General features: G+C 64.0%; 51 protein-coding genes (2 of these 51 only partly in view). 23 read left to right on the forward strand and 28 right to left on the reverse strand.

What is annotated here, in order from left to right:
- The 5 genes from GXH28_RS02215 to GXH28_RS02235 all read left to right on the forward strand — a co-directional run.
- Positions 1 to 90 carry the end of an isoprenyl transferase gene (locus GXH28_RS02215; RefSeq protein WP_169237374.1) on the forward strand. 699 nt of this gene lie to the left of the window's left edge, so the window shows 90 of its 789 coding nt (coding positions 700–789); its start codon lies beyond the left edge, outside the window; its stop codon occupies positions 88 to 90.
- 43 nt (positions 91 to 133) lie between these two features.
- The gene (locus GXH28_RS02220; RefSeq protein ID WP_169237375.1) at positions 134 to 955 is read left to right on the forward strand and encodes a phosphatidate cytidylyltransferase; all 822 of its coding nucleotides are present in this window, start codon (positions 134 to 136) and stop codon (positions 953 to 955) included.
- Positions 956 to 984: 29 nt separating this feature from the next.
- A complete protein-coding gene (locus tag GXH28_RS02225; RefSeq protein ID WP_169237376.1) occupies positions 985 to 1,302 on the forward strand; it encodes a hypothetical protein in 318 nt (105 codons plus the stop codon).
- 74 nt (positions 1,303 to 1,376) lie between these two features.
- Positions 1,377 to 2,216, forward strand: coding sequence for a nitroreductase family protein (locus GXH28_RS02230; protein ID WP_169237377.1), 840 nt, complete (start codon positions 1,377 to 1,379; stop codon positions 2,214 to 2,216).
- Positions 2,217 to 2,267: 51 nt separating this feature from the next.
- The gene (locus GXH28_RS02235; RefSeq protein WP_169237378.1) at positions 2,268 to 2,942 is read left to right on the forward strand and encodes a response regulator transcription factor; all 675 of its coding nucleotides are present in this window, start codon (positions 2,268 to 2,270) and stop codon (positions 2,940 to 2,942) included.
- Positions 2,943 to 2,967: 25 nt separating this feature from the next.
- Here GXH28_RS02235 and GXH28_RS02240 read toward each other — a convergent pair whose 3' ends face one another.
- Together GXH28_RS02240 and GXH28_RS02245 are read right to left on the reverse strand one after the other, a co-directional pair.
- Positions 2,968 to 4,140 (reverse strand): citrate/2-methylcitrate synthase, encoded by a 1,173-nt coding sequence (locus tag GXH28_RS02240; RefSeq protein ID WP_169237379.1) that lies wholly within the window; start codon positions 4,138 to 4,140, stop codon positions 2,968 to 2,970.
- A 2-nt stretch (positions 4,141 to 4,142) separates the two neighbouring features.
- A complete protein-coding gene (locus GXH28_RS02245; protein WP_169237380.1) occupies positions 4,143 to 4,826 on the reverse strand; it encodes a pseudouridine synthase in 684 nt (227 codons plus the stop codon).
- A gap of 23 nt (positions 4,827 to 4,849) precedes the next feature.
- Between GXH28_RS02245 and GXH28_RS02250 the strand changes: the two genes are divergently transcribed.
- Both GXH28_RS02250 and GXH28_RS02255 read left to right on the forward strand, forming a co-directional pair.
- Positions 4,850 to 5,086 carry a hypothetical protein gene (locus tag GXH28_RS02250; protein ID WP_169237381.1) on the forward strand — a complete coding sequence of 79 codons (237 nt, stop codon included), beginning with the start codon at positions 4,850 to 4,852 and terminating at the stop codon, positions 5,084 to 5,086.
- Positions 5,087 to 5,114: 28 nt separating this feature from the next.
- A complete protein-coding gene (locus tag GXH28_RS02255) occupies positions 5,115 to 6,074 on the forward strand; it encodes a UDP-glucuronic acid decarboxylase family protein (RefSeq protein ID WP_169237382.1) in 960 nt (319 codons plus the stop codon).
- Between the two features lie 71 nt (positions 6,075 to 6,145).
- Here GXH28_RS02255 and GXH28_RS02260 read toward each other — a convergent pair whose 3' ends face one another.
- The gene (locus tag GXH28_RS02260; RefSeq protein ID WP_169237383.1) at positions 6,146 to 6,946 is read right to left on the reverse strand and encodes a lysophospholipid acyltransferase family protein; all 801 of its coding nucleotides are present in this window, start codon (positions 6,944 to 6,946) and stop codon (positions 6,146 to 6,148) included.
- A gap of 217 nt (positions 6,947 to 7,163) precedes the next feature.
- Between GXH28_RS02260 and GXH28_RS02265 the strand changes: the two genes are divergently transcribed.
- From GXH28_RS02265 to GXH28_RS02275, 3 genes are all read left to right on the forward strand, one after another.
- Entirely contained in the window at positions 7,164 to 8,039 is an 876-nt protein-coding gene (locus GXH28_RS02265; protein ID WP_169237384.1) for a transporter substrate-binding domain-containing protein, read from the forward strand.
- A gap of 86 nt (positions 8,040 to 8,125) precedes the next feature.
- Positions 8,126 to 9,019: an amino acid ABC transporter permease gene (locus GXH28_RS02270; RefSeq protein WP_240550118.1), complete on the forward strand. Its 894-nt coding sequence runs from the start codon at positions 8,126 to 8,128 to the stop codon at positions 9,017 to 9,019.
- A 14-nt stretch (positions 9,020 to 9,033) separates the two neighbouring features.
- Complete coding sequence (locus GXH28_RS02275; protein WP_304515788.1) at positions 9,034 to 9,777, forward strand: amino acid ABC transporter ATP-binding protein; 744 nt, start codon at positions 9,034 to 9,036, stop codon at positions 9,775 to 9,777.
- Between the two features lies 1 nt (position 9,778).
- On the opposite strand, the gene GXH28_RS02280 is transcribed toward GXH28_RS02275, so the two are convergent.
- Positions 9,779 to 11,482 carry a helicase HerA domain-containing protein gene (locus GXH28_RS02280; RefSeq protein WP_169237386.1) on the reverse strand — a complete coding sequence of 568 codons (1,704 nt, stop codon included), beginning with the start codon at positions 11,480 to 11,482 and terminating at the stop codon, positions 9,779 to 9,781.
- A 16-nt stretch (positions 11,483 to 11,498) separates the two neighbouring features.
- The gene (locus tag GXH28_RS02285; protein WP_169237387.1) at positions 11,499 to 12,089 is read right to left on the reverse strand and encodes a hypothetical protein; all 591 of its coding nucleotides are present in this window, start codon (positions 12,087 to 12,089) and stop codon (positions 11,499 to 11,501) included.
- A gap of 66 nt (positions 12,090 to 12,155) precedes the next feature.
- Between GXH28_RS02285 and solA the strand changes: the two genes are divergently transcribed.
- Positions 12,156 to 13,307 (forward strand): N-methyl-L-tryptophan oxidase, encoded by a 1,152-nt coding sequence (solA, locus tag GXH28_RS02290; protein ID WP_169237388.1) that lies wholly within the window; start codon positions 12,156 to 12,158, stop codon positions 13,305 to 13,307.
- Here the strand turns inward: solA and GXH28_RS02295 are convergent.
- Positions 13,285 to 13,797, reverse strand: coding sequence for a DinB family protein (locus GXH28_RS02295; protein WP_169237389.1), 513 nt, complete (start codon positions 13,795 to 13,797; stop codon positions 13,285 to 13,287). The two genes, solA and GXH28_RS02295, sit on opposite strands and share 23 nt — an antisense overlap.
- 103 nt (positions 13,798 to 13,900) lie before the next feature.
- Here GXH28_RS02295 and metH point away from each other — a divergent pair, with 103 nt between their 5' ends.
- Entirely contained in the window at positions 13,901 to 17,806 is a 3,906-nt protein-coding gene (metH, locus tag GXH28_RS02300; RefSeq protein WP_169237390.1) for a methionine synthase, read from the forward strand.
- A 53-nt stretch (positions 17,807 to 17,859) separates the two neighbouring features.
- On the opposite strand, the gene GXH28_RS02305 is transcribed toward metH, so the two are convergent.
- The 6 genes from GXH28_RS02305 to GXH28_RS02335 all read right to left on the reverse strand — a co-directional run bounded on the left by GXH28_RS02305 (position 17,860) and on the right by GXH28_RS02335 (position 26,896).
- On the reverse strand, positions 17,860 to 19,029 hold the full coding sequence (locus GXH28_RS02305; RefSeq protein WP_169237391.1) for a deoxyguanosinetriphosphate triphosphohydrolase: 1,170 nt from the start codon (positions 19,027 to 19,029) through the stop codon (positions 17,860 to 17,862).
- Between the two features lie 55 nt (positions 19,030 to 19,084).
- On the reverse strand, positions 19,085 to 20,971 hold the full coding sequence (gene dnaK / locus GXH28_RS02310) for a molecular chaperone DnaK (RefSeq protein ID WP_169237392.1): 1,887 nt from the start codon (positions 20,969 to 20,971) through the stop codon (positions 19,085 to 19,087).
- A gap of 157 nt (positions 20,972 to 21,128) precedes the next feature.
- A complete protein-coding gene (locus GXH28_RS02315) occupies positions 21,129 to 21,893 on the reverse strand; it encodes an amino acid ABC transporter ATP-binding protein (RefSeq protein WP_445082635.1) in 765 nt (254 codons plus the stop codon).
- 64 nt (positions 21,894 to 21,957) lie between these two features.
- Complete coding sequence (locus GXH28_RS02320; protein WP_169237393.1) at positions 21,958 to 23,166, reverse strand: amino acid ABC transporter permease; 1,209 nt, start codon at positions 23,164 to 23,166, stop codon at positions 21,958 to 21,960.
- 2 nt (positions 23,167 to 23,168) lie between these two features.
- On the reverse strand, positions 23,169 to 24,365 hold the full coding sequence (locus tag GXH28_RS02325) for an amino acid ABC transporter permease (RefSeq protein WP_169237394.1): 1,197 nt from the start codon (positions 24,363 to 24,365) through the stop codon (positions 23,169 to 23,171).
- Positions 24,366 to 24,685: 320 nt separating this feature from the next.
- Positions 24,686 to 26,896 carry an RNA-binding domain-containing protein gene (locus GXH28_RS02335; protein ID WP_169237395.1) on the reverse strand — a complete coding sequence of 737 codons (2,211 nt, stop codon included), beginning with the start codon at positions 26,894 to 26,896 and terminating at the stop codon, positions 24,686 to 24,688.
- A gap of 253 nt (positions 26,897 to 27,149) precedes the next feature.
- On the opposite strand from GXH28_RS02335, the gene pyk reads away from it, so the two are divergent.
- From pyk to GXH28_RS02385, 10 genes are all read left to right on the forward strand, one after another.
- A complete protein-coding gene (pyk, locus tag GXH28_RS02340) occupies positions 27,150 to 28,586 on the forward strand; it encodes a pyruvate kinase (RefSeq protein ID WP_169237396.1) in 1,437 nt (478 codons plus the stop codon).
- 13 nt (positions 28,587 to 28,599) lie between these two features.
- On the forward strand, positions 28,600 to 29,823 hold the full coding sequence (locus GXH28_RS02345) for an MFS transporter (RefSeq protein ID WP_169237397.1): 1,224 nt from the start codon (positions 28,600 to 28,602) through the stop codon (positions 29,821 to 29,823).
- A gap of 166 nt (positions 29,824 to 29,989) precedes the next feature.
- Complete coding sequence (locus GXH28_RS02350) at positions 29,990 to 31,099, forward strand: Mrp/NBP35 family ATP-binding protein (protein WP_169237398.1); 1,110 nt, start codon at positions 29,990 to 29,992, stop codon at positions 31,097 to 31,099.
- Between the two features lie 82 nt (positions 31,100 to 31,181).
- The gene (locus tag GXH28_RS02355; RefSeq protein WP_169237399.1) at positions 31,182 to 32,423 is read left to right on the forward strand and encodes a PSP1 domain-containing protein; all 1,242 of its coding nucleotides are present in this window, start codon (positions 31,182 to 31,184) and stop codon (positions 32,421 to 32,423) included.
- A 38-nt stretch (positions 32,424 to 32,461) separates the two neighbouring features.
- On the forward strand, positions 32,462 to 33,148 hold the full coding sequence (locus tag GXH28_RS02360; protein WP_169237400.1) for a PIG-L deacetylase family protein: 687 nt from the start codon (positions 32,462 to 32,464) through the stop codon (positions 33,146 to 33,148).
- Positions 33,149 to 33,463: 315 nt separating this feature from the next.
- Entirely contained in the window at positions 33,464 to 36,361 is a 2,898-nt protein-coding gene (locus tag GXH28_RS02365; protein WP_169237401.1) for a hypothetical protein, read from the forward strand.
- Positions 36,362 to 36,441: 80 nt separating this feature from the next.
- The gene (locus tag GXH28_RS02370) at positions 36,442 to 37,797 is read left to right on the forward strand and encodes a hypothetical protein (protein ID WP_169237402.1); all 1,356 of its coding nucleotides are present in this window, start codon (positions 36,442 to 36,444) and stop codon (positions 37,795 to 37,797) included.
- 17 nt (positions 37,798 to 37,814) lie between these two features.
- A complete protein-coding gene (locus tag GXH28_RS02375) occupies positions 37,815 to 38,969 on the forward strand; it encodes a beta-galactosidase (RefSeq protein ID WP_169237403.1) in 1,155 nt (384 codons plus the stop codon).
- Between the two features lie 18 nt (positions 38,970 to 38,987).
- Positions 38,988 to 40,175, forward strand: a complete 1,188-nt coding sequence (locus GXH28_RS02380) for a DNA methyltransferase (RefSeq protein WP_320447895.1) — start codon at positions 38,988 to 38,990, stop codon at positions 40,173 to 40,175.
- A gap of 260 nt (positions 40,176 to 40,435) precedes the next feature.
- Positions 40,436 to 41,539 (forward strand): arsenic resistance protein, encoded by a 1,104-nt coding sequence (locus GXH28_RS02385; protein WP_169237405.1) that lies wholly within the window; start codon positions 40,436 to 40,438, stop codon positions 41,537 to 41,539.
- 28 nt (positions 41,540 to 41,567) lie between these two features.
- On the opposite strand, the gene GXH28_RS02390 is transcribed toward GXH28_RS02385, so the two are convergent.
- The 11 genes from GXH28_RS02390 to GXH28_RS02440 form a co-directional block, all read right to left on the reverse strand.
- Entirely contained in the window at positions 41,568 to 42,110 is a 543-nt protein-coding gene (locus tag GXH28_RS02390) for a DUF952 domain-containing protein (RefSeq protein ID WP_169237406.1), read from the reverse strand.
- Positions 42,107 to 42,898 (reverse strand): twin-arginine translocase subunit TatC, encoded by a 792-nt coding sequence (tatC, locus tag GXH28_RS02395; protein WP_169237407.1) that lies wholly within the window; start codon positions 42,896 to 42,898, stop codon positions 42,107 to 42,109. The genes GXH28_RS02390 and tatC overlap by 4 nt, the downstream gene beginning before the upstream one ends.
- Positions 42,899 to 42,929: 31 nt before the next feature.
- A complete protein-coding gene (locus GXH28_RS02400) occupies positions 42,930 to 43,541 on the reverse strand; it encodes a twin-arginine translocase TatA/TatE family subunit (protein WP_169237408.1) in 612 nt (203 codons plus the stop codon).
- The gene (nusB, locus tag GXH28_RS02405) at positions 43,538 to 43,939 is read right to left on the reverse strand and encodes a transcription antitermination factor NusB (protein WP_169237409.1); all 402 of its coding nucleotides are present in this window, start codon (positions 43,937 to 43,939) and stop codon (positions 43,538 to 43,540) included. Before nusB ends, GXH28_RS02400 begins: the two co-directional genes overlap by 4 nt.
- Positions 43,940 to 43,946: 7 nt before the next feature.
- Complete coding sequence (locus GXH28_RS02410) at positions 43,947 to 44,261, reverse strand: Asp23/Gls24 family envelope stress response protein (RefSeq protein ID WP_169237410.1); 315 nt, start codon at positions 44,259 to 44,261, stop codon at positions 43,947 to 43,949.
- A 4-nt stretch (positions 44,262 to 44,265) separates the two neighbouring features.
- Positions 44,266 to 45,015 (reverse strand): 3-oxoacyl-[acyl-carrier-protein] reductase, encoded by a 750-nt coding sequence (gene fabG, locus GXH28_RS02415; protein WP_169237411.1) that lies wholly within the window; start codon positions 45,013 to 45,015, stop codon positions 44,266 to 44,268.
- A 39-nt stretch (positions 45,016 to 45,054) separates the two neighbouring features.
- Positions 45,055 to 45,957 (reverse strand): ACP S-malonyltransferase, encoded by a 903-nt coding sequence (gene fabD / locus GXH28_RS02420; protein WP_320447896.1) that lies wholly within the window; start codon positions 45,955 to 45,957, stop codon positions 45,055 to 45,057.
- Positions 45,958 to 45,987: 30 nt separating this feature from the next.
- Positions 45,988 to 46,191, reverse strand: coding sequence for a 50S ribosomal protein L32 (rpmF, locus tag GXH28_RS02425; protein WP_169237412.1), 204 nt, complete (start codon positions 46,189 to 46,191; stop codon positions 45,988 to 45,990).
- A gap of 186 nt (positions 46,192 to 46,377) precedes the next feature.
- Positions 46,378 to 46,836 carry an EthD family reductase gene (locus tag GXH28_RS02430; protein ID WP_169237413.1) on the reverse strand — a complete coding sequence of 153 codons (459 nt, stop codon included), beginning with the start codon at positions 46,834 to 46,836 and terminating at the stop codon, positions 46,378 to 46,380.
- A 47-nt stretch (positions 46,837 to 46,883) separates the two neighbouring features.
- Entirely contained in the window at positions 46,884 to 47,828 is a 945-nt protein-coding gene (locus tag GXH28_RS02435; RefSeq protein ID WP_169237414.1) for a methyltransferase domain-containing protein, read from the reverse strand.
- Positions 47,829 to 47,849: 21 nt separating this feature from the next.
- A complete protein-coding gene (locus GXH28_RS02440; protein WP_169237415.1) occupies positions 47,850 to 49,115 on the reverse strand; it encodes an alkaline phosphatase family protein in 1,266 nt (421 codons plus the stop codon).
- A 258-nt stretch (positions 49,116 to 49,373) separates the two neighbouring features.
- Here GXH28_RS02440 and acnA point away from each other — a divergent pair, with 258 nt between their 5' ends.
- Positions 49,374 to 52,073 carry an aconitate hydratase AcnA gene (gene acnA / locus GXH28_RS02445; RefSeq protein WP_169237416.1) on the forward strand — a complete coding sequence of 900 codons (2,700 nt, stop codon included), beginning with the start codon at positions 49,374 to 49,376 and terminating at the stop codon, positions 52,071 to 52,073.
- 30 nt (positions 52,074 to 52,103) lie between these two features.
- Here acnA and GXH28_RS02450 read toward each other — a convergent pair whose 3' ends face one another.
- The 5 genes in view from GXH28_RS02450 to GXH28_RS02470 are tightly spaced (at most 60 nt apart) and all read right to left on the reverse strand, a layout consistent with a single transcriptional unit that may run on beyond the window.
- The gene (locus GXH28_RS02450) at positions 52,104 to 53,675 is read right to left on the reverse strand and encodes a UDP-N-acetylmuramoyl-L-alanyl-D-glutamate--2,6-diaminopimelate ligase (RefSeq protein WP_169237417.1); all 1,572 of its coding nucleotides are present in this window, start codon (positions 53,673 to 53,675) and stop codon (positions 52,104 to 52,106) included.
- 60 nt (positions 53,676 to 53,735) lie between these two features.
- A complete protein-coding gene (locus GXH28_RS02455; RefSeq protein WP_169237418.1) occupies positions 53,736 to 54,788 on the reverse strand; it encodes an LLM class flavin-dependent oxidoreductase in 1,053 nt (350 codons plus the stop codon).
- A gap of 45 nt (positions 54,789 to 54,833) precedes the next feature.
- A complete protein-coding gene (locus GXH28_RS02460) occupies positions 54,834 to 55,271 on the reverse strand; it encodes a nucleoside deaminase (protein WP_169237419.1) in 438 nt (145 codons plus the stop codon).
- A 27-nt stretch (positions 55,272 to 55,298) separates the two neighbouring features.
- Positions 55,299 to 56,243 carry an ABC transporter permease gene (locus tag GXH28_RS02465; RefSeq protein ID WP_169237420.1) on the reverse strand — a complete coding sequence of 315 codons (945 nt, stop codon included), beginning with the start codon at positions 56,241 to 56,243 and terminating at the stop codon, positions 55,299 to 55,301.
- 1 nt (position 56,244) lies between these two features.
- Positions 56,245 to 57,059, reverse strand: partial view of an ABC transporter permease gene (locus GXH28_RS02470; RefSeq protein WP_169237421.1) — the 3' portion only. Its footprint extends 244 nt past the window's final position; 815 of the gene's 1,059 nt are visible here — the last part of the coding sequence; its start codon lies beyond the right edge, outside the window; it ends in the stop codon at positions 56,245 to 56,247.

Here is a 57,059-nt window from a genome sequence, read left to right on the forward strand (position 1 = left end):
TGGCCCGACTTCGACGAGAAGGAGCTCCAGAAGGCCATTGAGCACTACCGCAAGCGCGAACGCCGTTTTGGTGGGCTTGCCTGTAAGTAGCACGCGCGCCTGGCGTTTGACGCAGCCGTATAGAATCGCCTCGTTGCAAACATCGTCCAACGATCTCGCCGCGCGCCTGATCGGTGGCGCGGCCACCGTTATCGTCGCCGGCGTCTTCGGCGCGCTGGGAGGATGGTGGTTCACGCTGCTCATCGCGGCTGCCATCGCCCGCGCAACGTTTGAGCTGTGGCGATTGCTCAGGCGCGCCGGTTATCATCCGTCGCTGGCCGTGGCGCTGGGGGCGACCGCGGCAGCCTTTGTCGGCGTGCGTCTGCCCAGTTTATTCGTCCTTATCCCGGCGCTTACGTTGGTGCTGCTCGCATCGCTGGCCTGGCAATTGCAACGCGCCCAAACGCGCAACTTTGGCGATTGGGCGGTGAGCTTCGCTGGCGGGTTCTACCTCGGCTGGACGGGCGGCCACTTGGCCGAACTGATCGTCCTGCCCCCCGATGGACGCTGGTGGTTGGCGCTGACGCTGGCCACCCTGTGGTCGGCCGACAGCATGGCCTACGTGTTTGGGCGCTTGCTCGGCAAGCACAAACTTGCGCCGACCATCAGCCCTAGCAAAACCTGGGAGGGTTATATCGCTGGCGTGATTGCCAGCACGCTCGCCGGCATCATCCTCGGCTTGTTCGCGCCCTTTGGCACGCCCATCGGGGCTGTCGCGGGCATCCTGGTTGGCGCGCTGAGCCCTCTGGGTGACCTAGTCGAGTCCATGATCAAGCGCCAGGCGCACGCGAAGGACTCCGGCAATGTGATACCCGGGCATGGCGGCGTGTTCGACCGGATAGATTCGTTACTCTGGGCCAGCGTCGTGGTAACCTATGTAGCGGTCATGACTTCGGGAACCTTCCAGTTGCCTTGATCGGCATTGCCGGGCGCTACAATCGTGGCATGTGGACGCTGCTGGTGTTGCTGGGCATCTACGCAGGCACCTCGGCTTTGGGTACGAGCATTCGGTTGGGTTGGGTGAGCACGCGCGGCTGGCGATGGGTGCATCATGCGCTCTTTGCCCTGATCTGGCTTGCACTGGGCGGCGCGGCCGCCTGGGGATTTGTGTTCGGCGCCCCCTGGCGATGGTGGCTGTTCATCGTCGCACCGTTCCTGATGCTGTTGCCGCGCTTCCGTCCGGGGTCATCGGCGCACTGCTGGATGGCCACCGGCGGACTGGCTGCGCTGGCCGGCCTGGTCGTTTGGGCGGCTGTCACCTAGAGGCGCATCGCACATCGCGTGACCATGACGCAGGAGCGTGGGATGCGAACCGTACGCCTGTAAATCTCATACCGATGGATCTACTTGAAGCCATTCGCAAGCGCAAGACGACCAACACGCCCTTCCGGCCGGAGCGCATCAGCGATGAGCACAAGCGGCTGTTGATCGAAGCCGCCGCGCGCGCGCCCTCGCACTTCAACAGTCAGCCCTGGCGCTTCATCGTGATCGAGGATCGCGAGCGCATCGCGCAGATCGCCGACATCGCCGGCGATTCGATGAAGCGGCTGATGGACGACGGCGCATTCGTGGCGCGCTACCGACGCTACTTCCGCTTCGATGCCCGGGAGTCCATCGCTGCCGGCAGCGGCATCTATGTGGACAACGTGCCGGCGGCGCTTCGGCCGATGGTCAGGCTCGTCTTCTCCGAACCCGTGGGATCACTGCTCAGCAAATTCGGCGTGTCCACCATCTTGGGCAACGACCAGCGCAACATTGTGCGCAGCGCGCCGATGCTGCTTGCGATCACGCTCGACAGGCAAGAATATCGCCCCGGCGAACTCAGCGGGCTTTACGCTTCGATCACCCTCGGCGCAGTGATTCAGACGCTGTGGCTGGTCACGACAGCGCTGAATATCGGCATGCAGTTCATCAGCACACCGTTGGAGGTGGCGGCGAACAAAGCGCGCATCGTCGCGCTGCTCAAGATTCCCGAGGCGCACGAGCTTGTGGCGATATTCCGCATGGGCTACAAAGACCCGAACGCCGCCCGCAACACGATTGACTGGACGAGCAACCAGCGCAAGCCGTTCACCGAGTTGGCGCACTACAACGACTGGGAGACTCCGCTGCCTGAGCCGTTGGCCTCGGCGCGCAGTCTGCTGTGGGGGGATGGGGAGGCGCCGGCGGAACCCTAGCGCAGCACTCTAATCTAATGTTTATGGATCGCCGGTAGATTTTCATCTCAAATGGAACACATTCTCGTCATTGAAGACGACCCCGCCATTCGCGACCTGTTGCGGCGCGGGTTGACCTACGAAAACTACAAAGTGACAACGGCCAACGACGGTGCAAGCGGACTGGCCGCGGCTCGCGATAATCCACCGGACCTCGTCATCCTCGACTGGATGATGCCCGGTTTAGATGGGCTGGAGGTGTGCATGCGCCTGCGCGCGGCCAGCAACGTCCCGATTTTGATGCTGACGGCGAAGGACTCGGTGCCGGATCGGGTGCTTGGCCTGGAGAGCGGCGCGGATGACTATCTGGTCAAGCCGTTTGCCTTCCCCGAGCTGCTGGCGCGCGTACATGCGTTGCTGCGTCGCACGCAACCGAGCAGCAAGCCGGAGATCCTGAAGTATGCCGACCTACAACTCGACACAGGCACGCGTCTAGCCAAGCGCGGCGACCGGCAGTTCGAGCTGACGGCCAAAGAGTATGACCTGCTGGAATACCTGATGCGCAACCCCCGCCAAGTATTGACGCGCGAGCAAATCCTAGACCGAGTCTGGGGCTACGACTTTGGCGGCGAGAGCAACGTGCTGGAGGTATACATCCGCTACTTGCGCCAAAAGACCGAAGCCAACGGCGAGCCGCGGTTGATCCACACCGTGCGCAGCGTCGGCTACGTGCTCCGGGAAGAGTAGGGGCGTTGCGCAACCACCCCGCCATTCACTTCCGCTGATCCAGCGGCACGTAGTGCACATCCAGCGGGCCGATGTATTCGGACTGTGGGCGGATGAGCACGTTGTCCTTGTATTGCTCGATCACGTGCGCGGCCCAGCCGGCAATGCGCGCGCAGGCGAACATCGGCGTGAACAGGTCTATCGGGATGCCCGCGTAGTACAGCATAGAGGCGCTGTAGAAGTCCACGTTCGGATACAGTTCGCGATGACGGCGGACGGCCTCGACCACCCTGAGCGAAATCTCGTAATACTTGGGTTGACCAACTTTTTGTCCGAGCTTCTGCGCCCACTTATTCAGATGTTCTGAACGTGGGTCGCCGCTCTTGTAGATGCGGTGGCCAAAGCCCATGATCTTGCGTTTGGCGGCGAACATCGCGTCAATGTAGGCGTCAACGCGATCCGGTTCGCCGATCTCCAGCAGCATACGCATCGTTGCCTCGTTTGCGCCGCCGTGCAGCGGCCCCTTGAGCGAGGCGAACGCGCTCGATACGGCCGAGTGCAGGTCGGCCTGCGTGCTGGCCACCACGCGCGCGGTGAATGTGCTGGCGTTCATGCCGTGATCGGCCAGCAAGATGAAATACATGTTGATCGCTTGCACGAAGTCGGGATCAATATCCGCCCCCAACATGTAGAGCGTGTTGGCTGCGTGGCTCAAGCGTGGGTTGGGCGCGATCGGCTCTTTGCCTTCGCGCAAGCGTTGATAGGCGGCGCACAGCGTGGGGAGTTGAGCGATTAGGCGCACCGCCTTGCGCTGCGTGGCTTCGATGCTGATGTCTTCGATTTCGGGGTCGTAGAACGACAGGGCGGACACGGCTACCCGCAGCGCCTCCATGGGCACAGAATCGCGCGGCAGGCTGCGCAGCAAGTCGTATACCGGCGCCGGCAACCACCGGTTGGCCACCAGACGCGCGTTGAAGTCGGCTAGCTCCGAGCGGTTGGGCAGGTGGCCGTTCAGCAACAGGAAAGCCACTTCCTCGTAGCTGGCCTGCTCGGCCAACTCGTGGATGTTGATGCCGCGATACAGCAATGTGCTGTTCGGGCCATCTACGGCGCTGATCTCCGTTTGTACAGCGACTACGCCGTCCAATCCCTTCACGAAGGGGGTCTTGGTCGTCGTCGAGCTGCCGTTGGTCGCGGCAGCGGGGGATGAAGTCGTCATGCTCAACTCCTACTTCTTCTTAGGGTTTGGCTTTTTCTACGTCGCGCCGGCATCGGCGACGGGAGGTTTGAGTGCATGGTTGCGTGGTAGCGGATTATAGAATCGAGTTCGGATTCGCTCAGATCGCGCCATTGGCCGGGTGCCAGTCCGGCGATCGTCACCGGCCCAATGGCGACGCGCACCAGCCGCAGCGTCGGCAAGCCGACGGCTGCGGTCATGTGGCGAATCTGACGTTTCTTCCCCTCGCGCAGCACGATCTCTAACCAGGCCGTCGGCCCGTGGGGGGTGATGGGTTTGCCGCGCGGTGGAAGCTCCGGCTCGGCGTCCAGCACATGCGCCTGGCAGGGCAAGGTGGGGTAGCCCTTGATCGTCACGCCCTGCCTCAGTTGCTGCAACGCAGCTTCGGTAGGGACGCCCTCGACCTGCACGTAGTAGGTCTTCGGCAGCTTGTAACGCGGATCGGTGAGGCGATGGATGAGTGCGCCGTCGTCGCTCAGGATGAGCAGCCCCTCGCTGTCGTAATCGAGCCGGCCGGCGGCATACACCCCTTTGGGCAAACCGAACTCGCTCAGCGTGCGCTTCGGCGGCAAGTCGTTCGCTGCGCCAACAGCGCGCCGGGGTTGCACCTCGTGCGTGAATGACGACAAGACGCCGAAGGGTTTGAAGAAAGCGATGGCGCGCGACATGCGTTTGGTATCATCCTCGCTATATGTCGGAAGTCAAGATGGCTACCTCATCCCCAAGCGCGCACGCGCCAAAGGTCATCGCCAAGTTCTTCGTGGATGGGCAAGAAGTCGGCATGCTGGTTTTGAGCCCGAAGCGATTCAGCACCGGCAGCACGGGTTTCTTCGCTAATGGCAAAGTGTCGCTTGGCGATGACGCCGAGAAGGGCTACCAAGCGCAGGTGCAACTGGTGCGCATCGGCAGCAAAGCGGCAGCAAGCTGAAGTCGCACTCGAGAGGAGCAGGCTGAGCATGAGAATACTGGTCACCGGCGGAGCCGGGTTCATCGGCTCACATGTGTGCGATCGGCTGATTGCCGACGGCCACCATGTGATTGCGATGGACAACTTTATCACCGGCTCGCGCAACAACATCGCGCATCTGATCGGCCATCCGCAATTTGAATTCATCGAGTGCGACATCATCGAGTCATGTTGGGTGCAGGGGCCGCTGGATGCAGTGCTGAACCTCGCCTCGCCAGCCAGTCCGGTCGGTTACCTTGATCATCCCATCGAAACGATGCTGGCGGGTTCGCACGGCACACACAACGCCTTGGAACTGGCGCGCCGGAAGGGCGCGCGCTTCCTCCAGGCAAGCACGAGCGAAGTCTATGGCGACCCGTTGGAGCACCCGCAGCGCGAAAGTTACTGGGGCAACGTCAACCCGATCGGTGTGCGCTCGGTATACGATGAAGCCAAACGCTTCGCCGAGGCATTGACCATGGCCTATCATCGAAAGTTCGGCGTGGCGACGCGTATCGCGCGCATCTTCAACACCTACGGGCCGCGGATGGACATCGGCGACGGCCGCGTGGTGCCTAACTTCGTCGCTCAGGCCGTGCGCAACCAGCCGTTGACCGTGTACGGCGATGGCAGCGCGACGCGCGCGTTTTGCTACGTCAGCGATCTTGTGGATGGCCTGCTGCGCCTGCTGTGGAGCGATGAAGTGATGCCGGTGAACATCGGCAGCCCACATGAGATGACCATCCTCGAATTCGCCCAAGCAGTGAAGGCAGCGGCCGGCCCGGAGTGCGCCAGTGAGATCGTGTTCTATCAGCCGCGGCAAGAGCGCATCGCCGATGATCCGCAGCGCCGCCAACCGGATATCACGCGCGCCTGCACCCTCTTGGGGTGGGCGCCCAAAGTCTCACTGGAAGAAGGATTGCGCAAGACGATTGACTACTTCCGGGCGCTGGTGCAGCAGCCGGCATGAGGGACGCAATGGCCGAGCGGATTAAAGCCGTTGCCCCGGCCGTCGCCTGTGAAGGCGACGGCCGGGGAGCGTTATTCACCCGGATCTATCCCCACCTCGCGAATCTGCTCCTTCCCGCGCACGGCATCCCAGATGCGGTTGATGCTCCGCGCGCCTTGAATGAGCGGCGTGAATGACGTGAGGCGATAGGCCACCACATCGCTCCGCAGTCGGTCTAGCTCCTCGGTCAACGCCTGCTCCATGCGCGCGGTGATCCGCCGGGGATCGAGTGCATCCGCGCCCTCCGCCTTGCGCACCACAACAGGGTGCGCAACGCTGATAAAAGCGTCGGGCTTTTGCTCGCCGATGAATTCGCAGCGCAGGGCGATGGGATACAGCGCGCAGGCGCCAACCTGCTGCGCTGTCCTGCTCGCAATGCGGCCGGCGCCCTGGTAGAACGCCAGCGGCCGCACGTCGTTGGCGCGGATCTTGCCCTGCGGGAAGATGAGCAGCGCGCGAGGCGGCGCGCCGCGACGCGATGCGGCGGTCAGGAGGCTGATGGCGTAGTTCATGCTCTCCACCGCGCTTCGCGGGTCGCGCCGGTTGACGGAGAATGCGCCGCACCAGCGGAAGAAACTATAACGCACAAGCTGGGTATCCTCGACGATTACGTAGCCGTCCGTATGCCAGCACTCCTCGTTCAACGCCATCATCAGGTGCGCGTCCCACCAGGTGCTGTGATTGCCGAACATGATGAGTGGTGGTGAATCTGATCCCGGCGGCGGCGCGGCCTGCCGCAAGTAGACGCGGTGAAACGACGACCGCAGTTGCACCTTGATTAAGAAGGTGTAAATTAACCGGTTGAGCAAGGGGTTCTTGCGAGCTGTGAGCACGTCTGAAGTGGATGGTACACGATTTGGATGAGCGCCGGTTGATGTGTGGTCAGCGGTCGCGCGGCGCAGAACTATGTCGGCGCACTCACCGGTGCTGCGCTAAAATCTATCGCTGTGTAGCGAATTGCATTATGCAGCGTGTGCGTGAAAGCCTGCTTGGCAGTTACTCTCACGCCTGTTGCAAACATCCCGCGCCAGAAGAGAGGAGTGCCCAAATATGAACAGACTACGCACAATCGAATTGTTCATCGCAGCAGCGATCGCCCTATCCGCCTGCGCGGCACCGCCGGCTGCGCCTGCGACGCAGCCACCGGCTGCGACATCCGGTTTGCCCGATCTGGGCGGCCGCGAGATCGTCATCGCCATCGAAAACGCTTATATCCCATTCAACTACATCCGATTGGACAACGGCAAGGCGGAGGGCTGGGACTACGACGCCATCGCAGAGATTTGCAAGCGGCTGAATTGCAAGCCCGTGTTCCGAGAAATCGCCTGGGACGGCATGATCGCCGCGGTCGCTGCCGGCCAGTTCGATATGGCGGCCGACGGCATCACCATCACCGAAGAGCGCAAACAAAGCGTGGATTTCTCCGACGGCTACATCAAGGTGGATCAGCGCCTGGTCGTCCGCGTGGATGAAACTCGCTTCAAGAATGTCGAAGAGTTCAAGAACGGCAACTTCAAGCTGGCGACGCAGAAAGGCACAACCAACTACGCCGAGGGCGTCAAACTGGTCGGCGAAGCGCGTGTGATCGCGTTCGACGACTTCGGCTCGGCGGTGCAGGCGGTGATCTCTCAGGACGCCGACGCGGCCATCATTGACGACGTGGCGGGCCAAGGCTACGTGGGGGTGAACGCCGACAAGCTCAAGCTGCTCGACGGCATCGTCAGCGAAGGCCAAGAGCTGGGCTTCATCTTCCCCAAGGGCAGCGACCTGGTTGGGCCGATCAACGCTGCGCTGAAGGCCATGCGCGAAGATGGCACCTTGCAGCGTTTGCAAGATAAGTGGTTCCCGAAGGGCCGCCAAGTGATTGAATATGATCAGATCGGCCCGGGCGCCTATGGCGACCCAACGCCGACGCCGCAGCCATAGCGACCAGAGGCCGCTTGCGTTATCGCTCACATTGAGTACAACAGGCGCGCAACCGAGCAAGAAGCCGGTTGCGCGCTGCTTTCATCATGTCGTTGACTACCAGGCCGCAGCCTGAGGCCATTCCACGTGATTCGGCAGTGGATCGCTCGGCGCTGGGCCGGTTCGTTGACCGCATGGCACGTTGGCCGTGGTGGCTGCTGATCATCGCGTTCTTCGGCGCGCTGATCGCATGGAACGCGATGACCAGCGAGCTTTATTCTGCGATCTTCAACCGGCTGTTGCTGGGCATTGGCGTCACAATCTTCACCACGCTGGTCGCCTATAGCCTGGCCATCGCCGTCGGGTTGATCGCCGGCCTGGGACGAGTGTCGCAGAACCCCGTCATCTACAACATCGCCACGCTTTACGTGCAGGTCATCCGCGGCGTGCCGATCCTGGTGCAGTTGCTGGTGATCGCGTTCGTCATCGTGCCCATCGTCATGGACGGCGTCAACCTGCTGGGCAATGCCCTGGCGCCGATTTGGGGCGCCGATAATCTCCTCGTGCGCGCCAAGCCGCAGGATGTGCCATTCTTGACCCGCAGCATCATCGCGCTGGCCATTGCCTACGGTGGCTTCCAGGCCGAGACTTTCCGCGCTGGTATTCAGTCCATCAGCAAAGGGCAGATGGAGGCAGCGCGTTCGCTGGGCATGAGCTACTGGCAGGCGATGCGCTACGTCATCCTGCCGCAGGCCATCCGGCGCGTGCTGCCGCCGCTGGGCAACGACTTCATCGCCATGCTGAAGGATTCGTCGCTGGTGTCGGTGCTCGGCGTGCGTGACATTACTCAAGAGGCGCGCCTGTATGCCGCCGCTTCGTTTCGCTTTTTGGAAACCTACACGTCGCTGGCCTTCTTGTATCTGGCTATGACCATCGTGCTGTCGTTGGGCGTCAAATGGCTGGAGCAGCGCTTGAACAGCGAAGGCCGCGCGCAAGGTTGAGGAGGATGAGCGCAATGCAACGCGACGAACCGATGATCGTCATTAAGCACCTGGTCAAGCAGTTCGGCAGCCTGCGCGCGGTGAACGACGTCAGTCTTACGGTGGGGCGGGGCAGCGTGACCGTGATCATCGGCCCCAGTGGCAGCGGCAAGAGCACCGTGCTGCGCTGCATCAACCACCTGGAGACCCCGACCAGCGGCGAGATTTGGGTGGATGGCATTCACCTCACCCACGACGCGAAGCACATCAACGCCGTGCGGGCCGAGGTGGGCATGGTGTTCCAGCAGTTCAACCTTTTCCCACATCTGACGGTGTTGGAAAACGTGACGCTGGCGCAGCGCGTGGTGCGCAAGCGCAGCGAAGCCGAAGCGCGCGACATCGCGATGCAACAGCTCACCCGCGTCGGCATTCCGGAGAAAGCCAACGCTTATCCCAGTCAACTGAGCGGCGGCCAACAGCAGCGTGTGGCCATCGCGCGCGCCCTGGCCATGAATCCGAAGATCATGTTGTTCGACGAGCCAACCAGCGCGCTGGATCCGGAAATGATCAAGGAGGTGCTGGACGTGATGCTGGAGTTGGCGCGCAGCGGCATGACGATGGTCGTCGTGACCCATGAGATGGGCTTTGCGCGCAAGGCCGCCGACGAGATCGTGTTTATGGATCGCGGCCGGATCGTCGAGCAGGGCCCGCCAGAAGTGTTCTTCGCCAACCCGCGCGAGGAACGCGCACGCGCGTTCCTCAATCAGATCCTGCGCTGAATTACATCAGGCCTTCGTCCAACGGCCGGCGCCCGAGCTTCTTGCGGTTGCTCTCGGCGCGCTCCTCCGGCGATGCCTCGGCCAACGGATCGGCGAACTGCTGGTAGACCGTCTCGCCGTATTCGGTCGTGCGCACCACGACCGGCATGGGCACGGCGTGACCCATGATCAACGCTTGCTGCTTGCTCTCCAGCGCTGCCAGCACGCTCCGCAACTGCTGCGCGCCGCTCATGCCGGTGAAGACCGCCGCAATGTCGCGTTCGTCGCTCAGTGCACAGGTGATGCGTGTGCCGATCTGGCTCATCACCTCGGCGTCAATTTGGCTGGGGCGCTGATCCACGATGAGCAGGGTCACGTTGTATTTGCGCAGCTCGCGGGCGATCGTGCCGAAGATGGTCAAGTCGGCCACGCCCGGCTCCAGGAACTTATGCGCCTCTTCGACCGCGATGACGAGTTTCTTCGGCTCTTCGCCGCCGCCGCCCTCCGCCGTTTCCTTCATCTCGACGTAGCGGCGGTGAATGCGCCGGGTGAGGAAGTTGGCGACGAAGACGTAGGCCGGCAGGTCGTTGCCGTAACGCCCGAATTCCACCACCACGCTCTCGCCGCGCGTTAGATAGTTCAGCACCCGCTCGGCGAAGTTCTCGGCAACTTCCGCGCGCAGGAAATCGAACTTCAGCAGTCGGCCGAGCTTGCGCTGCATAGCATAGTAGGTGCCTTCGGCGATCTTGTTGCTGTCGAACAGTTCCTGCACTTCCGGCGCGAGATTGTCGTCGAGCAACTGGCGAATCCACGCATGTGGGAACCGACGCTTGAGCGCGTGCAGCGCGTTCACTTGTACGTCGCTCAGGCCGAGCACGTCGCGCAGCATCTCGATGTCTTCCGGCTCGATCTGGTCATAGCCGATCTGCAGGGCGAACTCCGGCCGTGAATTGCGCACTTTGGACGATGCTTCGTCTAATGTGACGATCACTACCTTCTGGCTGATCGCGTTGAGCTGCTTCAGGCCTTTTAGCTTGCGTCCGCCGTCGCCTTTGAGCGTGTAGCCGTAGTCGTTGTGCATGTCGAAGATCAGCACGCTGGCCAGGTCGCGCCGGATGATGTTGGCGAGCAACGGCAGGGTGAGGAAGGTCTTGCCTGTGCCGCTGCGACCGAACACGGCGCTGCTGCGCTCTACGAAGCGTTCTAGATCCAGCTTGATCTCGATGGTCTCGTCTTCAACCGAAGTGCCGATGCGATACGCGGTGCGCTCGTCGGCGGCGAAGATCTCCCGTACCTCATCAGGCGTGGCGCGGCAGGCGACGGTGAAATGCGCCGGCACGCTCTTCACCGGCTTTACTTCGCCCCGGCCCTCCTTCACCAACATCGGCTTGACGTGCAGCGCGCCATAGGCCACCGTGCCGCGGTAGATCTCCAAGCGCGGGTCGTCATCGGCCGGCGGCGATTGCACCAGGGCAGCATCAGTCATGTCGAGCCGAATATCGGTGACCAGGCCGAAGAACTTACGATCGGTCTGACCTTTGATGGTGACGTAGGAGCCGACGGCGACGCCCTCAACGATTACGTCGCCGTCCAGTTTGACGAGCACGCCATCGTTGAGCGACCCGCCGATGACCACACCGAGGCGCGCGGGTAATTCATCGCGCTGCAGCCGCACCAGGTCGCTTGGTGCGAAGGGGTTGAGTTCCGAGAGCAGATCAGCAGTCATTGTGCATCCTCCGACGTTATACTAACCGACGCAACAATCCATCCAGCCGTGCGCCGTCGCCGGCCAGCAGCCGGGCCAGCTCGCGGCCACACCGGCGGAGGAAGCCGCGCGGATCGCGATGCGTCCGGGATGCGAGCCGCAGGCTGGCGGCCAACAGCTCGTCGCACGGCGCATCGTGCGCGTCCAGCACCAGGCGGAAGAAATCCAACTGCTGCGTGAATTGCTGCACTTCCTCCGGGGTGCAACTGACGACCTCATCGAGCGTGAGCGGCGGCTGTGGTGGAAGGACCTGTCGAATCGCTTGGTCTGCTGCGTTGCCGTCGCAGTAGCCGACGCATAACACGCTGACCTCGATCGGCAGGCGCCGGCTGCGCTGCCACTCGATCTCCTCTGGCCGCACCAGGCCATCCTCGGCGACCGACAGCATGCGCGTCACGCCGTCGTCCTCGACGGCGATATCGTAGATCAGCCCGAACACCGTGGCGTTTTTGTGTTGAATACACGTCTTGACGAACGCGCCGAAAATCGGCACGTCTTCCTTCGGCACGCGCGTGCCGAAGACGAAGGAGCGCGTGTTGGCGCGCAGGACTCTGCCGTTGACGTTCATATCGGGTCGAACAATTGTTCGAATTATAACCGAGCGCGGCGCGCCGGCTGGAGCGAAAATACGGACATGACGGAATGCTACGACGTAATCGTGATCGGCGCCGGCGTGATGGGCAGCGCTGCCGCCTATCACCTCGCTAAAGACGGCCAGCGTACGCTGCTCATCGAGCGCTTCGAGATTGCCCACACCTTTGGCAGCTCACATGGTGAATCGCGCATCTTTCGCTTCGCCTACAACAACCCCGACTACGCCCGGCTGGCGATGCAGAGCTACCCCCATTGGCGCGCGCTCGAGGCCGACAGCGGCGAGCAATTGTTGGAAGTCATCGGTGGCCTCGACCTCGCGCATGAGCCGGTGCATTACCCCAACGTGGACGCCGTGGCCGATGCGCTGACTCAGGTTGGCGGGCGGTTCGAGCGCCTGGACGCGGCGCAAATCCGCGCGCGCTACCCACAGTGGCGCCTAAGCGACGCAGCGCTCGCCGTGTTCTCGCCCGACTCCGGCTTCTTGCGCGCCACGCGCTGCGTGCAGGCCATGGTCGCGCAAGCCGCCAAACACGGCGCAACGGTGCGCGAGCGCGAGGCGGTCAACCGGATCGTCCCCGGCCGGCCGGTCGAAGTCGTCACCGACGCCGGCCATTATCGCGCCGACAAGTTGATCATCACAGGCGGCGCCTGGATCAACGAATTGATCCGATACGTCGGCCTGCAGTTACCGGTGCGCATCGAGCAAGAGCAGGTGACGTATTTCGCGCCGCTGCGCGACGCCGAGCGCTTCCAGCGTGACCGCTTCCCGATCTTCATCCACTGGCGCAGCCCGATCCCCGCTTACGGCTTCCCGATGATTGATAAGCCGGGGATCAAAGTCGGCTTTCACCACGAGGGTTACTTGATCGATCCCAACGGGCCGCGCATGCCGCGCGATGAAACTACCCGGCGGGTGCTCGATTACGTCCGCGCGCATCTGCCCGATGCGGCCGGCGCGCCGTTCGAGCCGACGGCCTGCCTCTACACCACGACGCCCGACGAGGACTTTGTGATTGACTTTGCGCCGGACTTTGACAACATTGTGATCTGCTCGGCGTGCAGCGGCCATGGCTTCAAGTTCGGCGCCGGCATTGGCCGCGCGCTGGCCGACTTGGTGGAACACGGCGCCACCGAGATGAACATCGGTCATGTGCGGCTGCGCCCATTCGCTATGGGATCCCCCGCTCAATGAGGTAGTAGATCAGGTCAATGTTGCCCGGCGAGTGGCCGAAATTGGTCAGGATTGCGGCGGCTTCGCTGCGGTGTTGCATGCCGTGAAAGACCATATGCGTCAGGCAATGCTCCACGGTGTGTTGTCGCATCTGGGGATTGACGATCGTCGTATACGTCACGACGCGCGCGAGGTCGTCGTCGTTCAGGCCGGCGGCGTATTCGCGCATGCGCTGTTCTTCCGTTTGCCAGCGGGTGAGCAGCGCTGACAGGTTGGGGAACTCAACCGGCTTCAGCGCCGCAGCGGGGGAAATGCCATGCTGCAGCCGCATGCGCCAGGCCCATTCGGAATTCAAGATGTGAACGAGCGTGCCGTGCAAACTGCCGGCGCTGAAGCCAGGCGGTTGAGGCGCAACCAACTGCTCGCCGCTCAACTGAGCCGCTCGGTCGAGGATGCGCCGGTTGGCCCAGTAGTTGTAATCGAGCAATAGCGCGAGGTCTTTTGTGTTCATGCCGCGAACTCTATCACTCGTCTGAAAGCGCACAACGCCTTTGCCAACGCCCCGGCGCGCAGATCGCCCAGCGCTGCGCCCCGGATGCCGATAGAATGCGCTCATGTCGAGTGAGCTTGCAGCAGCGCCTATCCCTAAGCCGCCCCTCGTCGAACTCCTGGAACGGCGCATCCTGGTGTTGGACGGCGCGATGGGCACGATGATCCAGCGCTATCGTCTGCAGGAGGAAGACTATCGAGGCGAACGCTTCCGGGAGCATCCCGTTGAGCTGAAGAACAACAACGAGGCGCTCAACCTGACGCGGCCTGAGATTATCCTGGACATTCATCGTCAGTATCTGGAAGCCGGCGCCGACATCATCGAGACGAATACCTTCAACGCTCAGGCCATCAGCATGGCCGACTTCGACATGGCCGACCCCGCGCTGATCCGGGAGATCAACCTGGCGGCGGCACGGCTCGCACGGCAGGTTGCCGACGAATTTACGCGGCGCGACCCATCGCGGCCGCGTTACGTCGCCGGCGCGTTGGGGCCGATGAATCGGACGCTCTCGCTCAGCCCAGACGTGAACGACCCCGGCTATCGCGCCGTCACCTTCGACCAGGTGATGCAGGCGTACTACGACCAGGCCAAGGCGCTGATCGAGGGCGGGGTGGACTTGTTGTTGCCGGAGACGACCTTCGACACGCTCAACCTCAAGGCGGCGTTATTCGCCATTCAGAAGTTGTTTGCCGAGGGGGTGCGGCGGGTGCCGGTGATGGCCAGCGTGACGATCACCGACCAGAGCGGTCGCACGCTGAGCGGCCAAACCGTGGAGGCGTTCTGGGCCAGCATTCACCGCGCGCCGCTGATCAGCATGGGCATCAATTGCGCGCTGGGCCCGGACGAGATGCGCCCGTATATTGAAGCGATGGCCAAGATCACGCAGACCTACGTGTCATGCTATCCCAACGCCGGCCTGCCCAACGCCTTCGGCGGCTACGACATGACGCCGCAGCGGTTTGCCGATGCTGTGGGCGAGTTCGCCCAGGAAGGCTGGGTGAACGTCATCGGCGGCTGTTGCGGCACGACGCCGGATCACATCGCCGCCGTCCGCGAGGCGATCAAGGGTGCGCGCCCGCACGTGCGCAATCGTCCGACGAATCGCACATACTTCAGCGGGCTTGAGCTGCTCGCGATTGGGGATGCACAGGACGCATCAAACCCAACCGGCGGCCCCTCGCCGTTATCGGCGTCCAATTCTCCATTCCTGTTGATCGGCGAACGCACCAACGTCACCGGCTCGCCCAAGTTCGCCAAGCTCATTCGGGAGGGCAAATTTGAGGAGGCGCTGGGCGTCGCCCGACAACAGGTGGAGAACGGCGCGAATATCCTCGATGTGAACTTCGACGAGGGGATGTTGGACAGCGAGGCATGCATGACCAAGTTCCTCAACTTGCTCATGGCCGAGCCGGACATCGCGCGCGTGCCGATCATGATTGATAGCTCCAAGTGGAGCGTGATCGAAGCAGGTTTGAAATGCGTGCAGGGCAAGTGCATCGTCAACTCAATCTCGCTCAAGGAAGGCGAGGCGGTCTTCAAGCAACACGCCGAGATCATCAAACGCTTCGGCGCCGGCGTGGTGGTGATGGCTTTCGACGAACGCGGACAAGCCGACACCTTCGAGCGCAAGATCGAAATCTGCAAGCGCGCTTACGACATTTTGGTGCACGAGGTGGGCTTCCCGCCCGAGGACATCATCTTCGACCCCAACGTGCTGACCGTGGCGACAGGGATCGAAGCGCACAACAACTACGCGGTGGACTTCATCCGCGCGACGCGCTGGATCAAAGAGAACCTGCCCGGCGCAAAAGTTAGCGGCGGCATCAGCAACATCTCGTTCAGCTTTCGCGGCAACAACAAAGTGCGCGAGGCGATGCACAGCGCCTTCTTGTATCACGCCATCCGCGCCGGCCTGGACATGGGCATCGTCAACGCCGGACAGCTCGCCGTGTATGACGACATCCCCAAGGATTTGTTGGAGCACGTGGAAGACGTACTGCTCAACCGCCGGCCGGACGCCACCGAGCGCCTGATCGCGTTCGCGCAGGCCATGAAGCAATCGGAAGAAGCTTCTCCGGGCGCGTCGAGCAGCGACGGCCAGCCCGCCGCAGGCTGGCGCACCTTGGACGTGGATAAGCGGCTGGAGTACGCCTTGGTCAACGGCATCGCCGACTTCATCGAAGCCGATGTGTTGGAGGCGCTGGCGCGCTACGGCAAGCCGCTCGCCGTCATCGAGGGGCCGCTGATGGCCGGCATGAATGTCGTCGGCGATCTGTTTGGCGCGGGCAAGATGTTCCTACCGCAGGTGGTGAAAAGCGCGCGGGTGATGAAGAAGGCAGTCGCCGTACTGGAGCCGTACATCAAAAGCGAACAGCCGGCGGCGGCCGCAGCCGCCGCGCGCGAAAAGGCGTCGAAGGCCAGGATCGTGCTCGCGACGGTCAAAGGCGACGTGCACGACATCGGCAAGAACATCGTGGGGGTGGTGCTGGGCTGCAACAACTATGAAGTGCATGACCTGGGCGTGATGGTGCCGGCGGAGAAGATTCTGAAGACAGCCCGCGAGATCGGCGCCGACATGATTGGCCTGAGCGGCTTGATCACCCCTTCGCTCGATGAGATGGTGCACGTGGCGCGTGAGATGCAGCGCGAAGGGTTTACCTTGCCGTTGCTCATCGGCGGCGCGACGACCAGCAAAGCGCACACCGCGCTGAAGATCGCGCCGGCCTACGCGCAGCCGGTCGTGCATGTGCTCGACGCCAGCCGCGCCGTTGGCGTGGTCGGCGCGTTGGCCAGCGCCGACCTGCGCGACGCCTTCATCAAGCAAAACGCCGAAGAGCAAGAAAAGCTGCGCAGGCAGTTCGCAGGCAAAGGCGACCGCCGGCCCCTGCTCTCTCTCGCCGAGGCGCGTCGGCGGCGCTTCCGCTGGACGCCGGAATCCCACGACTTCGCCAGCGAGCCGGCCTTCATCGGCGTGCGGGTGATCGAGCCGGCCCATATATCGCTGCGCGAGCTAGCCGACTACATTGATTGGACGCCCTTCTTCCGGACATGGGAGCTGGCCGGACGCTTCCCCGATATCCTGAACGATCCGGTCGTCGGAGACCAGGCGCGCAAGCTATACGAAGATGCGCAAGCGCTCCTCAAGCGCCTGATTCAGGCCGATCTCACCCATCGGGCCAACACTCACCGACGCGGTCATGCCGAGCTATCTGCCGATCCCTCGCCTCGAGTGACCGCGCGCGGCGTGTATGGCCTATTCCCAGCCAACAGCGTAGGCGACGATATCGAAGTGTATGCCGACGAATCGCGCGCCACGGTGCTCACCACCTTCCACACCCTGCGCCAGCAACACGATAAGTCGGGTGAGGCCGCAAAGGACGGCATCCCCAACGCCCAAGCTGCGCTGCATCGTTGCAATCTCGCCCTCGCCGACTTCGTTGCGCCGAAGGAGAGCGGTGTGGTGGACTACATCGGCGCGTTTGCCGTCAGCATCCACGGCGCTCAGGAGTTGGCCGATGCGTTCAAGGCCGCCGGCGATGACTATAGCGCCATCCTGGTCGAAGCGCTGGCCGACCGATTGGCCGAGGCGTTTGCCGAGCGCCTGCACAAACAAGTCCGCGATGACATGGGCTATGGCCTCGGCGAGCAATTGACAAACGACGATTTAATTGCGGAGAAGTATCGCGGCATCCGACCGGCCCCGGGCTACCCGGCTTGTCCCGATCACAGCGAGAAACGGCTGATTTGGGCGCTGCTTGAAGTGGAGAAGCACACCGGCGCCACGCTGACCGATAGCTGCGCCATGTTGCCGGCCAGCAGTGTCAGCGGTTGGTATTTCTTTCATCCGCAGGCCCGCTATTTCGGCGTGGGCAAAATCGGCCGCGACCAGGTCGAGGACTACGCGCGGCGCAAGGGCATGAGCATCGAGGAAGCGGAGCGCTGGCTGCGCCCTAACCTCGATGATTGAACCGGCAAAGCGCAGCGCGGCCGCGGCACGCGGCGTTTTGAGGCGGGCTCAGCTCAGACGCGCCGGCCTGAATCCAATAATCGGGCATGCTCGGCAAGGGCAAACCGGTCGGTCATGCCCGCGATGTAATCGCACACGGCTCGGCTGAGCGACAGACGCTCTATCTGCTGGCGCGCGCTCTCGGGCATGATGTGCGGCTCCCGCGTGTATGCCTGGAAGAGGTCGTTGACGATGTGCTCCGCTTGCCTGGCCATGCGCAAGACATGCGGGTGAGCGTACACGCGCTCGTTTAGAAAGCGCTTCAGCTCTTGGTTCATCCGCTCCGCCTCGTCCGAGTAGGCCACCAGCAGCGTCGGCCAACGACGCACATCATCCACGCCGGCCTGTGAGCCGCGCTGCGCCAGCAACGCCTCGATGCGGCGCGAACTTTCCACCAGCAGCTCGGTCGCGACGAGGTCAATCAACCGGCGGATGATGCGATGGCGCTTGACGTCGGTGAAGGCAGCCGCGTCATCCACCTGCGCTGCTTCGCGGGCGCGTTGCCACCAGGCCAACGCCTTCACGTCCGCTTCGCCGACCAGTCCGGCGCGCAGTGCGTCGTCCAGGTCGTGCGCGTTGTAAGCCAGCTCGTCCACCACAGCGGCGATCTGCGCTTCGAGCGTGCCGTGCAGTTCCGGCCAGTAGTCGGGCGGCGCCTCGATGGGCAAGGCGTCCGCATTGTGTTTGAGGATGCCTTCGCGAAATTCATGCGTGAGGTTCAGGCCGGGGAAATCGGGATAGCGGCGCTCCAGCTCGGTGATGATGCGGAAACTCTGCCGGTTGTGGTCAAAACCACCTTCCGAAGCCATCAGCGCATTCAACGCGCGCTCGCCAGAATGACCGAAGGGGGGATGGCCCAGATCGTGTGCCAGACAAATGCCCTCCACCAGGTCTTCGTTCGCGCCGAGCGCGCGCGCGATGGTGCGGCCGATCTGCGCCACCTCCAACGTGTGCGTGATGCGGGTGCGGTAGTAATCGCCTTCGGTCGTCACAAAGACCTGCGTCTTGCCCTGCAGTCGGCGGAACGCGGTGGTGTGCAGAATGCGTTCGCGATCGCGCTGAAACGCCGTGCGGTATGCCGCTTCCGGCTCAGGGTGTTGTCGCCCGCGCGATGCCGCGCTTTTCATCGCATACGGTGCGAGCGTCAACGCCTCGATCCGTTCGAGTTCTTCGCGCGTGCGCATGGGGATAAAAACAAAAACCCTCGCAGGTCGCGCGACCTGCGAGGGTTGCCGTGGCTCACACCGAGCGATACTCGCCTTCGACCACGCCTTCGTCACCCTTGCCGTCGCCAGAAGGCGTCGCGCTGCCGGCGCCGGTCTGCGACGTGTAGGCGCTCTGGCCGATGCGCGACATCGTCGCCTGCAACGACTCGGTGGCCCGCCTGATGCGGTTGATGTCGTCGCTCTTCAGCGCGTCGCGCAGGTCGTTCATCTTGCCTTCGGCCTCGGCGCGGTCAGCGCCGCTGACCTTTTCGCCCAGGTCGCGCAGCGCCTTTTCGGCCTGGTAGATCGCCTGGTCGCCGGCGTTGCGCGCCTCGGCCAGCTCCCTGCGCCTGCTGTCGGCGGCCGCGTTGCGCTGCGCCTCTTCCACCATGCGCTCGATGTCCTGCTTGCTCAGGTTCGTGCTGGCGGTGATGCTGATGCGCTGCTCGCGACCGGTCGCTTTGTCCTTGGCGCTGACGTTCAGGATGCCGTTCGCGTCAATGTCGAACGTCACCTCGATCTGCGGCATGCCGCGCGGCGCGGGCGGGATGCCCTCCAGCCGGAACTGGCCGAGCAGCATGTTATCGGCCGCCATCGGGCGCTCGCCCTGGAACACGCGGATGTCCACGGCGCTCTGGTTGTCCTCCGCCGTGCTGAAAATTTCGCTCTTGCGCACCGGGATCGTGGTGTTGCGGGGGATCAGCACCGTCATCACGCCGCCGAGCGTCTCCACGCCCAGGCTGAGCGGGGTCACGTCGAGCAGCAGCACGTCCTTCACTTCGCCGGCGAGCACGCCCGCCTGCACGGCCGCGCCCACGGCCACCACCTCGTCTGGGTTGACGCTCTTGTTCGGTTCCTTCCCGCCGGTCATCTCCTTGACCAGGGCTTGCACCATCGGCATGCGCGTGGCGCCGCCGACCAACACCACCTCGTCAATGTCGCTCACCTTCAGGTTGGCATCCTTCAGGGCCTGCTCGACCGGGCCGCGCAGGCGCTTGACCAGCCCTTCGCTCAATTGCTCGAACTTGGCGCGGGTGAGCTTCATGAGCAGGTGCTTCGGGCCGGTCTGGTCGGCGGTGATGTAGGGCAGGTTGATCTCGGTCTCCATCATCGAAGACAACTCGATCTTGGCTTTTTCCGCCGCCTCCTTCAGCCGCTGCAGCGCCTGTCGGTCGTTGCGCAGATCAATGCCCTGCTCTTTCTTGAACTCGGAGATCATCCAGTCCATGATCACCGCGTCCCAGTCGTCGCCGCCCAGGTGCGTGTCGCCGCTGGTGGCCTTCACCTCCACCACGCCGTCGCCCACTTCGAGGATCGAGACGTCGAAGGTGCCGCCGCCCAGGTCGAAGACCAGGATCGTTTCGTCCTTCTTCTTGTCGAGGCCGTAAGCCAAAGCCGCCGCCGTCGGCTCGTTGATGATCCGCAACACTTCCAGGCCGGCGATCTGGCCGGCGTCTTTGGTGGCCTGGCGCTGCGAGTCGTTGAAATAGGCCGGCACGGTGATGACGGCCTTGGTGACCGGTTCGCCGAGATACGCCTCAGCGTCGGCCTTCAGCTTGGCCAGCACCATCGCGCTGATCTCTTGCGGCGTATAGGTTTTATTGGTGTTCGGGATCTTCACCTGCGCATCGCCCTTCGGCCCTTGCACCACCTGATAAGGCACGCGCCTGCGCTCGCCCTCCACTTCATCGAAGCGGCGCCCGATGAAACGCTTGATCGAGAAAATCGTATTCTCGGGATTCACCACCGCCTGGCGCTTGGCCGCCTGGCCGACCAGCCGCTCGCCGTCCTTCTTGAAGGCGACGACCGACGGCACCAGGTTGCCGCCCTCCGCCGTGGGAATAACGGTCGGGCTGCCACCCTCCAGCACGGCCACCACGCTGTTCGTGGTGCCCAGGTCAATGCCAACGATTTTTGCCATCTTGTCTTCCTCCACATTTTTACTGCACACGACGATTCCGTCGAAAGTTGCTCCGCTTAAGACGCCTCAACCTTACGGCCAGGTCGTTAGAGGTATAACGGCGTTGCGTTAGTGTTGTGTTAGCAAGCGGGGGCGGCTCGCGGCCTGCCGCCACCGCTTAGTGCGACAAAATTTGCGACAAGAAGAGTTTGGTGCGGGCTTCCTTTGGATCACCGAAGATCTGTTCGGGGGGGCCGCTCTCGACGATTTGCCCCTGGTCGAAGAAGTACATTGTGTCGGCCACAGCGCGAGCGAAGCCCATCTCGTGGGTCACCACCAGCATGGTCATGCCGCTTTCGGCCAGCTCGATCATCACGTCCAACACTTCTTTGATCATCTCCGGGTCAAGCGCGCTGGTCGGCTCGTCGAAGAGCATGATCTTGGGCTGCATGGCCAGCGCGCGGGCAATGGCCACGCGCTGCTGCTGGCCGCCGCTGAGCTGGCCGGGGTACTTGCGCGCCTGTTCGGGGATGCCCACGCGCTTGAGGAGCTGCATGCCGATCTCCTCGGCCTGAGCTTTGGACCACCCGCGCACCCAGATCGGGGCCAGGGTGATGTTGTCCATGACCGTCAAGTGCGGGAAGAGGTTGAACTGTTGAAAGACCATGCCGGTCTCCATGCGGATCCGCTCGATGTCGCGCACATCGTGGGTGAGCCGGATGCCGTCCACAATGATCTCACCGCGCTGATGTTCCTCCAGCCGATTGATGGTGCGGATAAAGGTGGATTTGCCGGAGCCCGATGGCCCAAAGATTACCACTACCTCGCCCTTGTGCACTTGCATGTTGATGCCGCGCAGCGCGTGATAGTGGCCATACCACTTGTGCACATCACGGCAGATGATGATCAGATCGTTGGGGTGATGTTGTTCGGTCATGGTCATTGAGAGTGATCGGTTCTAAATCTAGCGTCGCATATCTGAAGCTGCGCAGAATGCGAACGCAGGGTCACCTTGCAGCGTTCAACCGCGCTTCCAGGCGCTGGCTGAAGGCGGACATCAAATAGCAGAACACGCCGTAGACCAGCGCGACGAACAAATACACCTCGGCTTGCAGCCCCAGGAAGTCCGGCTGGGCAAGCACAGCCTTGGCGATGCCCATCAAGTCGAGCAGGCCGACGATGACCACGAGCGAGGTATCCTTGAATAGGGCGATGAACTGGCCGACCAGGATCGGGATGACCGCCTTGAGCGCCTGGGGCAGGATGATGAGCAGCATCATCTTCCAGGTGTTCAGGCCCAACGCGCGCGCCGCTTCATACTGCCCACGGGGAATGGCTTGCAGGCCGCCGCGCACATTCTCGGCCAGGTAGGCCGCGCTGAACAAGACGATGCCGGCCATCGCCCGCACCACGCGGTCAATGGTCACGCCGGGCAAGAAGAGCGGCAGCATGAGCTGGGCCATGAACAACACGGTAATCAGTGGTACGCCGCGAATGACCTCGATGTAGATCACGCAGAGCGCGCGCACGATGGGTAGGCTGGACTGGCGGCCTAGCGCCAGCAACACGCCCAACGGGAAGGAGAAGACGATACCTACTACGGTGAGCAGCAGCGTGAGCAGCAAGCCGCCCCATAGGTTCGTGGTCACCAGGGACAACGGCCCGTCTGCGCTGCCGAGACCGCTGATCAGCAGGATGACAAGCGGGAAGTAGATCACCCAGCCGAGGATGGTGATGCGCTGCAGTTGCGCGCTGCGCCAGCGGCTGAGCGCGAAGCCGATTGCGCCGGCGACGCCCACGATAAGCAGCGCGACGCGCGCTTCGCCGTGTGCAAGGATGGCCAGGAGAAACGGTAGCGCGCCAAAAGTGATCGCGCCGGCGCGCTGGTTGCGCCCCCAGATACCCCACGAAAGCCCGATCAGCAGGGCCAGCAACACCACACAGGCCCAAGCGCGCCAGGTCGCGGCTGCGGGGTATTGCCCGACCATGAACAGTCGCAGGTTGGCCGTGATCACCTCCCAGCGCGCCTGCGTCAACGCCCACTCCAGCGCGCTGCGCAGCAGCAAGATGACGACGACGCCAAAGATCACCGTCAACAGTGCGTTGTACCAGGTGCTGAATAGGTTCTTGTGCAGCCAGCCCAGCACCGTATAGCGCTCGGTTGGCGGCGGCAGCGCCTCGGCGCGCGCAGGGAGCGAAGTTGTGGTCGTGCTCATCTTCACCGCTCCACCAACCGCACGCGGCGGTTGTACCAGTTCATCAATAACGAAGTGAGCAGGCTGACCGACAAATATACGCCCATGACGACAGCGATCATTTCTACGGCCCGCCCCGTCTGGTTGATGATGGTGCCCGATACGGCAAACAGATCCGGATAGCCGATCGCCACCGCCAGCGAGGAGTTCTTGGTCAGGTTCAGGTACTGGCTGGTGAGCGGGGGGATGATGACCCGCAACGCCTGAGGGAACACCACCAACTGCAAAGTGCGCCGGCTGTTCAGCCCCAACGCGCGCGCTGCCTCTACCTGCCCCCTCGGCACCGATTGGATGCCGGCACGCACGACTTCGCCGATGAAGGCCGCAGTGTAAATCACCAGGCCGATCAGCAGCGCCATAAACTCCGGCGTCAACACCAGACCGCCGCGAAAGTTAAAAGCGGCGATCTGCGGTGTGGTGATCGTGAGCGGCGGCTGCGGCAGGACGAGCCACCCGACCACGGCCATGGCCGCAAACGTGCCCAGCGCCGGCAGCGCAATCGGCTTGGGCCGACCACTGCGCTCCTGCCAGAGGCGCAGCCCGATCGCGACCAAGACCGCCGAGCCTACGGCAGCGATAATGATGTAAAGGTAGATCGGCCAAGTCTCCGTCGGCTCGCCCCAGGGCATGGCCACGCCGCGATTGCTCAGGTAGATCGGCCCCAAGCGGATGGCTTGGCGCGCGCGCGGCAATTTTAGGAAGAAGGCCGTGTAAATGAAGATGAGCAATACCAGCAACGGCACGTTGCGCATCAGCTCAATGAACAACCAAGCCAGCCGGTTGACCAGCCAGTTGCTGGAGAGCCGGGCAATGCCGACGATGATGCCGAGGATCGTCGCCAGAACAATGCCCAGCACGCTGACGAGCAGCGTGTTGAGTAAACCGACGAGCAGCGCACGGGCGAACGTATCGCTGTTGGTGTAGCGGATGAGCGATTCGCCGATGTCGAAGCCGGCGGCGTTGTCGAGGAAGCCGAAGCCCAGGGCGATGCCCTGGCGCTGCAGCGAGGCGGCCATGTTCTGCACCAGAATGATGGCGAGGCCGGCGACGATGGACAAAACGATGAGCTGCGCGGCGAGCTGGATGAAGCGATCGTCGCGCCAAAACACGCGGCTCATCCGCGGCGGCGAATCGGGAGGTGGAAGCGGAACGTTCGCCATGCCTTAGGGCGAGGTTATAGCCGGTTTCGGTGAATTCGCAAAACGTCACCGCTCCCCTGCCGTTGAAACGCGCGGCAGGCCGGCATCGCCTCTGCGCCACGTTTGCGCCTGAACAGGCATGCTGATTCGTCCGCCTGTGAAATTCCTTTGCGCGGGTGAGGTGGCAGCGCATCGCGCGCCCGCAGCCGGCCTGAGCGTGGCGATGGATCGCCGCGTCAAGCCGGAGCACGCGCGCTTCTAGTGTGGCCAGAACCGGGTCGGCCTGAACACTAGCGTCATCAGCGCAAAGCGGCTGCGGCAGGGCGACCCGCGGCGATGGTTCAGTCTGCGTCTGCTTTGTCTTCGACCGGCGTCGGCGGTTTGTCGCCCGCGCCGCTTGGCAGCGCGTTTCTGGATGCGCCGCCTCGTGCGCTGAACGCCGCGATCAATTCGCGCCACCGCTCGTCCAGGCCATCGTCGGTGACGCCGTAGAACACCACGACTTTGCCGTTGGCGTCGCGTATGGCGAGATCGGAGCGCATCTTGCCGGCGCGCATCTCGCGCGTGAGCACGGCGCGGTCGCCCTGCCATTCGACCTCCTCCGGCCCGCTGGGATGATCGGCGAATTGCGTGATGGCATAGTGCCACAGGTCGCGCGCGCTTTTCATCGTCACGTTGCGGATAATCGAATTGTTGCGCAGGTCGCGCACGGTGAAATAGATCACGCCGTTGCGCTCCTCCATGGAGAGCACCTGGACGCCAGTCTTGGGCATGCCGGGGAGCGCCAACGCGCCGTTACTCTCCGCCAGCAGCGGCTGCGCGGCAATCGTCACGCTGGTGGGCTCAGCGTGTTGCGATTTGTCTCGACGCTCACGCTGGGCCGGCGGCTGCTGTGGCTTGGCCGTTGGCCGGCTCTGCTGGGGCGGGCGCTGTTTGTGCTGCTGTTGGAGTGGCGGTTGGGATTTGCGCGGCTCGGGTTGGCGTCGCTCGGGCGGGGGCTGCGATGGCTGCTGTTGGCGACGATCGGGTTGCGGTTGCGGAGCGAGCGGGCGTGGTTCTTGGGGCCTCAGCTTCTCATAGCCGCGCCGGGCGATGGCCACGATCTCATCGCGCGTCGCCGGGCGGCTCTCCGCGTCCGCGCGCACGAAGAAATGCGCGCCGTCCAGCACGTAGGGCGCATCCTCGCCGCGCGGCACTTGAATATGCAGCACGTTAGCGCCGTCCAGCGTGCGAACCTGAACCGGAGCCGGGAGCTTCGGCGTGATGCGCTTCTCCATCTCGAGCGCCAGCTTCTGCAGGGCGTCGCGCGCATCGGATATGCCGGGTGCCTTCTTGCTGGGCTTGGCATCGCAGCCGATGATGATGTTGCCGCCTTCGCCGTTGGCCATCGCGCAAATGTCGCGCAGCACGGCGGCGAACCGATCGCCGCGTTTAGGCAAAGACGCATAAAAGGCAACCGTGGCGCTCGGGCCGCGCTCCCGCGCCTTCACCAGTTCGTCGTCGGGCAGGTCCAGCACGTCGAATACCGGCCGCACGCGGCTGAAGTCTTGGCTGAGGAACACGTTGCGCAGCGCCTCGAAGCTGACTTCGTCGAGTTGGATCTCCGTGGCGCGTTCGCCCACGCCCAGTCGCTTGGCGTTCTCCGCGGAGGCGGCCAGCCGGTGCGCGTCGCTGCCCTGGATGGCCAACATGCGACGTGGATACTCCGGCTTGATGCCGGTGAACAGGTGCGCGCTCGAGTAACGTCCTCGGTCGAGGTCAGTAAATTCAATGGCGTGCAAATGCGGGTCTTGCGTGAAAGCGATGCGCGTCTGGCCGCCGAGATCCCGCCCGCGCATGGCGATGCCGTTCGACGAGTTGGCATGTGCAGCGATTGCAATGCCGCCGGCCTCGTCAATCGCCGCGTAGGCCTGTAGCACATCGCTGGTGGCGCCGGCCTCGCTCAAGCCCTTATCCAACGCCTGGCCCGGCACGCGCAGGTCTATCAGGATGTGCTCGATGTCGCGCAGCGGCTTATCTGGCGAGAAGATGCCCAGGATGTGAAACCCAAACGTGGCCGTGAATTCAAACCCCGGCAGCACGAGGATCTTCTTGAGCAGGCGGCGGTATTCGTTCAGGCGCGCCAGCTCATCTGGACGGATGCGGTCGAGCTTCTCCAGATATTCGAGATGCTCGATCTCATTCATCATGTTGCGGTATCCGTTCACCGTGTTGTGATCGGTGAAGGCGATGATGCTGAGGCCGCGCCGCTCGGCCTGCTTCAGGATGTCGAGGTATGTGGCGCTCGGCTCTTCGTAGTCGTGCGAAGCCGGCGTGTGAATATGCAGATCAACGCGCTTCCACGAACCGTCGGCTGGTGATGCCGGTGGTGGAGCGTTTGCCTCGGATGCGCTTGCTGCGGCTTTGCTCGCGCGGTTGTTGCGGCGCGACGACGCGCGGCGCGCAGATGGGGTCTTCGGCTTCTCCGATTCCTCGTCTGTCGTCCGGGCCGTCTTGTTGTTTTGCGATTCGTCCGACGTTACCGTGGTGGCTTCTTTCTTCTTTCTAGACATATACAGCGGTCGCGATGTTCGGCTCGAAATACAGGCGCCGGCGGCGTTCCGCAGGGGATATCACCCAAAATCAAAATAGGCCGGCGAGCCTGAAATCTTCCGCCGCATTCGACCTCAACGAGATGAGCAAACGCTGAGTGAACGCAAGCAGCTTTCTCCAGAGCATTATACAGATCGCGCGTATGCCGGCCGTTGATCGAACAGAGCCACACGCTGATGAGTCGCCCAGCTCATGTAGCATAGGGGGAGACGCATGCGCACCAAAATCGTTTGCACCCTCGGGCCGGCCAGTGAGGACGAAACGGTCCTGCGCGGCATGATCCGCGCTGGCATGGACATCGCGCGGTTGAATTTCTCACACGGCAGCCGGGCCGACCATGAGCGGCGCATCGGCCTGGTGCGTCGGATAGCTGCCGAGGAACGCGCCAGCGTCACCCTGATGGGCGACTTACAAGGGCCGAAGTTTCGCATTGGGCAGTTGACCGACCCGGGCGTGGCCTTACAGCGCGATCAGCAGGTCATCTTCAGCGTTCAACCGGAGGGTGAAGCCATCCCCCTGCCTCACCCCGACTTGTTGGCCGCCATCCAGGTGGGCCAGCGCATGCTCATTGACGATGGGGCGATCGCGCTGACCGTCGTGCGTCGCATTGACGCGACCACGATCGCGTGCCGTGTGCTGAACGGCGGCGTGGTGATGTCGAACAAGGGCGTGAGCGTGCCCGGCCTGAAGATCGCCATGTCGGCGCTCACACCCAAAGACCGCGACGATGTGCAGTTCGCCATCGCGCAACGAATGGATGCGCTGGCCATGTCGTTCGTGCGCAGCGCGGAAGATGTGTATGAGCTGCGCCGGCTCATCCAGGATTGCGGTGGGGACCAACTCGTCGTCGCCAAGATCGAAAAGCCCGAAGCGCTGGACGACTTGCCCAACATTGTGCGCGCCAGCGATGCCGTCATGGTGGCTCGCGGCGACTTGGGCGTGGAAGCAGCGCCGGAGGAAGTGCCGTTCTACCAGAAGCGCATCATCCTGACCTGTCTGCGCGTCGGCAAGCCCGTCATCACCGCTACGCAGATGCTCCAAAGCATGATCACTTCGCCGCAGCCCACGCGCGCTGAGGCCAGCGACGTCGCCAACGCGGTGCTCGATGGCACCGACGCGCTGATGCTCAGCGGCGAGACGGCGGTGGGCGCCTTTCCCGTACAAGCGGTGGAGGCCATGGCGCGCATCGCCGCGCGCGCCGAGGCCAGCGTCAGCTATCGGCCTCGCGCGCTTCTGTCGGAGCTGCACGAGACGCTGGCTGACGACGATCGCACCGACCATAAGACCGACGCCATCACGACCGCGGCAGTGCACATCGCCGAGACGGTCGGCGCGAAGGCCATCGCGTGCGCGTCGGCGTCTGGTTTCACGGCGCGCATGATCGCGCGTCATCGCCCAGCAGTGCCGATCGTGTGTCTGACGCCGCATGAGCGCACTCAACGTTACGCGTCGTTCATGTGGGGCGTAGCGGCGGTGATCGCGGAGACGCGCAAGGCGGACGCCGATACGTTGTTCGAGGCGGCATGCGACGCAGCGCAACGGTTGGGTTGTGCCAGGCCCGGCGATACGATCGTCGTCACGGCCGGCTTGCCGCTGGGCAGCGGCTCTGGCCACACGAACGTCATCCGATTGATGGAAGTCCGCGCGTGAGCCCCCCACCACAATGGCGCGATCCGCCAGGCGCACTCCTCCCCCGCTCTTCGTTCTTGGATGCTATGCCTTCGTCAGCCTCGGCGTGAGCGCAGCGTTGCTTGGGCCAGCGCTGCCCACACTGGCGGCCAAGGCGAACACCAGCCTCGACCGCATCGGTTTGATCTTCGGCTCGATGTCGCTGGGCTATCTCACGTCCGCGCCGCTCATCAATACGATAGGCGCGCGCATGGGCGCGCGCGCCACGCTCATCGTCAGCCCGCTGGTGGTCATCGTCGGTATGGTGCTGCTGGCGCTCGGCACGCATCTGAATATCTTCTTCGGGGCAGCCTATCTGCTCGGCTTGGGCCAATCCGGCACGCAGGTAGCTTACAACGCCATGTTTGGCTTGCAGGCAGAGGGAGGACGCGCCTCGGCCGTGCTCAATCGGCTTAATGCTTTCTTCGGCGTCGGCGCACTCATTGGGCCGCTGTTTGTTGCAGCGAGCTACGCGCTCATCAACGAGGCGACGTTGGCGTTCTGGATTGCGGCTGCGATGGCGCTGCCGCTCACACTGGGCGCGCTGCAGGCGCAGGATGGGCTGCGCCGTTCGTCGCCCGCGCACATCGCATCGTCGGACGGCAGCGCCGCGCGCCGCTTGTTGACCTCGCCGGCAGCGTGGGGATTATGCTTCGTCATGGGGTTGTATGTCGGCTGCGAAGTGGCCTTCAGTGGCTGGGCGACCGAGTTCACCCGCCGCATGACGGGCGCAAGCACGGCGCAAGCTGCGGTTGTGGTGAGCATCTTCTGGGCGGCGCTGGCGCTCAGCCGTTATTTCACCCCTACCATCGCGCGCCGTATTCCGTCCGCAGCATTGATCGGGTTGCTCTTTGCGTTGGCCATCCTCGGGTTGATGGTGATGCTGATGGCCGGGCAGATGAGCGCCGCAGCGTGGGTAGGGGCATTTGGGGTCGGCGCCGGCTTTGGCCCAGTTTATCCTACGCTCATCGCCATCGGCATCCAGCGCTTCCCGTTCGCTGCGCGGATGATCGCCAGCGTGCTCACCAGCACCGGCGCGATCGGCGCGCTCTTCTTACCGACGTTAGTGGGCTTCGTGATGGACGCGTCGGCGCTTGGCGCAGTGAGCGCATGGGTGATGCTGGCCGGATTGCTGGCGCTGGTCATCGGCCTATGGCAACTCACGCGCCGCGCCTTGAGGCGCGAGGATGCCACAGCGTCGCCGGGGCGAGCCGCGTAGCGCGTTGCATCGCCATGCGCCGAATTTACCAGCTCGCGTGCGACTTCCGCCCCCTGCCTGGCTCAGCGACGCCTCACCCGCCCCTGTTACAATCCGCCTGTCGGTTTGTGACTATGGCGCATGTTGCGGTGCCGCGCACCGTGTTTGCGCCGCCCGTGGAGATGAAATGGCTGTCACCGAAAAGGAAGTGATGTCCGCGCTGTCGCGCGTGATCGAACCCGAGTTGCATCGAGACCTGGTCTCGCTGAACATGATCAAGGATCTACAGATCCGCGGGAACGATGTCGCATTCAAAATTGAGCTGACCACGCCGGCTTGCCCGTTGAAAGACGTGATGGACAAGGCGGCGCGGGCCGAGCTGAGCAAAATCCCCGGCATCGGCAAAATCGAGATCGGCTGGACGAGCAACGTCGCCGCCAATGCGCGGATGCGCAGCGCGCTCAACCTGCCGATAAAGAACATCATCGCCGTCGCCAGCGGCAAAGGGGGCGTGGGCAAAACCACCGTTGCGGTGAACCTGGCGGTCGCGCTTGGCCAGACCGGCGCCAAGGTGGGCTTGCTCGACAACGACGTGTACGGCCCCAACGTGCCGCTGATGGTTGGCCTGCCGACCGCTGAGCTGCTGCCGGACGGGCGCGCCCTGCCCAGCGTGGCCCAGCACAATGGCAAGCTCATCCCTGCGGAGAAATTCGGGATCAAGATCTTCAGCATCGGGTTCATCTATCCCGCCGAGTCGCCCCTGGTGTGGCGCGGGCCGATGCTACACAGTGCGATTCGCCAGTTCCTTCAGGACGTGGACTGGGGCGACCTGGACTACCTGATCGTGGATATGCCGCCCGGCACCGGCGATGCGCAGCTCTCGCTGGCGCAGACGGCGCAGGGCGTGATGGGCCTCATCGTCACCACGCCCCAAGCGGTCTCCCTGGGCGACGCGCTCAAGGGCTTGGCAGCGTTCGAGCAGCTCAAGATCCCGATCATTGGCGTGGTCGAGAACATGGGGCCGTATACCGACCCGACCACCGGCAGAAAAGTTGCGATGTTCGGCGAGGGCGGCGGCGAGCGCCTGGCTGCGATGAAGCAAACGCCCTTCCTGGGCAGCGTGCCGCTCGACCCGGCCATCCGCGTCGGCGGCGATAGCGGCCGACCGATCGTCGCGGCGTATCCCGAGAGCGAGGCGGCCAAGCGACTGAGCGAGATCGCCAAGCAGGTCGCGGCGCGCGTCAGCGTGTTGAATTTTCAGCAAAACAACGTCATCCCGATCTCGATCATCGGGTGAGACCGCGCGACCGGCCCATGGCCGATTCGCTGCTGCGCGCCTCGCTGGCGTCCCTCGCAAATCCAACGTTTAAAGGTCTGGTATGGACGCTACGGTCAAGGAGCCTTCGATGTTCGACCTGCCGGAATGGGCGGGCGGATATCCACCAGAGGAGAAGCCGACCGAACCCAAACCGCGCTTAGTCGGTGTGCGCTTCCAACGGGCCGGCAAGGTCTATCACTACAGCGCAGAGGGCTTCGATGATTTGAAGGTCGGCGATTGGGTGATCGTGGACACCGCGCGCGGCAAGCAGATGGGGCAGGTCGCCACGTTCAAGCCGCCCAAGGACAAAAGCGGCCCCTACAAGCGCATCGAACGCCGCGCTACGGGCCGCGATATGGCCATGCGCCACTACTACGAGAGCAAGGAACTTGAAGCGATGATCGCTTGTCGCGCCGAGAGCGCCGCGCTCAACTTGCCGATCAAAATCGTGCGCGCCGAATACAGCTTCGACGGTCAGACACTCACCTTCCTCTATTCGTCCGATCAGGAGGAGCGCGTCGAGGTGGGTGCGCTGCGCGAGGCGATGAGCCGGCTCTACCGCGCGCGCATCGAGACGCGCCAGATCAGCCCGCGTGAAGTGGCCAAGATCCTGGGCGGCATGGGCGCATGCGGCATCGAGGAACGTTGTTGCTCGCGCTTCCTGACCGAGTTCAGCCCAATCTCGATTAAACATGCCAAGGAGCAAAACCTCAGCCTGAATCCGCACGACATCACCGGCATGTGCGGCCGGCTGCGCTGCTGTCTCATCTATGAGTATGAGCAATATGTGGAGGCGCGTCGCCACCTGCCCAAGCTCAAGTCCATGGTCGGCACGCCGATGGGGCCGGGCAAGGTGGTTGAGATCTTGCACCTGCGCGACTCGGCGCGCGTGAAGATCGGTGAAGGGCCGGAGGCGCGCGAGGTGGAGTTCCATCGCGAACAACTCGTCCCGTTGGAGGAGTGGAAGCGATTGCAGGAAAAGGCGGCCAGCGGGACGTGCGACCGCCACGCGCATGGCGCGTGTGATTGCGGCAGGGGCGAGCCGCGCAAAGCCGAGGCGTCGCCACCAACCCCGCCCGATGAACTCCCGCCGGCCGCCAAGGCGTTCATCGCGGCCAACGAAGCCCAGCCAGAACAGGAGCGCACGCGCCCGAACCGCGCGAAGCAGCGAGAGCGCAAGCAGCGCCGTGAACGCCGGCCGACCGACATCGGACGCCATCAACCGCGCGCTACGGATGCTGATGGCGAAGGCAGCGCGCAGCGAAAACGCCGGCCGCTGTTACGCCGCAAGCCGGGCAAATAGCTGCTCATCTCCCCACATCCCAACCCGGCCCGCGAACCATGAACGTCCTCGTCATCATCGCCCACCCAGACGACCCCGAGTTCTTCGCAGGCGGCACGATCGCCCGCTGGCGCCACGAAGGCCACGATGTGCGCTACGTCGTCGTCACCGGCGGCGACAAGGGCAGCGACCAGCCCGATATGACGCCGGCCCAACTGGTGGCCATCCGCCGCGACGAACAACGCCACGCCGCCGCCGTTCTGGGCGTGCGCGATGTCACCTTTCTCGGCCACGTGGATGGCGAGCTGCTGAACACGCAAGGCGTCCGGCGTGACCTGGTGCGCGAAATCCGACGGGCGCGCCCAGATGTCGTCCTGACAACCGACCCGCAGACGCTGCACTACGGCGCGACGCGCGTCAACCACACCGATCACCGCGCCGTCGGCCTGGCGGTTTGCGACGCCATCTTCCCGGCCGCGGGCAATCGCATGTACTTCCCCGAACTGCTGGCGGAGGGCTTCGAGCCTCATACGCCGAAGGAGATCTACTTTGCCGGCCCGGCCTGCCCGAACACGCTGGTGGATGTCACGGATTTCATCCAGACCAAGATCGCGGCGATCCGCATGCATGCCTCGCAGGTGAAAGCGCCGGACGAGCTCGAGTCGCGCATCCGACAGGGGCTGTTGCGCCTCACCGCCGACGGCCGCATCTTCTTTGCGGAAGCGTTCCGGCGCATCTGGCTATAAACTTCACAGAACGTTGCGTTTGCAACGGCCGGACGGCGCATCCGGCAGTCGGCGTCGCCCGCGCGGGGACGGATGACGCGCGGACGCCATGCTAGAATGCGCGGTTGCAAATTATCCTGAAATCGAAATCTGGAATGACGGATTCGCAGAGATCAACCGATTGGCTTACCGCCGCGCGCTAAGGCGAGGACGACTCATTCCACTGCACCCAGGCCGATCGCGTTGCGCCGGCGCATGGCCTGCGCCGCATCAGGCGCAGCAAGTTGATAGAGGGTAACGCTTTCACACGAGGCGCATAACATGAATGGGCCTTCTATGCATCGAGAATCTGGCTCGAAAGCCTCGGGCACTTCAGATCCCGATGTATCAGGCTTTGCCGAGACGCCGGTGATTGACCGTATTCCCAAGCTAGCCAACAGAAGACAGCGCAAGCCGCCGCGCCCGACCCGTGAAACCCCACGCACGCAGTTCTTGCTGCCGACGACGCGCGCGGGCTGGCTCAAAGCGATGGGCATTGCACTGGGCGCCGTCCTGGCTGTGGGCGCCGCGCTCGTGGGCCTGCACCGGATCGGCGCCAACGGCTGCAGCGAATTCACCACCGAGCGGACGACGGTGGCTGCTGAAGGTTTTCAGATTCGCGTGATGCCGAGCGACTTGACCGGCAGCTTCGGCGTGAAGTTGGGCGTCTTGTCGTTGGCCGACTTCACCGCTGCGCCCCGTGACGCCGAGCTTCAGGCTGCCGCTGCCAGCTTGCCATCTGGGTTAACGCTCGTGCGCGACCCGATCAGGGTCACAACCTGCAGCGCCGCCCCCCGACTGGCGACGCTGCGCATGAGCATCCCGCCCGAGGTAGAAGCGGACGCGAGTTTGGATTTGTACGGCTGGGATAGCCGAGCGCGCACATGGGCGTGGCTCGGCGGCGAGTTGGATGCAGCGTCGCGATCCGTTGTGGCGCAGGTGTCCCGCGTGCCTTCGCTGGTGGCGCTGATGAAAGTTGCGCCCATGCCGCCTTCGCTCGGCATCGAACTGCCGCCGGCGACCCGTGATCCGACAGCGATTGTCCGGTCTAGCCCGCCCGGCGCCCAGATCGTCTATGCCGCCGGCCTCTATCTGGGCGACCGCAGCAGCATCGTCGGCGACCCAGGCAGGTTGCTGCGGCCGAGCGACGCGCCCCGGAGGGTCATCCCCGCCGTGCGCAATTGGGGCGCACAAGGCGAAGTGAACCGCACGCTGCTGCGCACGATGCTGGCCAGCCAAGCAAGCCGCACCGCGCATGTGAAAGCGCTGCTGAGCCTGGTCGAGGTCGGCGGCTTTGAAGGTGTGCAGATAGACTACCGCGGCGTAGAAGCGACGCAGCGCGACGCCTTTTCGCAATTGATCGAGCAGCTCGGCGCACGTTTGGCCGAGCGCGGCAAGACCCTCCACGTCGCCATCCCCGCCCCTGCGCTCACCGACTCGAGCGGTGTGTTCGACTCATCGGGCTATGACCTGCATCGGATCGGCCAAGCCGCTGCGTGGGTGCAGCTCGATTTGAGCACCAACCCCGAGGTGTGGTACACCGACCGGTTGGATCCGTTGATGGCGTGGGCGGTGGGCCGCGTGGATCGCCGCAAATTGCAGGTGATCCTCCCGACCCTGGGTGTTCAGAAGGACGCCAACGGGCGGGTGAGGCTGATCGGCCTGGAGGAGGCGCTCGCCGGTTTGGGTGGGCTGCGGACGGTAGCGCCGGCCGTCGCGCCTGGGGCCAGCGTCCGGGTGTGGTGGAGCGGCGATGTTGAACCCGCGGATGTGCGCTACGACCCGATCGGTCAGGTCTACGCCTACAGCACCGTGGACGAACGCGGCATTCAGCAGACGGTGTGGTTGAGCACCGCTGCCAGCTTGAAGCGAGCGCTGGAGCGCCTCAGTCGGCACAATATTCGCGGCGTCACGCTGCGCGGGTGGATGCACCCCGGCAACGACGACGGCGTGATGCAGATTGTGGACGGCTTCGCGCGCGGCGATCTGGCATCGGTGCAGGTGCCGGAACCCGTGCTCAAGGTGGCGTTCGGCGCCGGCACGCCGTTTAGCTTTCCCCTCGGCCAGAGCCCAGACGCGATGATCGTGCAAGCCCCCGGCGGCGAGGGGCAGTATGAGATCGCTTCTGTGTTTCAAAGCGCGCGGGCGATCGCGTTGAACCCGATGCGCGTGTTGATATCTCGAGACGCGCCCGCTGCCGAAGGCGACGCAGAGGCGGCATCTGTGGCATCTCAGGATGTTGCGCCCCCGATGCCCGGCATGAACGCCGAGCGATTCGAGCTGGGCGGCCACGTCAACAACCTGGTCCACGCCGCCCAGATGAAGACCGCAGGCATGACTTGGGCGCGCACGGAGGTGCGCGGCGAAGCATTGCCCGAAGCGTTCATCGCCGAAGCTAAGGCTAAAGGGTTGAAAGTACTCGTCACCGCTATCGGCGATCGCAATCGCGTGATGGATGTTGCTTACCGCGATCAATGGGCGCAGCACCTGGGCAAAATCGCTGCGGCCGGCGCAGACGCGATCGAGGTGTGGAGCGAGCCGAACTATCAGGCGGAATGGCCGGCCGGCCAGATCAGCGGCGCGTCTTATGCCGACCTGTTGAAGCGCGCTTACTTTGCCATCAAACAGGCGAACCCCGGCACGCTGGTGATCAGCGCCGGACTGGCGCAGACATCGGGCGTGTTTGCCGGCGGGTGCGCGGAGGACGGCTGCGATGAACTGGCCTTCCTCAACCAGATGGCCGCCGAGCAAGCTCAGAATTACATGGACTGTGTGGGCATCCACTACACCTCCGGCTTTCAGTCGCCCGGCACTGTAGGCCCGCTCCATTACTCTCAGTACTATGAGCCGTTGCGCAACGCGCACTATGGCGCGTTCAACGGCGCCAAGCCGGTATGCTTTACGGCGCTGGGCTATGTGACGGCCGAGGGGTTCCCCTCGGGTATGCCGGCCAAGTATTCGTTTGCCGCAGGCACGACGTTAGCCGATCATTCGGCATGGTTGGCCGAAGCGGCGAAGCGCTCCAAAGCAAGCGGCAAGGTGCGTTTGATGATCGTGTGGAATGTGGACGCGACCGAGTGGATCGCGGATGATCCTTCCCGGAACATCGAAGGGGACCCTCAGGCAGGCTACGCCATGATCCGACCCGACGGCACGTGTCCGGCTTGCGAAGCGTTGCGCAGCGTCATGAAATGAGCCGATACACCTTCAACCCCAAGCTCGACCCTCGTCGGGAACGCAATCGCCGTTTGCTCATCAGCATGATAGCATTAGGCATGGCCGCATTGTTCGCCCTGGCGCTGCTCGGCTTCGGCATCTGCCTGTTGACCGGCGGATGCGCGATCGGCGGCGCGCAGGTGGCTGAGGAACCCACGCCGTTCGTCCCAGAGGTGACCATCTTTGCGCCGCAGGTCACACCGCCGACGGGCGAGGTTCCGGCCAACGCGGCGCCGCCGCTCACCGCAACCATGGACCCGCGCGGGAAGATCGAAGGCATTGACGACTTCGTTTGCCCCAACCCGCGCCCGGCGCCGGCTCGGTTCGGTTACGGCATCCAGAGCAACTGGCCGGTTGGCGACATCGGCCTGTTCAACTCCATCATGGCCGAGCAACTGAAGATGGACTGGACGAAGGCGCAGATTCGCTGGACGGACTTTGAGCCCAACGGCCGCGGTCAATACGCGCTATACAAGTGGCAATTGCTGGATGCCTTTACTGCCGACGCCAACAAGAAAGGCTTGCACATTTTGTTCGGCGTGCTCGATGCGCCGGCATGGGCGCGCCCCCAAAACGCCAACCCCGCGCGTCCGGACCTGCTCGGCCCACCGGATAACTACGAGGACGCGCGCATCTTCATCGAGAAGCTGCTTGCTCGCTACAAGGGCTGTGTGCAGGCCGTCGAGGTATGGAACGAGATGAACCTTGACCGCGAGTGGACAGTCGCCTCTCGGCAGATCAAGGCCAGCGATTATGTCGCCTTCTTGGATGCCGTCGTGCCCACCATCCGCGACATTGACCCGAGCATCATCGTGCTGATGGGTGCGCTCTCGCCGACCGGCGCGAACATCACTCAAGATGGCGTGATGCAGGTGGTGGACGACCTGACCTACATGGATCAGTTCGTCGCTGCCGGCGGCCCGGCTCGCGTGGACTGCATCGGCGTGCACTTGAACGGCTACAACCTGCCGCCCGACAAAGAGTGGAACGAAGGCTACAACGATCCCACGGCGACCTTCCGCGGCCCGTTCGACTCGCCTCACCCGTCGTGGTCATTCAAGAGCACGATGCGTTTGTACCACGAGAAAACGCAAAAACCACTGTGCGTGACCGAATTCGGCTGGGCCTCGATGGAGAACCTCAAGCGCTCCGATGGGTCGCCGGTGCAAGGCGCGCCGCCCGGGTTCGGCTTTGCGCTCGACAATACCGAGCAAGAGCAAGCCGACTGGATCGTGCAAGGCTTCCAGATCATGCGCGATAGCGGCTACGTCAAGTTCGCCATCGTCTTCAACCTGGACTACATTCAGAAGGTGGGCGGCGAGCCGGATCAAGAGAACGTCGCGCCGTATAGCATCACGCGGCGCGATGGGTCGCCGCGTCCGGCGTTCGAGGCGCTGAAGGCCATGCCGCGCTAGGTCGGCGGCTTGCCTTGATGAGACGAGCACGCCGGGCTGCCTGGACGGCCGTTGTGGCGCTGGCAACCGCATGTACAGCGCCGAATGCCGTGCGCCCGCTGCCGCAAGCCGAGTCGGCCCGGCCGATCGCGCCGCCGCGCCGGGTCGAGTCGCCCAGTTATGGCTTCGAAGCCTATCTGTGGTGGAAGCCGGAGATCGCCACGCGCGACTTGGGGCTGATTCGCGAGGCCGGCTTTCAGTGGGTCAAACAGACCTTCGCCTGGCGGGACATCGAGATCGAGAAAGGCGCATACGACTGGAGCCGCGCCGATCAGGTGGTGTTCCTGGCGACGGAGGTCTTCACGCGCAATTTGATCGCACGGCTGGATCGCGAGCCGTACTGGGATCGCTACGACTATCCGCTCGACCAAGGCATTGCCGCCGGCCCGCCGCGCAACCTTCAGCACTTCTTTGACTTCTGCGCCGCCATCGCCGCGCGCTACAAAGGCAAGATTGCCGCGTATCAGGTCTGGAACGAGCCGAACCTGGCGCGCGAGTGGGGCGGCATGTCCCCCGATCCGCGCGCCTATGTCGAGATGTTGAAGGGATGCTACCTGGCCATCAAGCAAGCCGACCCCGATGCGCTCGTGATCAGCGCTGGCCTGGCCCCCACCGGCAATGGCCCACCGTCGGCCATGCCGGACGATCAGTTCCTCATCGCGATGTACGAAGCCGGCGCGGCGCCCTACTTCGACCTGTTGGGTGTGCACGCGCCCGGCTTCCGCGCTGCGCCGGAGACGCCGCCCGGCATGGCCGTCAGCATCCCCGAACTGGGCGGGCAGCGTTTCTTCGCCTTTCGCCGCGTCGAGGACTTGCGGGCGATCATGGAGCGGTTCGGCGATGGCGACAAGCAAGTCGCCGTGCTGGAGTTCGGTTGGACCACCGATCCGGTCAACACCAACTACGCCTGGTTCGCCATAGATGAGCAGTTGAAGGCAGATTACATGGTGCGCGCCTTTCGCTGGGCCAAGCACAATTGGCAGCCATGGATCGGCCCGATGATCGCCCTCTCCATCCCACAGTTCGACTGGACGCCGCAAAACGAGCAATACTGGTGGGCCGTCGTGGATCCGGTGTATCCGGAGACGCGAACGCGACCCGCCTACGAGGCGCTGAAGGCGATGGAGAAGTGATCTGCTATGCTGGCGCGCGTGTTCGAAGTTCTGGACGGTGCGCCATCGCGCGAGGCATTCCGCCTGGCCGGGCGCGCCATCCCGCGCATCGTCGGCGAGTTCTGGACGGCCCGCCAGCGGCAGGCCTGTTCGCTCCACGAAATCTCGTATCGCGCCTGCTTCAAGCCACAGCTTCCGCGCTACTTCATCGAGCGACTGACTCGACCCGGCGATGTCGTGTATGACCCGTTCAGCGGACGCGGCACGACGGCAGTTGAGGCGGCCCTGTTGGGCCGGCGCGTCATCGCCAACGACGTGAACCCACTCGGCGTCATCCTGACTGCGCCGCGTCTGCGCCCGCCGACGCTTGAAGTGGTGGCCGACCGGCTGGCGCGCATCCCAAACGCTTCGCAGCGCGCCGAGGTTGACCTCTCGATGTTCTTCCATCCGGATACCGAGCGTGAGATCGTCGGTCTGCGCAGCTACCTGGCCGCGCGCCGACAGGCCGGCGAGGAAGACGACGTAGACGCCTGGATCCGCATGGTGGCGACCAACCGGCTGACCGGTCACTCGCGCGGCTTCTTCTCGGTTTACACGCTGCCGCCTAATCAGGCCGCCACTCCCGAGCGCCAGCGCCGCCTCAACGCTCGCTTGCATCAACAGCCCGAATACCGCGACACGCGGGCGATCATCTTGCGCAAGACGGCAAGCCTGCTGCGTGGGCTGACCGAGGCGCAGCGCGCGAACCTGCGCACGGCAGCCGAATCGGCGTTGCTGCTGACCTGCGACGCGCGCAGCACGCCGGCCATACCGGACGGCGGTGTGCAGCTCACGGTGACTTCGCCGCCGTTTTTAGACGTGGTGCAATATGCCGCGGACAATTGGCTGCGCTGTTGGTTCAACGGCATCATCGCCGATGAAATCGCGCGACGCATCACCCTGACGCGCACGCCCGAAGCCTGGGCTGCCGTGATGCAGGACGTCTTCAAGGAGTTGTATCGCGTCACGCAGCCGGGCGGCTGGGTGGCGTTCGAGGTGGGGGAGGTGCGCAGGGGGCGCGTGCGCCTGGATGAACATGTCGCCCCGATAGGCGAATCGGCCGGCTTCACCTGCGCCGCGATTCTGGTCAACCAGCAGCGCTTTACCAAGACCGCCCACATCTGGGGCGTGGCCAACAACGCCTGCGGCACAAACACCAATCGCATCGTGGTCTTTTGCAAGGAGTGATGACCGCAGGAATGACGCTGGCTGTTGCTTATGTCGGCTTAGACAATATGGCTACATAAAGTGAGACTGTTGTAGCAGGTTGGACGGGATGACTTCGGGCGCCGAATGGGTGTGGTAAGGTTGAAAGCGAAACATCACGCTGCTTTCTCCTTCGGGCCGCGAGCGCGCGCCGGGCGAGATAGTCGTGGCGTCACTTTGCGGCAGACGGCAAGCCAGGCGGCTTGTCGCCGAACCGGACGTTAATCGTTACCCGAACAGAGATGATTCGTTTGACGCGGCAGACGCTCGAAAAGTATCAGGTCTTGATCTATTTTGTGGCCGTCGGCAGCGGCCTGCTCGTCGGCATGGCTCAACCGATGTGGCTGGGGACGCTGGAGGCCATGCTGCGGCCCGTCCTCGCCTTGCTCCTTTACACCACATTTCACCAGGTGCCGTTGGCCCATCTGCGCGAGAGCATCGCCGACCGGCGCTTCATCCTCGCTGCCGTGGTGGGCAACTTCCTTATCGTGCCGGTGCTGGTGGCCGGCCTGGCGCAATTTTTGCCAGGCGACGTGGCGATTCGCCTTGGGGTATTGATGGTGCTGCTGGTGCCCTGCACCGACTGGTTTATCACGTTCACCCATCTGGGCGGCGGAGACACCCGACGCGCCATCGCTTTCGCCCCGGTCAGCCTGTTGCTGCAGGGCCTCTTGCTGCCGCTGTATCTTTGGCTCTTCCTCGGCGAGGCGCTGGGGGTGGCGATGGTGTGGCGCGAGATGCTGATCGCCTTTGGCAGCCTGATCCTGTTGCCGTTGTTGGGCGCTTGGCTCACCGAGCGGTGGGCCGAGGGTGAGCCTCGGCGGCGCGGCATATTGGGCAGGCTGGCGTGGTTCCCGTTGCCGCTCCTCGCCGTGGTCGTCTTCACCATCGCAGCAACGCAGGTGAACCTGGTGGCGGGATCGCTGGCGGCGCTCGGCCGGTTGCTCCTCATCTTCGTCGCCTACTTAGTCCTTGTTGGGCTGATCGCCCGCGGCCTGGCGCGGGCCTTCCGCCTGCCGACGGCTCAAGGCCGCGTGCTGGCGTTCAGCCTGGGCACCCGCAACTCGTTCGTGGTGCTGCCGCTTGCGCTGGCGCTCCCCCCAGCTTTTGGCCTAGCGGTCGTCGCCATCGTCTTCCAGTCCCTGGTGGAACTGGTCGGCATGGTCACGTATCTGTGGTGGGTGCCAAGGCGGCTCTTTCCCGAGGCCGCCCGCAGCGCGGCCCAGGAGGACACAACCTGGCGCGGCGCATTGGCCGATGCCGCCAAGCTGTCCGGCCAGGGTGAGCATCCGCCGCTGCCGACGCGCTCTGCGCGACAGGCGCATCGTCTCGAGCTGTCTGAATGAGACTCGGAAAGCGCCCAACCTCGCGGCGTCAATGTAACTTCTTAATCTCTTCGTCGAGCTGAGCCAGACGGCCTTCGACGCTGTCTTTGAAGCGGGCCAGCGCTTCGGAGAACGCATCGGTCGCCGCCAGCAGCTCGTCGGCCATTTGGCCGGGCGACTTGAGGTTAAGCGGATTGGCCAAGTCGGGCAGCGGGTCGAAGCCGACAAATGCGCCGTCGGCGTCGCGCGTGGCCAAGCGCACGGCGACGATGGCATCGCGGTTGATCGGCCCGTAGATGTGCGGGAAGCGCAGCGCATCGTCCGGCGCGGTGTCGCTCACAGTCGCTTCTGGTGGGATCACATCGCCGGTCGGCGCTTCCCAGCGTACTTCGCTGGTCAATTTAGACTCGTCAACCGCCAGGACGACGAATTCACCCGGCCGGTTTTTGTAGAGCGTATTAGCGACGCGCAGCAATAGTGCGTCGCCTTGCGTGGCGTGGATGAAACCCTCAGTCGCCAGGCTGGCGGCGCGATAGGGCTGCTCAGGGGGCGTAGCCTCCCAGTCGGCGCGTGGGGCGAGGTGCAGAATCATGTGGCGTCCCTCAGCTTTTCTTCTGGGTCGAGCATGGCCGGCACGGTAGCATTCCGGCGGGCGAGATAGGCCATGATGATGCTGAGCCCGTAGAGCAGCAGCAACGGCACCATGACGATGCTCATGTTGATGGGATCGGGGGTCGGCGTGATGAGCGCGGCCAGCACGGCGACGATCACCACCGCCCAGCGCCAATGCCGCTTGAGCACGTTGGCGTTGATCACGTTGGCCTTGGCCAAAATGAAGATGATCAACGGCATCTCGAACGCGACCCCCATCCAGAACATCACGCCGGCGACGAAGGGAATGTAGTCGTCCGGCGTCAGTGCGACGTTGAAGACACTGGGGAAGATGCCGGTGAGGAAACCCACCGCGGCCGGCAGCATGACGAAAAACGCGAACGTCGCGCCCATGATGAACAGGCCAAATCCGAACGGCAGGCCGATGAGAATCCAGCGTTTTTCGTGCGGCAGCAGGCCGGGGAAGACGAAAGCCAGGATCTGATACAAGATGACCGGCAGGGCCAGGATGGCGCCGGCGGTCACCGACACTGTGAAAACGTTGGTCAGCGGCGAGGTCGGGCTTGTCACCAGAAGCTGCTTAGCCGGGCCGTAGGGCGCGAGCAGGATTTTCAAAATCTGCTCCGCGAAGGCCAGCCCGACCGCCGTGCCCACGGCCAGAGCGATCACCGACTTGAGCAGCCGATCGCGCAGTTCGCGCATGTGCTCGAGGAGGGTCATGCCCTCTTCTTCTTGGCGTTCACCCATCGGTTGAACGTTTTGCGCCATGCGCCTGCCTCCGAGCCGCAGTTATACACGATCACCCGCGCCAGGGGTTGTCGTCGTCCAGGCGATCGGTGCGGATCGTCGCGCCGACCGAGGCCCAGGGATTGTCATCCGGCAATTCGATCGCGCTCTGGTTTTCAGGGGGAGGCGGGGACGGCAGTACAGCGCGCGTGCCATTCGAGATATTGGCGGGTCGCTCGGTCGGGTCGGCGGGAGACGCCGAGGGCTGCATTGCAGAATGGGTCGGCGCAGGCAGCGGAGGGGGTGTGTTCGAGGGCGCGGCGGCGCTGTTCGGGCCGTTGGTCGCTGCCGGCAGGGTCGGCGCGCTCGGCGGCGGGTTCAGGCTGGCAGCCCTGCTGATGTCGTCGGCGTAAGGCTGCAGGATGGCGCGCAGGTCGGCTGCTTCGCGGATGGCCGCCACCTCGCGGCGGATCTCACGGGTTACCTCATCAAGGTCCTGGGCGATGGGTTGCAGTTCGCCTTTGAACTCCTGGGTGAAGGCGATGTACGTCTCGCGCAGGCGGCGCAGGGCGGCGCCCAGGCCGCGCGTAAACTCCGGCAAGCGCTCCGGCCCGAACACGAGGAGGATCAGAATCAAGATGAACAGCACCTCCAGCGGGCCGATGCCGAGAATCGTTCCGTTCATAGATTTGCCGCGGCGCCCAGTACGCCGTTCACGAATCGAGCGCTGGTCTCGCTGCCGAACTCTTTTGCGATGTTAACAGCTTCGCTGATCGCCACTTCCAGCGGCACCTCGCCTTCCCGCATCTCGTAGAGCGCAATGCGCAGGATGTTGCGATCAATGGCTGAGAGTTGATCGGCCGGGAATTTGGGGGCTAGCGCGCTGATCATCTGATCGAGGGTCGTGGCCTCGCGCATCACGCCTTGCACCAGCGCAATGGCATATTGGCGCACCGCCGCCGGCCGCGCCACCTGTGCCAGGTGACGATTCAGCACTTCGTCGGCGGGATGGCGCGCCGTGTCCGCTTCGTAGAGCGTCTGCAAGGCAAGCACGCGCGCATCGCGCCGTGATATCCTCGACATACGCGCGTCATGCTGTGACATCCTCGAAATACACGTCCACCGCCGATACGCGCAGCCCAAGGATTTCCCGAACTGCCTGTTGCACCTCCGACTGGACTGCCCGGCCCAGCTCGACCAGCGAGACGTCCTGCGCTGCGGTGAGATGCAGCTCCACGCGCACGTCATCGCCGTCCATGCTGATCTGAATGCCTTTGTAACTGTCGCGCGGGCGTAGCGTGCGTGTGTGATCCACCAGCCCGCGCACGCTGGGCATGGCGAGCACGGTGTTGCGCACGATCGTGCGCACGACATCGGGCGAGATCGTCACCGAAGACTGGGCCATCGCGTCATTGCATGACCAGGCCGCCGTCCACGCTCAAGACTGCGCCGGTGATGAAAGCGGCCTCATCGCTGGCAAGAAATGATACCGCATAGGCGACTTCTTCGGGCGCGCCGAACCGGCCCAGCGGCGTAGCCTGGAGGATGGCTTGTTTTTGTTCCTCGGTGAGCGCGTCGGTGAGCGCGGTGGGGATGAAGCCCGGCGCCACGGCGTTCACGGTGATGTTGCGCGAGCCGAGTTCTTTGGCCAGCGACTTGGTAAAACCGATCACCCCGGCCTTGGCCGCTGCATAATTGGTCTGGCCGGCCTGGCCGGCCAATCCGACGACCGAGCTGATGTTGATGATGCGCCCGCTGCGCGCGCGGATCATCGGCCGTATGGCCGCCTTGCAACAGTTGAACACGCTCTTCAGGTCGGTGTTCATCACCGCGTCCCAGTCTTCTTCGCTCATCGTCATGAGCAGCGTGTCGCGGGTGGCGCCGGCGTTGTTCACCAAAATGTCGAGCTTGCCGAATGCGTCCAGCGCGGCTTTCACCAGCGCGGTCGCCTCGTCCAGTTTGCTCACGTCAGCCTTCAAGGCGATGGCCGTGCCCCCCGCATCGGTGATGGCTTTGACCACGTCGCGCGCGGCGGCTTCGCTGGCGTTGTAGTTCACGACCACCGAAGCGCCGCGGCGGGCCAATTCAATGGCAATCGCGCGCCCGATGCCGCGCGACGCGCCGGTAACGATAGCGGATTTGCTTTGCAGTTGTCCCATGGCATGCTTGTTCGCATACACGCCCCTGCGCGCTGTGCGTCAGCCGATTGCGCGCGTCTCTGCCTCTGCAGCGATGCGGCGGATCAGCCCGCACAAAACGTCTTTGGGGCCTAGCTCAACGAAGCGCGTCACACCTTGATCGCGCAAGAATCGCACGCTCTCCACCCAGCGCACCGGCGCGGTGAGCTGTGCAGCCAGCTCGGCGCGAATGTCGTCGGGATGGGTGATCGGCCGCGCCGACGTGTTGGCCACCACCGGCACAGCCGCCGGCGCGATCGGCGTCCTCTCGACCAGTCGCGCGAACTCGTCGGCGATTTCGGCCATCAGCGGCGAGTGCGAGGCGACGCTGACGTTAAGCGGCACGACGCGCTTAGCCCCTCTGGCTTTGGCCAGGGCCGAAGCGGCTTCGACGGCCATTTTGCCGCCCGAGATGACAATCTGACCAGGCGCGTTGTCGTTGGCAACGACGACGCCCGGCGCGTGCTGCTGGGAGGCTTCCTGGCATACTGCGCGCAGCGCATTCGCGTCCAGGCCGATCACCGCAGCCATGCCGCCCGGGGTGCGCTCGCCCGCTTCCTTCATGAGTCGGCCACGCTCGCGCGTCAACTTCACGCCGTCCTCGAACGCCAACGCACCCGCAGCGCACAACGCGCTCAGTTCGCCCAGGCTATGACCGGCGACGAAGGCCGGCGCTTCGATTTCGCCGGACAGCCGCACCATCTCGTGGATTGCGACGCTGTGGGTGAAGATAGCCGGCTGGGCATGGAGCGTGTCGTTGAGTTCGGCTTCCGGCCCATGCCAGCACAGATGAGACAGCGGATAGCTCAGCACAGCATCGGCGCGCGCAAAGATGCCTTTGACGATTGGCCGATGTTGCGCTTGCTCCCGCCCCATCCCCACGAATTGCGACCCCTGGCCGGGAAAGACGTATGCGGTCGTCACGTATTCGACTGAGCGTGCTCCGGAGCGCGATTACTTCTTGTCGTCTTTGGCGTCGTCGCCGATGCGGACGACCAGGCGGCCCTTGTAGTAGCCACAAGCCGGACACACGATATGGGGTGGCTTCATCTCGCCGCAGTTGTCGCAGGCGATTAGTTGTACGGGCGTGAGATGGTCGTGCGCGCGTCGCCGATGCGTCCGACCCCATGAAAGCTTACGCTTTGGCAGTGGACCCATGTCTGAAAAAAGCTCCTTCTACTCGTCAGGCGGCGCGCCCATAAGCATGGGACGGCCGCCCGTTCATCTGGTTGCAAAAGCACGATATTGTAATGCACACCGTCGCCGTCGCGGATCATCATGCCGGTTTGAGTCCGCTCGCCTCTGGGTTAGCCGGCCCGTCGGCTGGCCCGGCATCCTTTTGACCTATGAGGCATAGGGAGCCGCCGGTGGGCTGTCTGCGGCGGTCGCGCTGGCTTTTGTGCTTGCAGAGGTAGCTTGCTGGGCTTGGGGCGCTGCAACGTTCGGTGTAGGTTCAGCCGCAGCAGGAGCTTGCGCAGCGCGCGCCGTCTCAAATGGATCTTCGCCCCATACCTCGGCGAACATCAGCGATACGATGTCGCGAGCAAACATCATGAGATCGGCGCCGGCGGCGCGCCCCTGCGCCGAATTCAGCGCATAGTTCAGCGCCGCCATGTCGGCGAAGTACACATCGTGGATGAGATAGTAGGGCGGCTCGCCGCGCGGCGCGCCCAGCGCGCGAGAGACCGACGTGCGCGCAACGCCCGGCATGGCAGCGATCAGCGGCACGTGACGGTGCGCAAAGTGATCCTCGAAGGCCGAGATGTCCGCCGGCCGGCGAAAGAAGATGGTGAGCTTGACCATGACTAATGCTTAAGTGTAACCCCGAGCCAGCGCACTGCGACCCACACTTACCCGCCTGGCGCCCATCCTATGACGAAGCGAGTCCAGCGTGTGTCGTGCACAGTCTCCCCCGCTTTCTGCACGTAGTTTGCCTCATGGGGATAGGCGCGCAGTTGCAACCCGTCGAGTGTGGGTCGGCCGAATGCCTGGCGGTTCATCCGTCGCCGCCATAACTGCGCACCGACCTTGGGCAGCATTTGCGAGACGGTCGCCAACATCGCCATTCCCACCGCTGCGGCTGGCTCTGGAGCGGAACGCCGCGCTGGCCGTTCCTGCGCCAGCGCACCACGCAGGCGAATGAATCCACACGGCTCGAACGAGCGCGCAATCAGATGGTCGGCTGCTGCGTCGAAGGCAATGCAGAACTGTGCGCCGGTGTTGCGGAAATCGAGCGGCAGCACCAAGCGTCCGTCCGGCTGCAGTTGCGCGCGCCAGGCAGGCGCGATGTCCGTCGCGCCGACGGCGAGGATGATGCGATCGTATGGCGCGCCGTCCGGCCAGCCGTCCGCGCCGTCGCCGCAGATCACCCGCACGCGCCCGGCGCAGCCCGCCGCCGCCAGATTCGCCTGCGCGCCGGCGACCAGGTCTTCGTCTATATCTACCGTGACGACGCGACCGCTCTCTCCTACGATGTGCGCCATCAGCGCCGCGGTGTAGCCCGTGCCTGTACCGATTTCAAGCACGCGCCGGCCATGCGGCAGCGCGAGCTGCTCAAGCATGATGGCAATCATCGCCGGCTGGGAGATCGAACTCACCGGCCGGCCCGTGGCCTGCTTGGTCACGATAGCCCGGTCGGCATAGGCTTCGCGGAGCGGGATCCTCGGCACAAAGCGATGGCGCGGCGTGGCGCGAAAAGCGGCTTCGACGCTGGCACGGCGCACGTATCCATCGCGCACCAACCGGTCCACCATCGCATTGCGCAGGCGAATCGCCTCCGGGCTGTCTATGCTCATGGCGCAGCGAAGGATTGCAGGCTACAGCGCAGCCATCAGCAACGGGATCTCCATCTCCTCGCGCGTCAGGCCGCCGTGATGGCCATAGTAGCGGTTCTCGAATTTCTCGCGCGCGTAGTAGTAGGCCGACTCGCCTTTGAGGGGCAATACGACCAGGTTGCCGACGCGCGACAAGAAGCGCGCCGACGGCGCGGGGCCGAAGAAGCCTTCGGCGATCAAGTCTGCTGTCTTCACAACGATCGCTCTGCCCGCCAAGTGTGCGCCGATCGCAGCCTGGGCTTCGTCTAACCGCTCCGGCTTGATGTGCAGGAAGAAATCGCGCGGCGAGCCGGCCGGCACGAGCGGCTCGCCGCGCTGGTTGGTCGCCAGGTAATCCTGAAAGCGCGGCACAGTCTGGTTCAGGTATATCGTGGTCTTGGGGCTGATCTCGACCATACCGTGGTCGGCGGTGATGATGAGCAGCACACCCGTGCTGCGCAGCCTGTCGAGGAACATGCGCTCCATCGCGACACAAAACTGGTCGAGTTCGGCCTCGACCTGCTCCGAGGTCGGGCCGTATTCATGGCCGATGCCATCTATTGCGCCGTAATACATCAGGAAGTAGGCCGGCCCGTGGCGCTCTGCAATGGCGCGGCGCAGGTTCACCAGCGCCTCGGGCAACGTCTTGTAAGTCAGCGACTTAGCGTTCTCGCCAAGCGCGCGCGTCGGCGCGGCGTCGGCAAACTCGCGCGGATGGAGCAGGTATGACCGCACGCCTGCGCGCTCCAAACGTGGGTAGAGCGTGTCGGAGGGGAAGACGCTGGACGGCGGCAGGCCGGCGTTCGCCAGCGTATCGCGCGCCTTCTCGCCCGCAAACGAGAACATCAGCGGGGCAATCATGCGATCCAGCTCGGGGTGATACTGGAACCATTCATAAACGCCGCTCTGCGCGGGCGGCAGGCCGGTGTGGATGCACGTCACATGCGCCGCCGTCGTTGAGGGGAACAGCGCAGTGAGCTTGGAGACAGCGCCGCGGCGGACGAAGTACTGCAACAGCGGATACTGCTCGGCGATGCGCTCGAAGTAGCGCCAGCCGAAGCCATCCACGAAGAACAGGACGACGGTATCGTAGCGGCGCGGCAGATCGCCGAAGACATCGTCCGGCAAGCCCGGCGCGCCCTCGCCGGTCAGCGCGTAATAGATCGTCGCCGGGAGATTGGCGAAGCAGTATGAACCGTAGAGCGGCCGGATGAAGGCGTCGCGCCAGCCGGCCGCATTCACAGCTTGAATGGAGGCTTCGTTCAGCATGGCGCAAGTATCGCAGTTTACGCCCGACGCCCCGTCGAGTCGCACAAACGCATTAAAATACCCGCGCCCATGAGATTGATCGCCTGCATCCGCCACGACACGGTTGCCAGCGACAAGCAAATCGTCTCTTCCCGCTCGCCTTGAATTCGCTTTGCCGCTCAGACGTCGCGCGCCGGGGCAACGTGCGCCGCTGCTTCATTTCGTTTGCCCCATCCATCCCATCCAAGTTTCGAGAGCCATTTGTAAGGAAGAACTGTCATGCAAGCGAGCAAGAACCCGTTCGGCGCATTGGCCGAACTCGACACCGACGACGGCAAGGTGCACTACTACAGCCTAGCCGCCCTGGAGCGGCAGGGCATCGGCGCAATCAGCCGGCTGCCCTTCTCGATCAAGATCATGCTGGAGCAGGCGCTCCGACAATGCGACGGCTTCACGATCACCGAGGACGACGTCGTCCGGCTGGCGCAATGGCGCGCCACCGAGGTCAAGCCGGATGAGTTGCCGTTCAAGCCGGCGCGCGTCATCTTGCAAGATTACAGCGGCATCCCATGTCTGGTGGACCTGGCCGCGATGCGCAGCGCCGTGGCGCGCCTGGGGGGCGACCCCAAAAAGATTAACCCCATCGTGCCGGTGGATATGGTGATTGATCACTCGGTGCAGGTGGATTACTTCGGCCGCCCCGATGCGCTTCAGCTCAACATCGCCAAAGAGTTCGAGCGCAACATCGAGCGCTACCAGTTCTCACGCTGGGGGCAGAAAGCGTTCAAGAACTTTAGCGTGGTGCCGCCCGGCAGCGGCATCGTCCACCAGGTGAACCTGGAATACTTGGCCCGCGTGGTGTGGCTGAAGGACGGCGTCGCCTTCCCCGACACCGTAGTGGGCACCGACAGCCACACCACGATGGTCAACGGCTTGGGCGTGGTGGGCTGGGGCGTCGGCGGCATCGAAGCCGAAGCCGTCATGCTCGGCCAGCCGCTCTACATCGTCACGCCCGAAGTGATCGGCTTTAAGCTCTACGGCGCGCTGCGCGAAGGTGTGACGGCCACCGACCTGACGCTGACCGTCGTGCAGATGCTGCGCAAGAAGGGCGTGGTGGAGAAGTTCGTCGAGTTCTACGGCGCCGGGCTCAGCAACATCAGCTTGGCCGACCGCGCCACCATCGCCAACATGGCGCCTGAATACGGCGCGACCATGGGCTACTTCCCGATTGACGCCGAGAGCGTGAACTACCTGCGCCGCACCGGACGCAGCGAGGCGCTGTGCCAACTGGTCGAGCGCTACGCCAAGGCGCAGGGTTTATTCCGCACCGACGAGTCGCCGGATCCGATCTTCACCGACACGCTCGAACTCGACCTGGGTTCGGTCGAACCCAGCCTGGCCGGCCCCAAGCGCCCGCAGGACCGCGTGCCCTTAACCAGGATGAAGGAGTCCTTCCGCGCTGCGCTCACCGCACCGACGAAGGATCGTGGCTTCGGCCTGAGGGAAGAGGATTTAGCGCGGGCGGCGAAGGTACGCTACAACGGCCACGAAGATACCCTGCGGCACGGCGCAGTCGTCATCGCCGCCATCACCTCGTGCACCAACACCAGCAACCCCAGTGTGATGTTGGGTGCGGGCCTGCTGGCCAAGAAGGCGGTGGAGAAGGGCCTGCGCGTGCCGAAGTATGTCAAGACCTCGCTGGCGCCCGGGTCGAAGGTGGTGACCGACTACCTGGCCGAAGCCGGCGTGCTGGATGCTCTGGAGGCGTTGGGCTTCAACGTGGTCGGCTATGGCTGCACCACGTGCATCGGCAACAGCGGGCCGCTGCCGCAAGCCGTGGCCGAGGCCGTGCAGAGCCAGAACCTGGTAGCCGTCGCTGTGCTGAGCGGCAACCGCAACTTCGAGGGGCGCATCCACCCCTACGTGAAGGCCAACTACCTGGCGTCGCCGCCGTTGGTGGTGGCCTACGCCATCGCCGGCACGACCGACATTGACCTGACCCGCGAGCCGCTGGGCATCGGCAGCGACGGCCGGCCAGTCTATCTGCGCGACATCTGGCCATCGCAACAGGAGATCCAAGAGGCTATTCGGCGATCGGTGCGGCCGGAGATGTTCCAACAGCAATACGCCGTCGTGACGCAAGGCAGCCCACAATGGCAGGCCATCACCGGCGTCGAAGGCGACCTCTATCCCTGGGACGAGCACAGCACATACATCCAGGAGCCCCCCTACTTTGAAGGCTTTACCCTGTCGCCGCAGCCGATCCAGCCGATCCTGAACGCGCGCGTGCTTGGCCTGTTCGGCGATTCGATCACAACCGATCACATCTCGCCCGCCGGCGACATTGCGCTGAACTCGCCCGCCGGCCGTTACCTGACTGCGCGCGGCGTGAAGAAAGAAGACTTCAACCAATATGGCACGCGTCGCGGCAACGACCGCATCATGACGCGCGGCACGTTTGCCAACATTCGCCTGAAGAACTTGCTGACGCCAGGTATTGAGGGCGGCGTGACGCGGCACTGGCCGGACGGCGAGGTGATGGATATCTATGATGCAGCAATGAAGTACAAAGCGGAGGGCGTGCCGCTGATCGTGATCGCCGGCAAGGAATACGGCACCGGCTCTTCGCGCGACTGGGCCGCCAAGGGCAGCCTGCTGCTGGGTGTGCGCGCGGTGATCGCCGAGAGCTTCGAACGCATTCATCGCAGCAACCTGGTCGGCATGGGTGTCTTGCCGCTTCAGTTCGTCGCCGGGCAGAACGCCGAGTCGCTGGGCATCACCGGCCGCGAGACATTCACCATCCCCATCAGCGACGACGGCCTGCGCGAGCCGCGCCAGATGTTGCCGGTACATGTGACGCGCGAGGATGACAGCAGCTTCACCTTCAACGTGGTCGCCCGGATTGATACGCCGGTGGAGATGCACTATTACCGGCACGGCGGCATCCTGCCCGCCGTCTTGCGCGAGATGCTGCGCTAGACGCGCCACCGACATGAACCGCCGCGCTTCTCACGAGCGCGGCGGTTCGTTTGCCGCCGGCGCAAGCTCGCCCAGCGCCAGCCGCTCCCCACGGATTGCGCGTCGCATGGCCTCGCGGTCGTCCCAGGCGTACTCGGTTGCGCCGAAGCACAGAGACTGCTCGTGGCCCTTGCCGCACGCCACGACCACATCGCCGGGGACCGCCAGCGCGCACGCTTGGCGAATCGCCTCGCCCCGGTCCGGCTCATGCCTGATGACGGCGCGCGCCGGCTGAGCCGCCCGCGCGCCGCGGTCCATCTCGGCGAAGATGGCATCCAGCGATTCGCCGCGTGGATCCTCCGCAGTGAAGATGGCCACGTCGGCCAGCTCGGCCGCGACTTTGCCCATCAAGAAGCGCTTCTGCACATCGCGCTCGCCGGCGCAGCCGAAGACGACGATCAGCCGCCCCGGCGCAATGCGGCGCAGGGTGAGCAGGGCTTGCTCCAGCGCATTTGGCGTATGCGCGAAGTCCACCACGGCCAAATAGGGTTGGCCTTCGTCTATGCGCTCCATGCGGCCGGGGATGCCACGCAGGGCCGCCACGCCGACCTGGATCGCCTCAGGCGACGCGCCAAGCGCCAAAGCGGCGCCGGCAGCGGCCAGGGTGTTCGAGATGTTGTAATCGCCGATCAGGTGCGTCCTCAGCGGCAACGCCAGCGGCCGATCGCCATGTCGAAAGGCGTAAGCTTCGATGACCCCCGCAGCGTGATCGGCGCGCGGCGCGTAGAGCCACCAGCCGCCATAGTTGCCATTGGGCTGGATCTCGCGCGAATAGAAGATGCGTTGCCGAGCCGGCAACTTCACCAGATAGTTCAACGAGTAATCGTCGTCAACGTTCAGCACGTGGACCGGCGCCATCTCAAACAAGCGCGCCTTGGCTGCGCGGTAGGCTTCACGTGAACCATGCAGGTCGAGGTGATCGTGTGTGATGTTGGTGATCACGGCCACGTCGAAGTCCACGCCGTCCACGCGGTGATGCGCCAAGCTGTGCGAGGTCACCTCGAGGACGCAGTGCGTGGTGCCGGCGTCGCGCATCTGGGCCAGCAACGCCTGCACTTCATCGGCATCGGGTGTGGTGGTGTGCAGACCGGTGTCCAGCGCCCGGTCGCCGATCACGGCGTTGACCGTGTTGATCATGCCGGTTTCGTGCCCCGCGGCGCGCAGGATGCTGAAGATCAAATGGGTCGTCGTGGTCTTACCATCTGTGCCGGTGACGCCGACCACCGTCATACGACGCGACGGGAAGTCGTGCCACGCTGCGCAGAGTAGGGCGAAGGCGCGCCGACCGTTCGAGACGGGAATTGAGCATCGAGCTTCCAACGTTGAGACGGAGTCCCCTCCACCCTGCCGGTCGCTTTCGCACACGACAGCGGCCGCGCCGCGTTCGATGGCCTGGGGGATGAACGTGCGACCGTCGGCTGCCATGCCTTTATAGGCGACAAAGAGATTGCCCGGCTGCACACGCCGTGAATCGTCGGTGACGCCGGTGATCCAGATGTCCTGCGCGCTGGGCGGCGCCGACAAGCCGGCGCGTTCGAGCAAAGCGAGGAGCGACTGGGCCATAGCTTGTCAATGCTACCAAGCTGACAAGTGGAAGGGCGACCCTGGGCGGCACCCCGTCGGTCAGAATTTGGCGAAAGCATCCACCACCGATTTGATGTCATCCATCAGCGGATACAGGATCGGACAGGTGACGCCGGCGGCGACGTATTCGCGCACCTTGGCCACGCATTCATCGCTTGTGCCCACCGCCATGAGCATGCGCGGCACATCGTCGGGGATGACCCTGGCCGCGGCGATGTACTCGGCCTCGGTCGCCGGCCAGCTCATCACGCTTTGCACCTTGGCGATCAGGTCCTCGGGCACGCCGCTGGCCTTCATGATGTGCGGTTCAGTGGCGAGGTAATACGCCACCAGCTTTTTGGCCTCAAAGTAGGCTGCTTTGGGATCATCATCGCTGAGCGAGCACACCAGCAGCTCCGGCCGGTCAATCTGGTCAATCGTCTTGCCGGCCTTGGCGGCGCCTTTTGCCACTAACGCGACCGCCTTTTTGATGTAATCCACGCTGACCACATAGTTCAGCACCACGCCGTCACAGATCTCACCTGTGAGTTCGAGCATCTTGTCGCCGGTTGCGCCGATATAGATCGGGATGTCGCGTGGGCGTGTGTCACCGAACACCACATCGAGCTTGACGCGGTCGAGCTTGACGAACTCGCCCTGGTAGGTCACCTCTTCCATGGTGAAGAGTTGGCGGATGGCTTCGACATATTCGCGCATGGCCTGCAGCGGGCGCTCACGCTTCACACCGACGCGGCCGGCGATGGGTTCCCACCATGCGCCGAGGCCCAACATGACGCGGCTCGGCGCATTGGGGTCGCCGCTCACTTGCTTGCCCAGTTCCCACATCGTGCTCCAACTCGCGGCAATGACGGCCGGGTTGCGCGTCCAGATTGGCAGCACGCCGCTGCCCACGCGCAGCCTCTTGGTGCGCGTCAGGAATGCGCTCATCATCACGATGCAGTCGCGGGCCAGGCGCGTATCCGCCTGCCAGATCTCGCTGAAGCCGTTGGCTTCGGCGTATTCGGCCATCTCCAGCTCGTAAGCGAGCGGATGCTTGTCCTGCATGTACAGGGCAAAACGGGGCTGCTTGAGGGTGGGGGTGGGTGTGGTCATGATCCAAGACGCTCGTGGCGCGAACGCAGAGATGCGCTCTGCTGGCTACTCCCCGATGTCCTCGTTCCACAGCTCGGGTTTTTGAGCGATGAATTCTTCCATCATGCGGATGCAGGTGGGATCGTCGAGGATGATTAACTCTACGCCGCGGCTACGCAGATAGTCTTCTGGGCCGCGAAAGGTTTTGTTCTCGCCGATGACGATCTTAGGGATTTTATAGAGCAGCGCCGTGCCGCTGCACATGTCGCACGGCGAGAGGGTGGTGTAGAGCACCGCGCGCCGATAATCGCCGGCCTTCAGCCGGCCGGCGTTCTCCAGGCAATCCATCTCGGCGTGCAAAATGGCGCTGCCTTTCTGCACCCGGCGGTTGTGTCCCCGGCCGACGATCCGGCCATCAATAACCAACACCGAGCCGATGGGAATGCCGCCTTCGGCCAACCCTTGGCGGGCTTCTTCGATCGCAGCTTGCATGAATTCGTCCACGTCAGCCTCCCAATAAAGATGTCTTGTTTACTCGCGGCGATACGGCTTGAGGTATGCGCCGGGGTAGGGCGCATTCCGGCCCGCGATCGCCAGCGCGGCGATGGTCACGAGATACGGCAACGCCAGGAGCAACTCATAGGGCAATTGCACCCCTTGAGCTTGCAGGCGCAATTGTAGGGCGAAGACCCCGCCGAACAGCAACGCGCCCAACACGGCGCGCAGCGGGTCCCAGCGCGCAAAGATCACCAGCGCGATACACACCCAGCCGCGCCCGGCGACGATGCCCGGCGTGAACGCGCCGAGCTGCGCCAGCGATAAGAATGCCCCGCCGACGGCCATGAGCGCGCTGCCGACGGTTACGGCGATGGTGCGCATGCGAAAAACGGAAATGCCAGCAGCATCGGCGGCCTCCGGGTTTTCGCCCACCGCGCGCAGGCGCAATCCAAACCGCGTGCGATACAACACCCAGGCGGCCGCCGGCGCCACCACGAGGAATGCCAGGTAGGTCAGCCAGTGCTGGTTGAGGATTGGGCCGAGCATCGGCGCGCCCGGCAGCGGGTCCAGCAGGGCAAACGGCGCGATGCGCGGCAGCACGGCGCGTTCGCCGAACACCCAGCGAAAACCGAACAGCGCCAGGCCGGTGCACAGCAGTGTGACCCCCAGGCCGGACACGTGCTGGTTGAGGCCCAGGTGCACCGTGAGCAGCGCCATCAACAACCCCATCAGCGCGCCGGCAACGATAGCCGCCAGCAGTCCCACCCACAAATAGGCAGCCCAGCCGGCGCTTTCGGCCTGCGCAGCCGCAGCGAAGCCGACGAACGCGCCGAGGAACATGATGCCCTCGATGCCCAAATTGAGCACCCCGCTGCGCTCACTGTAGAGCGCGCCGAGGGTGGCATATAGCAGCGGCGTGGCCACGCGCAAGGTGGCGGCGATCAAGCCGACCCAGAACGCTATCAGCCCGGCGTCCATCTCACCCTCTCCGCTCCCAGCGCAGGCGATAGTTTTGCAGCAGCAGCACCGCCAGGGTGACCAGCAGCAACGTCGCCTGAATGACCTCCCCGAGGTACACCGGCACCCCCAAGGCGCGGCTGACCGTCTGGCTGCCGGTGTCGATCAGGCCGATGAACAGCGCTGCCAGCACCACGCCTGGCGCGCTCAGGTTGCCCAGCATGGCCACCAGGATGCCGGTGTAGCCGTGGCCGCCGGAGATGGCCTCGATCAATCGGTAGTGGATGCCGGCCACCTCCACCATACCGGCCAGACCGGCGATGCCGCCGCTGGCCAGCGCCGAGACGAGCAGCATGCGCTCGACAGGAATGCCGGCGAAGCGCGCAGCCTTTGGCTGCAGACCAACCGCGCGCATGCGTAGCCCGAAGACCGTTCGCCGCAGCAACACGCCCACGACGAACGCAGTGGCGAGCGCGATGAGGAAGCCCAGGTGCAGGCGCGTGCGCGGCGCCAGCTTGGGCAGGATGGCGGTCGAAGCGATTTCCGGCGATTGCGGCCATTGCGAAATCGGGTCGCGCCAAGGCCCATTTAACAGGGCGCTGACCAGCAGCAGCGCCACCGTGTTCAGCAGCAGCGTCGTCACTACCTCATCGGTATGTAGCCGGGTTTTCATCACCGCGGGGATGAGCGCCCAGGCCATCCCCGCGGCGAATCCGCTCAGCGCCATGAGCGGCAACGCTACCCAAGGCGGGACCCCGTGCATATTCAGGCCGACTGCAGTGGCCGCTGTTGCGCCGACCAAAAACTGCCCTTCCGCGCCGATGTTCCAAAAGCCGC

Origin of the sequence: Candidatus Roseilinea sp. NK_OTU-006 (assembly GCF_012931985.1) — a bacterium.
Classification (GTDB): domain Bacteria; phylum Chloroflexota; class Anaerolineae; order J036; family Brachytrichaceae; genus JAAFGM01.

Coding starts and splice junctions, on each gene's coding strand:
- GXH28_RS02225 (WP_169237376.1), top strand. CDS start 985: ATGTGGACGCTGCTGGTGTTGCTGGGCATCTACGCAGGCACCTCGGCT.
- GXH28_RS02230 (WP_169237377.1), top strand. CDS start 1,377: ATGGATCTACTTGAAGCCATTCGCAAGCGCAAGACGACCAACACGCCC.
- GXH28_RS02235 (WP_169237378.1), top strand. CDS start 2,268: ATGGAACACATTCTCGTCATTGAAGACGACCCCGCCATTCGCGACCTG.
- GXH28_RS02240 (WP_169237379.1), bottom strand. CDS start 4,140: ATGACGACTTCATCCCCCGCTGCCGCGACCAACGGCAGCTCGACGACG.
- GXH28_RS02245 (WP_169237380.1), bottom strand. CDS start 4,826: ATGTCGCGCGCCATCGCTTTCTTCAAACCCTTCGGCGTCTTGTCGTCA.
- GXH28_RS02250 (WP_169237381.1), top strand. CDS start 4,850: ATGTCGGAAGTCAAGATGGCTACCTCATCCCCAAGCGCGCACGCGCCA.
- GXH28_RS02255 (WP_169237382.1), top strand. CDS start 5,115: ATGAGAATACTGGTCACCGGCGGAGCCGGGTTCATCGGCTCACATGTG.
- GXH28_RS02265 (WP_169237384.1), top strand. CDS start 7,164: ATGAACAGACTACGCACAATCGAATTGTTCATCGCAGCAGCGATCGCC.
- GXH28_RS02270 (WP_240550118.1), top strand. CDS start 8,126: ATGTCGTTGACTACCAGGCCGCAGCCTGAGGCCATTCCACGTGATTCG.
- GXH28_RS02275 (WP_304515788.1), top strand. CDS start 9,034: ATGCAACGCGACGAACCGATGATCGTCATTAAGCACCTGGTCAAGCAG.
- GXH28_RS02280 (WP_169237386.1), bottom strand. CDS start 11,482: ATGACTGCTGATCTGCTCTCGGAACTCAACCCCTTCGCACCAAGCGAC.
- GXH28_RS02285 (WP_169237387.1), bottom strand. CDS start 12,089: ATGAACGTCAACGGCAGAGTCCTGCGCGCCAACACGCGCTCCTTCGTC.
- solA (WP_169237388.1), top strand. CDS start 12,156: ATGACGGAATGCTACGACGTAATCGTGATCGGCGCCGGCGTGATGGGC.
- GXH28_RS02295 (WP_169237389.1), bottom strand. CDS start 13,797: ATGAACACAAAAGACCTCGCGCTATTGCTCGATTACAACTACTGGGCC.
- metH (WP_169237390.1), top strand. CDS start 13,901: ATGTCGAGTGAGCTTGCAGCAGCGCCTATCCCTAAGCCGCCCCTCGTC.
- GXH28_RS02305 (WP_169237391.1), bottom strand. CDS start 19,029: ATGCGCACGCGCGAAGAACTCGAACGGATCGAGGCGTTGACGCTCGCA.
- dnaK (WP_169237392.1), bottom strand. CDS start 20,971: ATGGCAAAAATCGTTGGCATTGACCTGGGCACCACGAACAGCGTGGTG.
- GXH28_RS02315 (WP_445082635.1), bottom strand. CDS start 21,893: ATGACCATGACCGAACAACATCACCCCAACGATCTGATCATCATCTGC.
- GXH28_RS02320 (WP_169237393.1), bottom strand. CDS start 23,166: ATGAGCACGACCACAACTTCGCTCCCTGCGCGCGCCGAGGCGCTGCCG.
- GXH28_RS02325 (WP_169237394.1), bottom strand. CDS start 24,365: ATGGCGAACGTTCCGCTTCCACCTCCCGATTCGCCGCCGCGGATGAGC.
- GXH28_RS02335 (WP_169237395.1), bottom strand. CDS start 26,896: ATGTCTAGAAAGAAGAAAGAAGCCACCACGGTAACGTCGGACGAATCG.
- pyk (WP_169237396.1), top strand. CDS start 27,150: ATGCGCACCAAAATCGTTTGCACCCTCGGGCCGGCCAGTGAGGACGAA.
- GXH28_RS02345 (WP_169237397.1), top strand. CDS start 28,600: ATGGCGCGATCCGCCAGGCGCACTCCTCCCCCGCTCTTCGTTCTTGGA.
- GXH28_RS02350 (WP_169237398.1), top strand. CDS start 29,990: ATGGCTGTCACCGAAAAGGAAGTGATGTCCGCGCTGTCGCGCGTGATC.
- GXH28_RS02355 (WP_169237399.1), top strand. CDS start 31,182: ATGGACGCTACGGTCAAGGAGCCTTCGATGTTCGACCTGCCGGAATGG.
- GXH28_RS02360 (WP_169237400.1), top strand. CDS start 32,462: ATGAACGTCCTCGTCATCATCGCCCACCCAGACGACCCCGAGTTCTTC.
- GXH28_RS02365 (WP_169237401.1), top strand. CDS start 33,464: ATGCATCGAGAATCTGGCTCGAAAGCCTCGGGCACTTCAGATCCCGAT.
- GXH28_RS02370 (WP_169237402.1), top strand. CDS start 36,442: ATGGCCGCATTGTTCGCCCTGGCGCTGCTCGGCTTCGGCATCTGCCTG.
- GXH28_RS02375 (WP_169237403.1), top strand. CDS start 37,815: ATGAGACGAGCACGCCGGGCTGCCTGGACGGCCGTTGTGGCGCTGGCA.
- GXH28_RS02385 (WP_169237405.1), top strand. CDS start 40,436: ATGATTCGTTTGACGCGGCAGACGCTCGAAAAGTATCAGGTCTTGATC.
- GXH28_RS02390 (WP_169237406.1), bottom strand. CDS start 42,110: ATGATTCTGCACCTCGCCCCACGCGCCGACTGGGAGGCTACGCCCCCT.
- tatC (WP_169237407.1), bottom strand. CDS start 42,898: ATGGCGCAAAACGTTCAACCGATGGGTGAACGCCAAGAAGAAGAGGGC.
- GXH28_RS02400 (WP_169237408.1), bottom strand. CDS start 43,541: ATGAACGGAACGATTCTCGGCATCGGCCCGCTGGAGGTGCTGTTCATC.
- nusB (WP_169237409.1), bottom strand. CDS start 43,939: ATGTCGAGGATATCACGGCGCGATGCGCGCGTGCTTGCCTTGCAGACG.
- GXH28_RS02410 (WP_169237410.1), bottom strand. CDS start 44,261: ATGGCCCAGTCTTCGGTGACGATCTCGCCCGATGTCGTGCGCACGATC.
- fabG (WP_169237411.1), bottom strand. CDS start 45,015: ATGGGACAACTGCAAAGCAAATCCGCTATCGTTACCGGCGCGTCGCGC.
- rpmF (WP_169237412.1), bottom strand. CDS start 46,191: ATGGGTCCACTGCCAAAGCGTAAGCTTTCATGGGGTCGGACGCATCGG.
- GXH28_RS02430 (WP_169237413.1), bottom strand. CDS start 46,836: ATGGTCAAGCTCACCATCTTCTTTCGCCGGCCGGCGGACATCTCGGCC.
- GXH28_RS02435 (WP_169237414.1), bottom strand. CDS start 47,828: ATGAGCATAGACAGCCCGGAGGCGATTCGCCTGCGCAATGCGATGGTG.
- GXH28_RS02440 (WP_169237415.1), bottom strand. CDS start 49,115: ATGCTGAACGAAGCCTCCATTCAAGCTGTGAATGCGGCCGGCTGGCGC.
- acnA (WP_169237416.1), top strand. CDS start 49,374: ATGCAAGCGAGCAAGAACCCGTTCGGCGCATTGGCCGAACTCGACACC.
- GXH28_RS02450 (WP_169237417.1), bottom strand. CDS start 53,675: ATGGCCCAGTCGCTCCTCGCTTTGCTCGAACGCGCCGGCTTGTCGGCG.
- GXH28_RS02455 (WP_169237418.1), bottom strand. CDS start 54,788: ATGACCACACCCACCCCCACCCTCAAGCAGCCCCGTTTTGCCCTGTAC.
- GXH28_RS02465 (WP_169237420.1), bottom strand. CDS start 56,243: ATGGACGCCGGGCTGATAGCGTTCTGGGTCGGCTTGATCGCCGCCACC.